Raw genomic sequence first — 41,454 nt, 5'->3', positions numbered from 1 at the left:
GAGATTCGCCAAGGCACACGCGTGGCGAATCGTGTTCGCGGTTGTCTTCATCTCGGTACTTGCAGGCACGCCGGCGGTGCTACTGCATCGGTACCAGTACTGGTTCTTCTTCGGCCTCGCTCTCGGCGCCACCGCCGGCATGCTCGGGTACTGGGTCGTCGTCTACAGCGGCTCTGCGCACGCCGTCATGGGTGACATAGGAGAGCAGTGGACCCAACAGGCGTTGCATCCGCTGCGCAAACGAGGATGGAAGATCATCCACCGCGTGCTGCTGCGCAAAACCGAAGACATCGACAGCGTCGCCATCGGGCCAGCGGGGGTGGTGGTGGTCGAGACGAAGTGGTCGTCGGATTCCTGGGACTCACGGACGCGACGCCAGAGGCTCGACGAGGCCGCCGCCGCAGCCTCCGACAACGCCCGGAGGCTCTGGCTGGTGCTCCGCAGCTCACATCCCGAGGTTTCCGTGCGAGCCGTGGTGGCGCTGTGGCCGTCCGACGACGCGTTCAAGCCACGCCAGATCGCGGGCGTTGACGTCATGCCGGGCCTAACGCTCCGAGATTGGCTCCTCGAGCTGCCCGCCGGACAACTCTCACCCGAACGCGTCGACGCGGTGTGGAGCGACCTGTCAGCACACCTCGATGCGCGCGACAAAGCGGGCCTCGACGTCGACCGATCACCACCCAAGTCCGCCGAGGACCTCTTCGACGATGTCGTGCAACACGTGGGCGGTGCACTCACCGGGGCCCTTGTGGTCGCGTGGTTGACGTCGCGGATGTGGTTCCTCGGAATGCTTGCGGCTGTACCGCTTGCGGCAACGTGGGCGGCGGCACGCCAGGTGCGGCCGCTGCGCCGCGTCGCTACGGGAGCACTCTTGTCGACGGTGTTCGTCGGCTCACTCTTCGCAGCGCTTGTCGCAATCGCGTACCTGCACGCGTGGCTCTGGTAGACGACTGACCGGCGCGACGCGCAGTCCGGCTCCAGCGCGCAACACCCCTCGGGCATACTGAACCTCGCTTCGTCGGTTCGCTCCGGCCTCTCGTTCCTTGTCTTAGGAGCACGCGATGAAGCTGGAGTTTCCCGGCAACGACTCCCCCCTCGACGAGAGCTGGCTCGAGCCGCTGTACGAAGTCCGCGCCGTCGTCGAGTTCGACCCGGCGTACCAATTCTTCGACCCGTACGACTTCATGGTGATGGCCAAGGTTGTGCGCTCGGGTCGACCCAACATCACCCAGTTCAAGCACCGCTACACCCGGCGGTATTTGCATCTCGATCTGGTCGGGCGCGCCTACCGCTACATCCCGCCGCGCGACATCACTCGTGGCTCGGGTCGCTTCGTTTCCGCGCCGAGTCTCGAGTGGGCGCTGGAACGGTTGCAGTTGTGGGAGCTGCCGTGGTTCAAGGAGGAACTGCAGCAGTACCAGTTCGGCCTGCGGTTCGACGAAGCGTGGCGACTGTCACCGCAGTTCGATCCGCGCCGCTTCCTCGCCGACGACTACGGGCTGCGCGATGACGACGAGGACGACTGGCCATGCGACGGCGAAACGGTCGACCAAGGTGGGCCGGACAGGCGCCTGCGCCTCGTGCGCGGCGACACTTCGTAGGCGAGGCCATGCCGCGCATCTCGGAGTTCTACGGAATCGCGATCTACATGTATGTCGCCCGAGAACATCCGCCGCCGCATTTCCACGCGGTGTACGGCGAGTTCGAAGCGAGTGTCGGACTCGACGGGGTCATTGTCGCCGGCAAACTGCCTCGCCGCGCGGCCGCGCTCGTTGCGTCCTGGGCGCGTCTGCACGCCGACGAGCTCGCCGCCAACTGGGCTAAGGCGATGGCCCGTCAACCGCTCGATACCATTGATCCGCTGCCATGAAGTCACTCGTCCACGTCACCGCTGCCGAGGTTCTCGAGGGATATCGGCTTCGCCTCACGTTCGAGGACGGAACGACCGGTGTCATCGACTTTTCGGCCGAGCTTTGGGGCCCTGTGTTCGAGCCGTTGCGTGAACCTGCTCGCTTCGCCGAAGTGTCCGTCGACCCCGTCGCCGGCACGATCGTGTGGCCAAACGGGGCCGACTTCGCGCCGGAGTGGTTGTATGAGGCCGCGTCGTCGCAGTCGTCGGCGACTACCTGAACGGCTCCGCTACGAGCAGCCGCTCGTCGACCCGCACGACGAGCACACGTAGCAAGACCCCGCACGCTGCATCTCGTTGCCGCACGAGTAGCACAGCGGCGCGATGACCTCGTTCTTCTTCGGCGCCTCCATCTTCGGCGCCTGCGGAGCCGCAGCCGGCGCCACCGCGGACGGAGCGGCAGCCGGCGCATCCAGGTCCAGCGTCACCTGCGTACCCGACACGCCGTGGTCGACGGTGGCCGCCTCTTCGACGCCGGGCAGGGTCGGCTGGATGCGCTCCTGCTGGGTCATGATCCCGAGCTCTTCGCGCTCGGCGAGGGGCATGTAGTCCACGGCGATGCGACGGAAGATGTAGTCCATCAGCGACGTGGCGATGCGCAGTTCGGGATCGTCGGTCATGCCGCTCGGCTCGAAGCGCGAGTTGGAGTACTTCTTCACGTAGGTCGACAGCGGCACGCCGTGCTGCAGGCCCAAAGAAATCGACACGGCGAACGCGTCCATCAGACCGCTCAGCGTGCTCCCCTGCTTCGACACCGAGATGAACAGCTCGCCGGGACGGCCGTCGTCGTACTCACCGACGGTGAAGTAGCCCTCGCAGTCGGCGACGCGGAACTTGGTGGTCATCGAGCGGCGCTTCTGCGGCAGGCGCTCGCGCACCGGCTGCTTGGTGAACACGACGTGGCGCTCGATTTCCTTCTCGAGCTCGGCGATCTTGGCGGCGAGGGCAGCGTCGGTGGGATGGCCGTCGACCGACGACGTCGACGCCGACTCCTCCGAGTCCTTCTTCTGGGTGGCGAGCGGCTGGGCCACCTTGCAGTTGTCGCGGTAGATGGCAACGGCCTTGAGGCCGAGCTTCCAGGCCTCCATGTGCACGTTCGCGATGTCCTCGACCGTGACGTCTTCCGGACAATTGATCGTCTTCGAGATAGCCCCCGAGAGGAACGGCTGCGCGGCCGCCATCATCTTGATGTGGCCCATGTAGTGAATGGTGTTGTCGCCCATCGAGCAGGCGAACACGCTGTAGTGCGACGGCGACACGTGGGGCGCACCGAGGATCGACTTCTCGGTGTCGATGTACTCGAGCACCTCTGAAATCTGGGCCTCGGAGTAGCCGAGCTTGCGCAGGGCGCGGGGCACGGTCTGGTTGACGATCGACATCGTGCCGCCGCCCACCAGCTTCTTCATCTTGACCAGGCCGAGGTCGGGCTCGATGCCGGTGGTGTCGCAGTCCATCAGCAGGCCGATGGTGCCCGTGGGCGCCAAAACGCTGGCCTGCGAATTGCGCACGCCGTGGATCTCGCCGAGCGTGTTGGCCTCGTCCCACGCCTGACGCGCCGCGTCGAGGATCTCGACGGGCACGAGCTCTTCGTCGATCTGGTTGACGGCGTCGCGGTGCATCGACAGCACCTTGAGCATGTGCGAACGGTTCTCCTGGTAGCCGGCGAAGGGCCCCATGCGCGACGCCGTGCGCGCCGAGGTGGCATACGACTGACCGGTCAGCAGCGCGGTGAGCGCACCGGCCCACGCCCGACCGCCGTCGGAGTCATAGGCGAGGCCCTGGGCCATCAGCAACGCTCCGAGGTTGGCGTAGCCGATGCCGAGCTGGCGGAAGCGCCGCGACGTCTTGGCGATGCGCGCCGTGGGGTAGTCGGCGTTGCCCACGATGATCTCCTGGGCGGTGAACACGGTGGTGACCGCCGAGAGGAACCCGTCGACGTCGAAGCGGTCGGCGTCGTCGAGGAACGTCAGCAGGTTCATCGAGGCGAGGTTGCACGCCGAGTTGTCGAGGTGCATGTACTCCGAGCACGGGTTGGAGCCGTTGATGCGCCCGGTGGTGGCCGCGGTGTGCCACTTGTTGATGGTGGTGTCGAACTGCAGGCCCGGATCGGCGCACTCCCAGGCGGACTGGGCGATCTGCTGCCACAGGTCACGCGCCTTGAGCGTCTCGATGACCTCGCCGGTGGTGACGGCCACGAGGTTCCAGTCGGCGTCGTCGATGACGGCCTGCATGAACTCGTCGGTGACCCGCACCGAGTTGTTGGCGTTCTGGTACTGGATCGAGTGGGAGTCCTTGCCGTCGAGGTCCATGTCGAAGCCGGCGTCGCGCAGCACGCGGGCCTTGCGCTCCTCGACGGCCTTGCACCAGATGAAGTCCTGGATGTCGGGATGGTCGATGTTGAGGATGACCATCTTGGCGGCGCGTCGCGTCTTGCCGCCGGACTTGATCGTGCCGGCCGAGGCGTCGGCGCCGCGCATGAAGCTGACCGGGCCCGACGCCGTACCGCCGCCCTTGAGCAGTTCCTTCGACGAGCGGATCTTGGAGATGTTGACGCCCGCACCCGAGCCGCCCTGGAAGATGACGCCCTCTTCGGAGTACCAGTTGAGGATCGACTTCATCTGGTCCTCGACCGACAGGATGAAGCAGGCGCTGCCCTGCTGGGGCGTGTCCTTGACGCCGATGTTGAACCACACCGGCGAGTTGAACGCCGCCTTCTGGTGGATCAGGAGGTACTTCAGCTCGTCGCTGAAGGTCTCGGCCTCTTCGGGAGAGGCGAAGTAGCCGTCCTTGTTGCCCCATTCGGTGATGGTGTCGACGATGCGGTCGACGACCTGCTTGAGGCTCCACTCACGCTCGGGCGTGCCCAGCGTGCCCCGGAAGTACTTCTGGGCGAGGATGTTGGTGGCGTTCAGGCTCCAGGTCGAGGGGACCTCGACACCGAGCTGCTCGAAGGCGACTTCACCGGTCTTCCAGTTCGAGATCCGGGCGTCGCGCCGCTCCCACTCGACGGTGTCGTAGGGGTGCACACCTGCGGTGGTGAAGGTGCGGCGGATGCCGATTCCGAGCTGTTCCGGTGCGATTGCCATGAGTGCGTGTACTCCCCTGTCCTAGACGTCTTGAGGGGGTGGAACCACAATATCTTGTGGTGGGCGGCCCCCCTGACCGCGAGATGAGGGGGAAATACAACACCGTAATTCCACGCTTGTCAACGAATTGCGTCGCGCGAAAGTGCTGGTCAGGACGGGTTCGCGAAGGTTCGCAACTGCGTACTTTCGCGATCACCGGCACCTCACAGCTTTCTGACGCCCATCCGCACGTCTTCAACATCTTGTGCACAGCCCCATGCACACCCCCTGTGTGCCCCGGCAATGCCCAACGGTTCCCAACACATCTCAAGCGGATGACGGACCCGCCGAATGGGGCTCACGTGAGAGGCGGTCCGCCGCGTTCGCGACGGGTTCTACAAATTGCTGGTTTGGCGGTGGCGTACTGGGCCGCGGCCCGAATCGGGCTCAACGCCGGCGCGCTACCGGGCAACGCCGCGCCCGTGTGGCCCGCGGCGGGCCTCGCCCTCGCCGCGGTGTTCCTGTGGGGCCCGGGGGTGGCGCCGGGCATCGTCATCGGCGAGTACTTCTCGAACCGCAACGGCCTGCCGACGTTCTCGGTGCTGTGCATGTGCGCCGGCAACACCCTCGAGGCGCTCGTCGCGGCCGCGCTGCTGAAGCGGGCCAAGGTCACCCGCGGCCTGGGCCGGCCACGCGACGTCGGCGTGCTGCTGCTCCTCGCCGCCGGGCTCGCCACCGTGATCAGCGCCGTCATCGGCAACACCGCGCTCGCCGCTGGCCACGTGTTCCCCCACGCCGAGTTGTGGACGCACCTCAAGGTGTGGTGGGCGGGCGACGCCCTCGGCACCCTCATCGTCACGCCGCTGGTCTTCTCCTGGACCGACCCCGACGCGCCGCCGTTCAACGGGAACGTGTGGGAGATGGTCGGCCTCGTCGTGGCGATGGGCGCCGCCTCGGCGTTCGGCCTGCACGGCCAGAACCCCTCGGCGTTCCTGCTCTACCCCGTCGTGTCGTGGGCGGCGCTGCGTTTCGGTGGCCGCGGCGCGAGCGTGACGACCATCACCGTCGCCGGCCTCGCCGTCTACACCACCGTGCACGAGAGTGGCCCCTTCCACACCGGCCACCCGATCGGCGACCTGTTCCTCCTCGACGCCTTCATCGCCGTGCTCGCCGCCAAGGGCATGCTGCTCGCCGCGGTCGTGGCCGAGCGCGACCGGTCCCAGCGTGAGCTGCGGATGGCGAACGCCGAGCTGGAAGCCCGCGTCGCCGAACGCACCGACGCCCTGCGCGTCGACCGCGCCCGGCTCGAGCAGGCGCAACGCATCGCCCATATCGGCAGCTGGCAGTGGGATGCGCTGGCCGACGTGATGACGACCTCGGACGAGTTCGACCGCGTCTTCGGCATCGACCCGTCCCTCGCCCGCGGCTCGATCATGCGCTACGTCGAGTGCATCCACCCCGACGACTGGGAGATGGCGCGCGACCGCGTCCTCAACGCCCGCGAGCGCGGCCTGCAATTCGACTTCGAGCTGCGCGTGGTGCATCCCGGCGCCCACGTGCGCTGGCTGCGCATGCAGGGCCAGTCGAGCATGCACAACGGCGTGGTGTCGCACATGAACGGCATCGCCCAGGACATAACCGAGGCGAAGCTGGCCGAAGACGTCATCCACGCCAACGAGATCCGCACCACGCGCATCGTCGAGGCGTCGTCGGAGGCGTTCGTGTCGATGGACCTGCACCAGCGCATCACCGACTGGAACCGGCAGGCCGAGCTCACCTTCGGCTGGGCCCGCGAGGAAGTAACGGGCAAGCGCCTCCCCGACATCATCATCCCCGAAGCGCTGCGCGCCGCCCACGACATGGGTGTGAGCCGCTTCCTCGCCACCGGTCAGATCAACGTGTTGAACACGCGGCGCGAGGTGACGGCCAGGCATCGTGACGGCCACGAGTTCCCGATCGAGCTCGCCATCTGGGCGACCGAAGGCGCGCACGGCGAGACCTTCTTCCACGCCTTCATGCACGACATCTCCCAACGCCTCGACGACAAGGCGGCGCTGGCCCACGCGCTGGAAGAGGCGCGCGAGGCGAGCCGTTCGAAGTCGGCGTTCCTCGCCAACATGAGCCACGAGATCCGCACACCGATGAACGGCGTGCTCGGCATGGTCGGCCTGCTGCTCGACACGCCCCTCGACGCCCAGCAACTCGACTACGTGCAGACGATGGCGACGTCGGCCGAGGCGCTGCTCGGCATCATCGACGACATCCTCGACGTGTCCAAGATCGAGGCGGGCAAGCTCGCCATCGAGCACGGCGACTTCAACCTGCGCAAGCTGGTGCAGGAGACGATCACGCCGTTCATGCCGATGGTGACCGACAAGGGCATCGAGCTGACCGCCCACGTCGCCGCCGACGTGCCCGACGCCATCAACGGCGACCGCCTGCGCCTGCGGCAGGTGATCAGCAACCTGCTGTCGAACGCGGTGAAGTTCACCCACCACGGCGCCGTCAGCCTGCGCATCACCCGCCAGCGCGACTGCCTGCTCTTCGACGTGCTCGACACCGGCATCGGCATCCCGGCCGACGCGGCGTCGTACCTGTTCGACCCCTTCGTGCAGGCCGACGTGTCGACGACGCGCCGCTTCGGCGGCACCGGCCTCGGCCTCGCCATCTGCCGCCAACTCGTGACCCTGATGCACGGCGAGATCGGCGCCGAGCCCCGCGACGGCCACGGCAGCCGCTTCTGGTTCACCCTGCCCCTCATCGCGGCCACGACGGTCCCCAAGATCCCGGAGCGAAGGGCGGCGGCACCGGCGGTGCTCGGCAGCGGCCGCGGCCGCGTGCTCGTCGTCGAGGACAACGCGGTGAACCGCAAGGTCGCCGTCGGCATGCTCGAGCAACTCGGCTACAGCGTCGAGGTGGCCGTCGACGGGGTGCAGGCGGTCGACATGTTCCGTCCCGGCGCCTTCGACGTCATCTTGATGGACTGCCAGATGCCGCGTATGGACGGCTACGACGCAACTTGTGCCATCCGGGCACTTGAACCGAGCGGCCACACGCCGATAGTGGCTATGACCGCTTCGGCCATGGCTTCTGACCGTGACCGCTGCATCGCGGTCGGTATGGACGACTACCTCTCGAAACCGATCAACCGGGACCTGTTGGCGGCAGTTCTGCGACAACGCATGGAAGGCAACACAATGACGATGACCTCCTCCACCACGAGCAACACCGAAGAAGAGCCCTTCGACGCCGAGACGCTGGAGCAGCTGCGTTCGCTCGACGAAGACGGCAGCTTCATCGCCGAGCTGGTGAACATGTTCCGCGACGACATTGCGACACACGTCGCCGCCCTGCACGCCGCCATCGCCGCCCACGACGAGACGACGATCGCGCGCACGGCCCACCAGGCGAAGGGCGCGTCGGCCAACCTCGGGATGCGCGCCCTGGCGGCGAGCCTGAAGACCCTCGAGCTGTCCGCTGGTGCCCCCGATGCGGAGCTCCACCAGGCGATGGCGATCGTGGAAGGGCGCGTCGCCGAGGCGCTCGCCTACGCCGACTCGCTCGTGGCCGCCTGATTTCTCAAATCGCGTCAACCACCTCCCAATTCGGTGGTCTTCACCTCAATCAGTTGGGATTTTGGTCGATAGGCAGGCCATGGTCATGACGCAGGGAACCCAGGGCGTTGAAGCGACGCACGCCAAAGTGCTCGTCGTCGACGACGACCGCTCGATCCGCCACGTGCTTACGCGGTATCTGACGCTCGAGCACTACGACGTCGTGCCGGCGGCCAACGCCGACGAGGCCCTGGTCGCGCTGCACGACGAGACGCCCGACCTGGTCCTGCTCGACGTCATGCTGGGCGAAGACGACGGCCTCGACCTGCTCGAACAGATGCGGGCGACCTCGACGGTCCCCGTGATCCTGCTCACCGGCAAGTCCGAGGAGTCCGACCGCGTCATGGGCCTCAAGCTCGGCGCCGACGACTACGTCGTGAAGCCCTTCTCCCCCGCCGAAGTCGAAGCCCGCATCGCCTCGGTGCTGCGCCGCACGCGGCCGGCGGCGGAGGCCCCCGTCCTCGTCTACGAGGAGCTGACGATCAACATGGGCACCCGCGAGGTGTTCCTGCACGGCGAGCCGGTCACGCTGACCGCCAAGGAGTTCGACCTGCTGTCGTTCCTCGCCTCGTCGCCCCGCCAGGTGTTCTCCCGTGAGCAGCTGCTCGACCGGGTGTGGAACTCGTCCTCGGCGTGGCAGTCGACCGACACGGTCACCGAGCACATCCGCCGCCTGCGCAAGCGCATCGAGGCCAACCCGGACAAGCCGCGCTGGCTCACCACCGTGTGGGGAATCGGTTACCGCTTCAATCCGTAGACTCCGCCCCTCGTGGGGTTTGTGATCTCGATTGACGCCGGCACGACCGGTGTCCGCGCCTTTGTCATCGACGAGTCCGGTCGTCCGGTCGCGGTGGCCTACCGCGAGTTTCCGCAGTACTTCCCGCAACCCGGCTGGGTCGAGCACGATGCCAACGAGATCTGGGACGCGGTGCAGGCGTGCCTCGCCGAGGTGGCGACGTACCAACCCGTCGCCGCGGTCGGCATCACCAACCAGCGCGAGACGGTGGTGGTGTGGTCGCGGGCCACGGGCGAGCCGCTGCACCGGGCGCTGGTGTGGCAGGACCGGCGCACCGCCGACGTGTGCGCGGCACTGTTAGACCACCTATCTACTGTTCGAGCGAAGACCGGCCTCGTCCTCGACCCGTACTTCTCGGCGACGAAGCTCAAGTGGTTGCTCGACCGCGTCGACGCGCCGCGTGACGACGTCATGGTCGGCACCATCGACACCTGGCTGCTGTGGAAGCTCACTGGCACCTACGCCACCGACGTCACCAACGCGTCGCGCACGCTGCTGTGCGACATCGGCACGCGCCGCTGGGACGACGACCTGATGGAGCTCTTCGGCGTGACGGGCGTGACGCTGCCCGAGATCCGACCGTCGTCGGGCCGCCTCGGCGTCACCGCTGACGGCGTGCCGGTGTCGGGCATCGCCGGCGACCAGCAGGCGGCGCTGTTCGGCCAGGCGTGTTTCTCCCCGGGCATGACCAAGAACACCTACGGCACCGGGTCGTTCGTGTTGATGAACGTCGGCCCCGACATGCCGGCGCCGGTCGAGGGACTGCTCACCACCGTCGGGTGGGAGCTGGCCTCGGGCGCGACCGCCTACGCGTTGGAGGGCGCCATCTTCGTGACCGGCGCGGCGATCCAATGGCTGCGCGACGGGCTCGGCCTCATCGAGGCCGCGCCCGAGATCGGTCCGCTCGCCGGGTCGGTGGCCGACACCGACGGCGTGTTCGTCGTGCCCGCCTTCACCGGCCTCGGCTCGCCGTGGTGGGACCCGTACGCGCGGGGCGCCATCGTCGGCATCACGCGGGGCACGACGAAGGCCCACATCGCGCGCGCCGTGGTCGAGTCGATGGTGCTGTCGACCCGCGACGTGGTCGACGCCATGTGCGCCGCGGCCGGCCGTGAAGTGACGACGCTGCGCGTCGACGGCGGCGCGTCGGTCATGGACCTGCTGTGCCAGATGCAGGCCGACCAGTTGCAGGTGCCCGTCGAACGCCCGGCGATCACCGAGACCACCGCGCTGGGCGCCGCCTACCTGGCGGGGTTGGCCGAGGGCGTGTGGTCCTCGACCGACGAGCTGGCCGCGCTTTGGTCACGCGAGGCCGCCTGGCGACCCCAGGTGCCCAAAGAGCTGGCGGACCTACGGCTCGAGCAGTGGCACAACGCCGTCGAACGCTCGCGTCACTGGGCCGACGTGGCGGCGGAGTGACGCAAGTCGAGTAGCGGGTTGCGGCGCCGGCCGGTGACCATGTCGGCGGACACGCGCACCCAGTGGGTCTCGCCGTCGCCGTCGACGAACAAGTTCGGTAACTCCAGCGCGTCGAGGCGCGCCGTCTCCTCGTCGACGACCAACGCCTGGCCGGTGATGTTCACGCTCCAGCCGAACTCGCCGGCATCGTCGAGGCAGTCGGCCTGAAAGCACACGACGTTGCCGGCGATGGCGCTCGTGAGCTTGGTGCCGGGGCGGGTGCGGAACACGACGCCGTCGCCGTCGAGGGCGAAGTTGACGGTGAAGATGACCGGCAGCGCGTTGAGGCTGAGCCCGATGCGGCCGACGTGCACGGTGGAGGCAAGCCGCAGGCACTCGCCGCGCGCCAACACCTCCAAGCCGTTCCGGTCGATTTCCATAGTCACGGAACTATTCGACAAAACGGACGCCGGAACCTAGTGCCGAACGTCCCATCGCGACATGTCCATCGGCCGATTCGCCGCCGCGCCCGCGGAGAGCAGGATGACGCCGATGGCCAGCGATCGCATCGTCGTCGGGACCGATGGGTCCGAGTCGTCGGTGCGCGCCGTCGACTGGGCGATCCGTCACGCGGAAGTGCTCGGCGTGAGCGTCGAGGTCGTGCACGTGTGGTCGCGGCCGGTGCTGTCGCCCGAGGTGCTGCCGATCCGGCGCGACGGCGACGCCTACGAGGCGCGTGCCAACGCGCTGCTGCGCATCGCCCTCGACACCGCCCGGCATCACCACGGCGGCAAGCTGCGCGGCGTACGCGGCGGGCTGCTCGAAGGCGACGCCGCCGAGGAGTTGACCCGGCGCGCCCGCGACGCCCACGAGCTGGTCGTCGGGTTGCACGGGCGCGGCTTCGCCGGGCGCGAGCTGCTCGGCTCGGTGGCGGAGCGCTGCCTGGCGGCGACGATCGCACCGGTCACGGTCGTGCCCGAGCCGGTGGCGCACGACGCGCACGGCATCGTCGTGGGCGTCGACGGCTCGCCCGACTCGCAGGCGGCGCTGGAATTCGCCATGTCCGAAGCCGTCACCGCCCACATGGACCTCCAAGTCGTGTGGGCCTACCCGCCGGGCTCGGCCATCCTCGACCTCGCCGAGCCCGCCGCGATGCCGACCTACGGCTCCGAGCTCGTGCGCGGGATGCTCGAGGTTGCCATCGCCAACGGCGCGGCGCTGCCGCCGACGTTGGAAGTGGTGCCGTTCCCCGGCCGGCCGGCGTCGGCGTTGGTCAACGGGGCGATGGGCAAGTACGAACTCGTCGTCGGCTTCAGCGGCCAGCGCGGCGCGCGCGATCGGCTGGGCTCGGTGAGTCGGCGCTGCGCGCACCACGCCACGTGCGCGGTGACCGTCGTGCGCGCCGCTAGCGAGCGAGGCGCCAGCTGACGATGCGCGCCAGCGCCGCGAGCTGACGGCGCTCGCGGGAGCGGAACGGCCGGCCGTCGCGACCGAGCACGAGTGCGGCCGCCGCGCCGAGGCGAGCCCACGCGATGTCGTCGGGACCCTCGACGACGGCGCCCGCCTCGTCCGCGCCGGCGACGAAGGCGGCGAGCCAGTCCGCCGTCGGCGTGTCGCCGGTGGTGGCGACGATGCTGCGGTCGTCGATGACGGCCGCCCACTCGGCTTCGAAGTCGCGCACGACGTGTTCGACCAGCGCCTTGCGCACCGCGTCGTCGCTCGGCTGCACGAGCAGTTCGGCGGCGGACTCGAGGGCGGCGACGCGGGCGTCGGGCACGTCGCCGCTGACGGGGCGGACGTCTTCGACGTCGACGCCTTCGACCTCCTGCACCTCTTTGATCAGCAGCGGCACGAGGTCGTCCGACGGCAGCGACACCACGAGTTCGTCGATGGCGCGGCCCGCACCCGTCTCGAGGATGTCGATGCCGACGAGGTCGCCCCGTACCGCGCCGATGCGGCTGGCGACGGCGCCGAGGGCACCGGGCCGGTCGGGCAACCACACGCGCACGACGAAGACGGCGGCCATGCGCGCACGGTACTGCGCGTAGATGACGCGGTTGTTACGCGGGCGCTACGCGACCTTTGCCGTCTCGGCGGCCATTGCGTCGTCGGTGTCCTTGCGCTTGGCGTACTGGTTGACGTAAATCTGGCCCGACAGCTCGCGCAGCTCGAACATGACCTCGTCGGTGATGTTGCGCAGCACCTGGCGGTCGTCGATGCGGTCGGCGAGGTCGTCGTAGGTCAGCGGCTTGCCGAAGCGCACGGTGATCGGCATGAAGAACTTGGGCTTGACCTGGCCGATGGGCTGCGCCTCGGCCGTGCCGATCATGGCGACGGGGATGATCGGCGCCTGGGTCTGGAGGGCGAGGCGGGCGATGCCGGTGTGGCCCTTGTAGAGGCGGCCGTCGGGCGAACGCGTGCCCTCGGGGTAGATGCCGAACACGCCGCCGGAGTCGAGCACGCCGCGGGCGGTGTCGAGGGCGCGCTGGCTGGCGTTGCCGCCCTCGCGCCGGATCGGGATCTGGCCGACGGCGCGGAAGAACCACGCCGTCTTCGGGTCGTCGAAGTACTCGGCCTTGGCGACGAAGGTGATGCGGCGCTTGAGCACGAGCGGCAGGAAGATCGAGTCGCAGAACGACACGTGGTTCGACGCCATGATCACCGGCCCGTCCTTGGGAATGTTCTCGGCGCCCTCGACGCGGACCTTGAACAGGAACCGGAGCACCGGCGTCAGAATCGCTTTGAGCACCCAGTACGCCATCGCGGCGAAAGACTACGACGCCGCAGCCCGTGTGCGCAGTTCTCCGTCCTGTGGACGGACAACTCCGCACACGCGGGCGCGGATGCGTTCGGCGACCCACTCGGGACGGCCGTAGATGTCGGCCGACGAGAAGCGCTCGAAGGTCCAGCCGGCGGCTTCGAGCGTGGCCTGGCGGCGCTTGTCCTTCGCCGTCTGGCTGGCGGTGGAGTGCCAGCGCTTGCTGTCGGCCTCGATGGCGGCCATCTCGGCGAGGTAAGCGGCGTCGATCTCGAAGTGCTCGCCGTCGACCCACACGTCGTGATTGCGCACCGGCAGCGGCAGCCCGTAGCGCTTGACGATGCGGAACAGTTCGAGTTCGAGCGTGCTGCGCGCCGCCTTGCCGTCGGGACGGGCGAGCATGATCCGGGCGAGACGGACGACGCCGGGCACGGCGTCGCCCAACTCGGCGATCTCGCGCCAGATCCGTCGCTCGGCGGTGAGGCCGCGGGTGAGCACGTGCTCGACCGCCCGCTCGGCCAACTCGACGCCGACCTTGGCGGTGTAGTCGACAAGCATCCGCTCGACCGACGTCCCCGGCACGTCGCCGTACATTCGCCTCTTGGACAGATGCCGGGTCCGATGGACGGTGACCCCGGCGGGCTTCGGCCTTGTCCCGTACTTGACCGCGATCTCGATCGGCCCCTCGACTGCCCCGTCGACGTTGGCCCAGGCTGCGAGCGCTCGGCCGTGAAGCTGTGCCTCGTCGCCCGCGGCCAAAAGCGCCGCCCGGACCTGTTGTCGCCACGTCGGCTTGCCGGCCGACAGCAGGTACACGCCGTGCTGAACCCGCTTCCAGACACCCTTGGCAACCGCCGTCGCAATCGCCTGCTTCGAGTAGCCGATGTCGCGAAGTTGTTGAACGGTCGCCACGGAATCGTTCTTCGCGGCGAGTTTGGCGAGCAGTTCCTCCCGGGTAGGCGGCTCCTTCGGCATCCACGCACTATGTCGACGGGGTGTAACAGCGCCGACAGCCCGACCGTGTGTATCTCCAGGCAGGCATAGCCGTCCTGGAGATGCACACGGTCGGCGAGGGTGGGTTGAGGCGGCGGAAGACTTGACCGGGCGGTCAAGTTCTCGGCTACGTTTCGCGGCGGGATGTCGGACAATCGCAAGCTGACCCAGCGAGGCCGTGACCGCCGTCATCAGTTGATGGAGTACGCGGCGCGGCGTTTTGCCGACGGGGGCTACCACCCCACGTCGGTGGCCGACATCGTGGACGGCCTCCAGGTGGGCAAGGGCGTCTTCTACTGGTACTTCTCGTCGAAGGAAGAGCTGCTGCTCGAGATCCTCGCCGAGGGCCAGCTCGATCTGCGCCGGGCCCAGCAGGACGCCATCGCCGGCCTGTCGACGCCGCTCGAACGCATCGAGGCCGGCATCCGTCGCTCGATCGAGTGGCTCGCCGAGCACCGCACCTACGTGCAGCTCATCCAGTTCGCGGCGACGGAGGACCGCTTCGCCCCGCACCTGCGCCGCGGCGGCGAAGTCGCCGTCGCCGACCTGGCCAAGCACGTCAAGGACGGCATCGCCGATGGCTCCCTCGCCGACGGCGACCCCACCGTGATCAGCCACGCCATCTTGGGCGTGACCAACCACCTCGCCCGGGTGTTCGTGCTCGGGCAGGGCGAAAGCCCCCAGACGATCGGCGACGCGGCGGTCGACTTCTGCCTCGGCGGCCTGCGCGGCGCCGTCGTGCGCGCGTAGCCGCGGGGCGGCCCGCGCCGATCAACCGAGCTTGACGAGGGCCTTCTTGAGGTTGCGCACGGCCTGGTTGATGCGCTGCTCGTTCTCGATCAACGCGAAGCGCACGAAGCCTTCACCGCCGGGGCCGAACCCGACGCCGGGCGACACTGCCACCTCGGCTTCGGTCACGAGCATCTTGGCGAACTCGAGGCTGCCCATGTCCTTGTAGGGCTCAGGGATCGGCGCCCACACGAACATCGTCCCCTTTGGCGGTTCGATCGGCCAGCCGATGCGGTTGAGCCCGTCGCACAGCGCGTTGCGGCGGCTGAGGTAGATCTCGTTGACTTCGAGCGGGTAGTCCGGCGCCTCGTTCATGGTGACGGTGGCCGCGATCTGGATCGGCTGGAACGTGCCGTAGTCGAGGTACGACTTGAGCTTCTGCAACGCGGCGACGACTTCGGCGTTGCCGACCATGAACGCCACGCGCCAGCCGGCCATCGAGAACGACTTCGTCATCGTGTAGAACTCGACGGCGACGTCCTTGGCGCCGGGCACCTGCAGGATCGAGGGCGCCGCGCCCTCCTCGAAGTAGGTGTCGGAGTAGGCGAAGTCGTGCACGAGGATGACGTCGTTCTCGCGGGCGAAGTCGACGATGCGCTGCATCCAGTCGAGGTCGACGGTCGTCGTGGTGGGGTTGTGCGGGAACGACATGATGATCACCCGCGGCTTGGGCCACTGCTGCTCCCACGCGTCCATCAGGTTCGTCCAGAAGTCCTCGCCGTGGCCGAGGCGGATCTGCTGTACGTCGGCGCCGGCGAAGAGCGGCGCGTAGATATGGATCGGATAGCTCGGCGACGGCACGAACGCACTGTCGCCCGGCCCGACGAGCACCCACATCAGATGCGACAGGCCTTCCTTGGCGCCGATCACGCTCAGGACTTCGGTCTCGGGATCGAGGTCGACGTCGAACTTGCGCTTGTACAGCGCGCTCACGGCTTCACGCAGCTTGGGGATGCCGCGGGACGACGAGTAACGATGGTTGCGCGAGTTGTGCGCTGCTTCCGTCAGCTTCTCCACGGCGATCTCGGGCGACGGAATGTCGGGGTTACCGAAGCCGAGGTCGATGACGTCGACGCCTGCGCGGCGCTGCTGCAGCTTCAGTCCGTCGATGATCGTGAAGACATACGGGGGCAACCCCGTGATTCGGCGGAAATCCATAGGGATTCAAGGCTACGTGAGCCCAGCACGGTCCTTCGCACTCATTACGCGTTCCGCCGCGTCGGGCGCGCCCGCCTTCAGTGGCGCCACCACCGCGTAGCCGACGCCCAGATCCGCCAGCGAGCGCAACTTGTCGGCCTCGACGTCGCCCGTCGCCCCCCACGTGACGGGCCCCTCGCTCACGGCGTGCTTGATCAACTCGTCGCTCGGGTCCCACAGGTTCCGGGTGACGCCGAGGGCCGCGGCGACCTGGCGCGCCCGCGCGCTCTTGCCCGCCAGCCACACCTCGAGACCGAACTCGCTGCGCAACGTGGCGGCGACGAACTCGAGGCGGGCGAAGCGCTCGTCCAGCGACGGCCGCGTGATGCCGATGGCGACGTCTTCGGTGTCGGACTCGCGATCGCCCACGCCCAGGCCGGCGATGAACCGCTCGGGGCCGGCGAGGCGCGCCGCGGTGTGGATCTGGCTCAGCAGCACGCGGTCGGGCACGACGCCGACGCGGGCGACGAGCAAACCCACGTCGATCCGCTCGGTGGCGACGGCGAGCGCGCCGAGCATGGTGAGGCCGTGCTGCGCCTCGGGACGGTCGGGGCGCGGGTAGTGGTCGTAGACGAACACGCCGTCGATGCCGGCGGCTTCGGCGCGGCGGGCCGCCGCGATCATCCGGTGCGGGTCGGCGCTGAACTGCGGGAGGGTGATGCCGATCTTCACGGGCGCAGCCTACGGGTCCCCGGACGCGAACGAACCCGAGCCTCGGGGGGCTGGGGTGCCCCGAGGCTCGGGTTTCGATCTGGAAAGAAAACGCTCCTGAAGACGGAACTTACGGTGATTTTCAGAAAATTTCGTGTGACTCCCGTCACACTGACGCGCGGGCCAGCAGGGCCGCTCCGATGGCCCCGGCGCGCTCTCCGAGCGTCGCCGGCAGGAGTGGTACCCGCGGGCGGTGCTCGCCGCCTTCGATGAGTTTGGCCAGCCATTCGCGCAGCGGGTTGAGCAGCAAGTCGCCGGCTTCGACCAGGCCGCCGCCGAGCACGACGACGGACGGATCGAGCGTGTTGACGAGGCCGGCGAGACCGATCGCCATCCAGCGCGTGAACGTCTGCATCACCTCGAGCGCGGACTCGTCGTTCTCGCCGGCGCGGGCCACCACCATCTCGCTCGAGTCGAACCCGGCGTCGCGCGCCAGACGGTTGAGCGCGCTGCCCGACGCGTAGCGCTCCCAGCAGCCGCGCTGGCCGCAGTGGCACGGCTCGCCGTCGAGTTGCACGACGGTATGGCCGATCTCGCCCGCCATGCCGTGGGCGCCGCGGTACAGCTCGCCGCCGAGCACGATGCCGCCGCCGATCCCGGTGCCGATGGTGACCATCAACATGTCGTCGGCCCCCGCGCCGGCGCCGACGCAGCGCTCGCCCCAGGCGGCGACGTTGGCGTCGTTGTCGATCACCACCGGCACGCCGAGGCGCGCCGACAGCGTCTGGCGCAGCGGCAGCTCGACGAGGCCCGGCAGGTTGGCGGCGAAGCGCATCACGCCGTTGGCGTCGACGAGGCCGGGCACGCCGACGGCAACACCGGCGACGAGTGCGCCCGCCTCCGTCGCCGCCTGCGTGGCCGTGCCGACGATGGCGTCGAGCAGGCCGTCGGCCGTGTCGGGGGTGGGGACGCGGGCGTCGCCGCGCACGTCGTCGCCGGATGATCCGAGGGCGAGCGCCAGCACCTTGGTGCCGCCCACGTCGACGCCGACGTAGACGGAGGCGTCAGTCGTCAACGGGGATCCGCTGCACGCGTTCGGTGGCCACCTTCGCCGCTTCGGCCGCGCCGCGCATGAGGGTCGTCACCGCCTGCGGGTCACCGAGGATGTCCTCGGCGACGTCGAGGGCGTTGCGCATCGCCGCGATGAGCTCGAGGCCCGCTTTCTGCACGTGCGCCATCGCCTCGGTGACGCGGTCGTCAATTTCCATCGAATACAACTTTCAGCTCGTCGTCGATCAGGCGGGCGGAGAGGACCCCGCGCCGGGCCAGGGAATCGGGCAGCACGATGCGGCGCCGCTGCGGGCCGACGCGGATCAGCAGTTCGTTCCCCGAGCGCGCCACGTCGAGATCGTCGCGCGTGGCGAAGGGCAACCGCACGAACAGCGTCGTGCCTTCGAAGCGCAGCGGCTGCTGGGAGTGCAGCACCGCCGCCGGCGGCTGCTCGCCGTAAAGGGCGGCGGCGAAGGCGCGCAGGCCGTCGAGGCCGCACAACTCGTCGGCCGCCAGGTCGGCGCGCAGCACGGGCAATGGGGCGAAGTCGGCTTCGATGGTTTCGAGGTGGGCGGTGTGGGTGGCCTTCCACTGCGCGAACCACGGATCGGTGATGTCGTCGGGCAACAGCTTGTTGGCCACGACGGCGTCGAGGTTGTAGCCGAACAGGTTGAGGTAGGTGACGGTGCGGCGCGCCTCGGCGATCACCATGCGCTCGGGGTTGACCACGACGCGCACGCTCGAACGCGTGCCGTCGCTCAGCAGCTCGCGCACGCCGTCGAGTTGGCGCAGGAAGCGGGTGGCGGCGTCGAACACGTCGTCGCCGGCGATGGGCAGCGACGTGACCGTCGACAGCATCGGGCGCAGCAAACCCGTCACCCGCTTCTCGATCGGCACGACGCGCTCGATGTACCAACTCAGGATTTCCGGCAGCGAGAGGAAGCGGATCGTCTCGGCGGTCGGGCCGCAGTCCACGACGATGACGTCGTAGCGGCCCGACGCGTCGGCGGTGCGGATGTCGCCGAGGCTGAAGACTTCGTCGAGGCCGGGGATGACCGACAGCTCCTCGGCTTCGATGCCTTCGACGCCGACCCAGTGCAGCAACTCGGCGATGTAGCGCTGGATGTCGCCCCACACCTCTTCGAGGCGCTCGGTGGCGTCGAGCTGCATGCCGTCGAGGTTGGCGACGATCGGCGTGGGCACCGAGCCGAGGTCGGCGGCGAAGGAGTCGGCGAGCGAGTGCGCCGGGTCCGTCGACATGACGAGCACGCGCTGGCCCTGCTCGGCACACGCCAGCGCCGTGGCCGCCGACACCGTCGTCTTGCCCACTCCCCCTTTGCCCGTGAAGAGGAGGACGCGGCTCACGTTTTGGCGAGCGCCTCCACTCGCATGCGCAGCTGGCGCAGCGCGGTGCCCACGATGCGCTGGGCGGCGCGTTGCTTGATGAAGCCGGGGACGGGGAACTTGAGGTCGACCTCGAGGTGGTAGGTGACCTTGGTGCCCTCGGGAACGCGCTCGAAGTCATACGTGCCGTCGATGCGGGCGGTGATGTCACCCGTCTCCTGAACCCACGACAGCTTGTTCGGGGCGGCGGAGTAGTCGTAGGCGAGGGTGTAGGCCGTCGAGCGGCCGAAGGCGGCGGCGCGGAAACGGACCTTGTGTGCCGTGCCGTCGGGGTCGGCGTCGACGACGGTCACCTCTTTGATGTCGGCCGCCCACGTGGGGTAGTTCGGGAAGTCGGTGACGACGGCGAAGACGCGCTCCGGCGGCGCCGCCACGACGATCGATTCGGTTGCTTGGTCACTCATCGTTGGTCACTCGTCGTCTTCCACAATCGGGTCGGCGAAGGGTTGCCGCTTGATCACATTCCAGTGATAGCCGAGCAGAATGCCGTACCCGACGCCAATCGGCATCAAAAACAGGGCGACGACGAGCCAGCGGAACCACGCTCCCTTGTCCCGCTCGCCGCCGGCAAACCGCTCGGGCGCCCTCTGGTAGCAGTCGGTCAACGCCACGATGCCCGGGAACTCCATCCCGAACACGAGCAAGACCCATCCCACGCCTCAAGTCTCTCGCGCCGGGAACTGCCCGTGACGCGCCCCCCACAATCCCATGATCCCAAGGCCGAACACCGGGGCCAGGATGGCGAAGGCGGCGCCGGTGTTGGGGTGGGCGCCGGCGCTGGCGAAGGCGGCGACGATCTGCACGCCGAAGCACACGATGAACGCCCGCGGGACGCGAAAGAACACGTCGCCCACCGCGATCACGAACTCGCGGCTGCGCCCCGCCGCGATCACCAACGCGGCGGCCATGAGCACTGCGCCGCCGAGGAACATCACCGCCGAGAGCACCACCACCAGGGATCGTCCGAACGCGGACAGCGCACCCAGGAGTACGACGACGCCGAACAGCACCGTGCTGGCGATGGCGACGCGCTCCTCGTTCACGCCTGCTCGGCTTTGGTGAGGGCGACGTCGAGCTTGGCGGCCAGGTCGTCGTAGGCGAAGTCGAGCACGGCGCGCTGGCGCGCCGCCTTGCCCATCTCGGCGCGCCGCTCGGGGTTGTCCAGCAATTCGGCGAGGCGCGCCGCCACGGCGGCGGCGTCGGTGGCGGGGTCGATCACGAACCCGGTGACCCCGTCGAGCACGGCGTCGCCCGCGCCGCCGGAGTTGCCGGCGATCTGCGGCACGCCGCACGCGGCGGCCTCGAGGAAGATGATGCCGAAGCCCTCCTGCTCGAGGCCGCCCCAGCGGTTGCGGCACACGTGACTGAACACGTCGGCGGCGCCGTAGGTGGCGGTGAGCTCGCCGTTGGGCACGCGCCCGACGAAGCGCACCGGCGCGTGCAGTTTCTCGGCGAGGCGCCGCAGCCGGCCCTCGTCGCGCCCGCGGCCCCAAGCGATCAGGGCGACGAGCTTGGGTCGCGACGGTGCCAGCTTGGCCACGGCGCGGATCAACGTGTCGGCGCCCTTGCGCGGCACGAGCCGGCTGAGGTGCAGGACGACCTCGGCGTCGGAGGCGACGCCGAGGCGGTGGCGCGCCGCGGCGCGCTCGTCGGGTGTCGGCGGGCGGAAGGCGTCGACGTCGACGCCCGGCGGGATGTCGACCACGTCGACGTCGGGGGCGATCGCCTGGGCTTCACGCGCCACCCACGGTCCCGCGGCGATGATGAGGCGGGCGCCGCGCATGGCGCGGCGCAGGGCGACGCTGTACCCCGGCGTACGCGCCGGGATCGACAACTCGGCGCCGTGCACCATGAGCGCGTACGGGCGCTGGAGCGACGGGCCGAGCAGACCGACGATGTGCGCCGGGTCGAGGACGACGAGGTTGGCGCCGACGCGCGCCGCGGTGTCGTCGATGAGGCGGCGGGTGGCCGGCGTCGGCAGCAGGACCGAGCCGTGGCGCTCGATCGGATAGTGCTGCACGGCGTCGAAGGCGGCGTCGCCGTCGTAGGTGGTGGTGAGGATGTGGGCGCGGCCCTCGGGCAGCCGGCGCCACAGCTCCCACAGCATGTTCTGGATGCCGCCGACCTTGGGCGGGAAGTCGTTGGTGACGAACAGGTGACTCATGTGTCGAGTCGCTCCAGTGCCCACTGCGCGTGTTCCGCGAGCAACTCGTCCGCGGATTGTGCCCAGCGCCGGAGCAATTCGCGTACCGATTCGTCGCCGGAGTCGCCGCTGTTGCCCAGCGCGATGAGGGCGTTGCGCTTGAGGTAGCGCGGGTCGCGCTGGGCGATGTACCAGGCGCCGTAGTCGCGCAGCAGGTCGGCGTCGTCGGCTTCCACGATCGCCGCGAGGTCGACCGTCCGCCGCGGAGCGTCGTCGTGGCGGATGCGCCGCGACGGCGGGCACACCTCCTGGCAGTCGTCGCAGCCGTAGATGCGGTCGCCGAGCGCGGCGCGGAACTCGACCGGGAACGTGCCCTCCTGTTGCACGAGCCAGGCGAGGCAGCGGCGGGCGTCGACGACGCCCGGGGCCACGATGGCGTTGGTGGGGCAGCCGTCGATGCAGCGGGTGCAGCCGCCGCAGCCGTCGGCGACGGGTTCGGCGCCCGTTTCCAGCGGCGCGGTCGTCACCACGCAGCCGAGCACCACCCACGACCCGTGTCCGGGGAAGAGCACGTTGGCGTTCTTGCCGAACCAACCGAGCCCGGCGCGCACGGCGACGGCCCGGTCGACGAAGGCGTTGTCGTCGGCGAACACGCGCGCCGCGTACCCGTCGGCCTCCAACACCGCCGCGCACGCCCCAAGCGCGGCCCGCAACTCGGCGTAGTGGTCCCGCCACGCGTACCGCGCCACCCGCCCCACCGCCCCGGTGTGCGGGGTTGCTCCGGCTTTCGCCGGAGTAACCCCGCACACGGGGTAGGCGGCGGCGACGAGAGCCCGGGCGCCGGGCAGGGCGCGGGACGGGTCGGTCGAGCGGGCGGGGTTGCGGTAGGTGAACTGCATGGTGGAGGACAGGCCGGCGGCGCGGCGCTCCTCGAGGTGGCGGCGGGCGTCGTCGAATGGCTCGGCGGAGGTCACGCCGACGGCCACGAGACCCGCGGCGCGCCCCGCGGCGACGACGCGCTCGGTGAGGCCCTCCACGGGGCCGAAGTTACCGGCGGCGCGAGCGAGCGGGCGAAGGCGCCGGCTTGATCGGCACCTTCTTGCGCGTCGCCGGCAACTTCTTGGCTGGCAGCTTTTTCTTGGCGACGACTTTCTTGGCCGGCTTCTTGGCCGGTTTGGCCGGAGCCTCTTCGGGCTCCGGGGCCGCGGCCGGCGCAGCCTTGGGCGCCTCGGCCGGCGGGGCCGCACGCGTCAGCAGACCGCCGGCGATGGGGGGCGGCGGACCGGGGCGCCGGCGCCGGCCGGGCTCGACGTAGCCGAGTTCCGTCGCGAGCCGGTTGCGCGACGTGACGGTGCCGGCGCGCAGGTCGACTTCCCACTCCGCGGTGTTGTGGCGCTTGCGGGCGTCGTACTCGAAACGCACGACCCACACGGCGTCGCGCACGAGGAACGCCGACCAGCCCTTGTCCCACTCGTCTTCGGTCAGCGCGACCGACCGGTCGAGCAGATTCCACCACGCCGCCATGCCGAGGGGCTGGGTCGACGCGCCGTTGCGCGCCTTGGTGAAGGTGAGCTCGAGGGCCTGGCGCACGACCTGCTGCTGCTCGGCCTGGATCGGCACAGCAAAGCGCTCGACCCACTCCTCGTGCACGCCGGCGGCGCGGGCGACTTGCTTGATCGTCTGGCCGGTGCGCAGGCGCTGCTGCATCTCGCGCACGCTCAGCTGCGATTCGGCGCGCGGGATGCGCGATTCGGCTTCGGCGCCGCGCTCTTTCAGTAACTCGGCGACGGCTTCTTCGAGTTCGGCGTCGACGACGACCGTCCAGCCACCGCTTTTCGTGCCGCGGCGCGCGCTCAGGATGAGGCCTTCGCGGTCCTCTGTGATCCCGACGACATGCAGGCGCTGCACGACGGCGGAAGGTACCACCGCCTATGCGCAGTTACGCGGATCGAACCACCTCCTAGCAGCGCCTCGCTTCGCTACGCGCTGAGTTCATGTCGTACGTCGGGGGCGAGTCCTTCGTCGCGCAGGAGCCGCAACACGCGCGCTTCGGAGGCGTCGACCTCGATCGGACCCTCCTCCCCGCACAGAAACGTGACGACGCAGTCGCTACAGGCATCGCTGAATCGCGCCACGCACGTTTCGCAATCGATGACCAGGGGAAGTTCCATGCGGCCACTATGCCGAGGGGGTGTAACGCGCTATTCCGGCTCTATCTCGATGCCGTCGCCGTTGCCGCACCAGCGGCAGCTGACGGCTTCGACCTGTTCATCGAGCACTTCTTCGTCCTCGATCGACAGCTCGCCGCCGATGGTGAAGTGGTAGTAGCCCCGGGTCCGGCGCGTGGACGTGACGGTGAAGCGGGTCCGATTCCCGCAGGAGGCGCAGCGATACCTGACAGACACGCTGGGCAAACTATCCTCGTGCCTTCGTGTTTTATCTGACGTACCTGCATCGCGAGTTGCGTCGGCGTCTGGGGCGGACGGTTCTCACTGTGCTCGGACTCGCCGTAGGCGTCAGCCTCGTCGTCCTCGTTTCCGCCCTGTCGACGGGCCTCGACCGCGCCCAGCACAAGATCTTGAACCCGCTGGCCAAGGTCGGCACCGACCTCGTGGTGTCGCGTCCCGTCGACGTGCCCTTGGCGGGTGCCGGGGCCAACGCCGCGGTCGTCGGCGGCGTCAACGACGACGAGGTCAACTCGCTGGTCGACGAGAACCAGTCGCTGTTCCAGACGGACTTCTCGAAACTGGGCAAGCCGGGCTCCACGTTCGAGCGCGAGCTGTTCCTGCCGGCCACGCAGCTCACCTTCCCCGACACCGAGGTCAACAAGATCGCCAAGCTCGACGGCGTCGACCAGGTGGCGGGCGCATTGAGCCTTCTCGCCGTGCACCAGAAGGGCAAGGTGCCCGAGATCGAGGCGAGCGTGACGACGGGCGGTCAGCAGATCACCCAGACCCAGGACATCCCGGCGCCGTCCGCCGCGGAGTGGAAGGCGATCTCGGACTGCATCCAGCAATCCGGAGGCGGCCCGTCGTGCCTGCCGGCGCGCTTCCGTCGCCTCTCCAGCGTGTTCACGACGCCGCGCGAAGTGATCAAGCAGGTCCTCAACCCACCCCAGACAGACCTCGCCACCGAGCCGTACACCGCGGCCGGCGTCGACGCGTCCCGTCCGGGCCTCGGGCTCATCACGCCGGCGCAGATCGTGTCGGGCCACTTCCTCGACAGGACGCACACGGACGAGGTCGTCCTCGGCGAGGGCTACGCCCGGCGCAAGGGCTACACCGTCGGCGGCAAGCTCGTGCTCGACGGCAAGAACTACACCATCGTCGGTTTCGCCCGTCCGCCGCTCGGCGGTGAGTCGGCCGACGTGTACCTCCCCCTGAGCGAACTCCAGAGCCTGTCGGGTCGCACGGCGCGGGTGAACACGCTGCTCGTGCGGGCCGACAACGCGGCCGACGTGCCGGCGCTGACCAAGTCGATCCAGCGCGCCTTCCCCGGCGCGTCGGTCACGAGCGCCAAGGACCTCGCCAACTCGATCTCGGGCTCGCTCGTGTCCGCCGGCACGCTCGCCAACCGCCTCGGCCTGGCGCTCGGCGCGCTCGCGGTGTTCGCCGCCATCCTTATCGCTGTGCTGCTCACGCTGTCGTCGGTGGCCAAGCGCGTGCGCGAGCTCGGCACCCTCGCCGCCCTCGGCTGGTCGAAGGGGCTGATCATCCGCCAGGTGCTCGCCGAGTCCTTCGCGCAGGGCGCGCTCGGCGGCATCATCGGTGCCGTGCTCGGCGCCGCCGCCGCCTTCGGCCTCACCAGCGCCGGCATCTCGCTCCACGCGGCCGCCGCCACGCAGGCCGGGCCGCTGTCGTCGAGCTTCGGCCTCGGCAAGGTGCTGTCGGACAAGGCGTCGGAAGCCATCTTGCTGACCGCGCCCCTCAAGCCGATGGTGCTGGTCTTCGCCGTCGCCCTCGCCGTGGGCGGTGGCCTCGTCGCCGGTGCCGCCGGCGCCCTGCGCGCCGCCCGCCTGCGCCCGGCCGACGCGCTGCGGGAGTTGGGCTGATGTTCGAACTCCGCGACGTCGTCAAGACCTACGGCGACGGCACCTCGGCGCTGCACGCCGTCGACGGCATCAGCCTCACGATCAACCAGGGCGAGTTCGTCGTCATCGAAGGCCCGAGCGGTTCGGGCAAGTCGACCTTGCTGCAGATGCTGGGCGCCCTCGACCGCCCGTCGTCGGGTTCGGTGCTCTTCGAAGGCCACGACCTCGCCACCATGGGCGACGGCAAGCTGGCGACGCTGCGGCTCAGGACGTTCGGCTTTGTCTTCCAACAGTTCAACCTCGTGCCGACGCTGTCGGCGGTGGAGAACATCGAAGCCGCGCTGGCGCCGCTCGGCGGCTCGCGGGCGAAGAAGCACCAGCGGGCGCTGCGGCTGCTCAACGGCGTCGGCCTGTCCGACCGCGCCGATCACCTGCCGTCGCAGCTGTCGGGCGGTGAACAGCAGCGCGTCGCCATCGCCCGCGCCCTCTCGAAGGGTCCACGCGTCATCCTCGCCGACGAGCCGACCGGCAACCTCGACACGCGCACCGGCGCCGAGATCATGTCGATCCTGCGGCGGTTGTCGCGCGAGAACGGCCAGACGGTGGTGCTCATCACGCACGACCCGGAGATCGCGGCCCGCGCGCCCCGCGTCGTGCGCGTCCGCGACGGGCGCGTCGTCGCCGACGCCAGCGGCAGGGAACTCATCGAGGCCGCGCAGGCGTTGCCGGCGCGCCCGACGCTGCCGCCGATCGTCAGCCACGTCCAGCCACCGGCGCAGCCGCAGCTGGGCGAACGGCCGCTGACGCGGGGCGGCACGCTCACACCGACCAGCGCCCCGGTCGAGAACGGCAAGTGGGTACCGACGGCGTCGACGCCGCGCTGGACGACCGATCCGCTGCTGCACGCCGAAGGTGTGGTGAAGCACTACGTGTCGGTGGAGTCCGAAGAAGACGTCGTCGGTATCGACGGCGTCAGCCTGATCGTGCACGAGGGCGAGTTCGTCGCCATTACCGGCCCGTCGGGCTCGGGTAAGACGACCCTGCTGAACTGCCTGTCGGGCCTCGACCGCATCGACCGCGGGCGAGTGCTCATCACCGGCCAGACCGTGCACGACCTGTCCGACAAGGACCAGAGCCACCTCCGTTCCGAGGTGATGGGCTTCATCTTCCAGAACTGGAACCTGGTGCCGGTGTTCTCGGCGGTCGAGAACGTCGAGCTACCACTCCTGCTCAACGGGCTGAAGCCTGACGACGCGCGCAAACAGGCGATCGCAACGCTCGAGCGCATCGGCCTCGGGCACCGCATCAACCATCACCCGAACGCGCTGTCGGGCGGTGAGCAGCAGCGCGTCGCCATCGCCCGCGCCCTCGCCGCCAACCCGGCGCTCGTGTGGGCCGACGAGCCGACAGGCAACCTCGACTCTGCGACGGCCGAGTCCGTCATGAAGCTGCTGCGCGAACTCAACGACGACGGCCTCGCCATCGTGCTCGTCACCCACGACGAGTCGATTGCCGAGCAGGCGACGCGCCGACTGTTCATCCGCGACGGCAAGTTGCTCGCCGACATGACGCGCCGCGACGCCATCCGCGGCAAGAACCGCGAGCCGCAACGACCGTCACAGCCGCGACAGCAACAACCGCCGCCGACCTTGGACCTGCGCCAGGAAGCGCCGGCGCCGCACCAGGAAGCGGAGCGCAAGGCGCCGATGGGCAAGGCGGAGCGTCGTGAGGCGCGCCGCCAAGCGCGCATGAACACCCAGCCGCGTAAGCAGCCGCAGCCGCCGATGGAGAGCCCGCAGCCCATCAGCTACGACGACCCGTTCGCGTAGATGCCGATCCTCGCCGGGCTCGTCATCCTCGGCCTCGCCGCCGCGGCCGTCAAGAACCCGCTCGTACGCCGCATCGGCTTGCGCAACGCCATGCGCCGGCCGCGCGAGGCGGCGCTGGTCATGCTCGGCTGCGTGCTCGGTACCGCCCTGATCGTCGGCAACTCGGCGGTCGGTGACAGCTTCACCGCGTCAATTCGCGCCCAGGCGCTCGGCGACTTCGGCCCGCTCGACGCGTCGGTGTCCTACGGCAACCGCGACGACTGGGCCAACGGCAACGCCTACCTCAACTCCAAGCCGCTGCCGGGCGTGGCGACGACGGCCGCCGTCGCCGTCACGAAGGCACCGATCACCGCCAGCACCGGCGACTACACCGTGCCGCGAGCCAACCTGATCGACGCCGACTACCGGCGTGCCGGCCAGCTCGCCGCGGTCAACGGTCAGTTGACGCTCGGCCCCGGCCCGGGACAGGCGTGGCCGTCGCCGGCCATGGCGACGAAGCTGCATCTGCACGTCGGCTCGGTGCTCACCGTGCACACGCCGACCCCACTGACGCTCACGGTCGCGCGCATCGCCAAGAGCAGCCTCGTGTCGTTCGAGGACGGCGAACCGCGCGCCGGCGAAAGCGTGCTCGTGCCCGCCGGCACGATCCCAAAGCTGGCGGCCCAGTACCCGCAGACGATCACGCCCGACTGGCTGACGATGGTGGTGGGCAAGATGGCCCACACCAACGCGCCGCCGGACGCCGCCGCCGTCGAAGCGCTGCGCACCACGCTTACGCGCGCGGTGACGCCGTTCAACGGCGACGTGTCGATGGTGCGCCACGACGCGCTGGCCGACGCCGTGGCCGCCGGCAAGAACAGCGCGCTGTTCCTCACGACGATCGGAACCTTCGGGATCATCGCCGGCATGCTGCTTCTGGTCAACGTGCTGTTGATGCTGGCCGAGGAGCGGCTCTCCGAGCTCGGCACGATGCGCGCCGTCGGGTTGTCGCGGCTGCCGCTCATCGGGTCGTTCTCGGTCGAGGGTGGTCTGTACGCCTTGGTCGGTTCGCTGCTCGGTGGCGCCGCCGGCGTCGGCCTCGGGCACGTGCTGGTCGCTCTCATGAGCCGCCAGACGAGCCACGCCACCACCGCCTTCCGCGGCCTGCCGCTGTCGTTCCACGTCAACCCGCAGACGGTGCTGTTCGGGATCTCGCTCGGCTTCCTAGTGTCGGTGGCCGCCGTGATCGGCACGAGCTACCGCGTCAGCCGCCTCGACGTCATCCGCTCGCTGCGCCGGCTCCCACCGACGCCGACCGCCCACCGCAAGGCGGCGACGGGTTTCCTCGTCGCCACCGTCGTGCTGGGCGCGCTCGTCACCTGGTACGGCTACACCGCGCCCGCCGCGATCCCCTTCCTCCTGGGGCCGATCCTCGTCGCCGTCAGCGCGGGCGCCCTGGCGACGCGCCGCTTCGGCTGGGAGACGGGCACGGTGCTGTCGACCGTGCCGCTCATCGTGTTCACGATCCTTTACAACGCCATCAACCCGGCGCCGGTGACGGGACCGCAGTCGGCGGTGATCTCGGGCGTCGTGTCGGTGACGGCCGGCGTGTTCCTCGTCAACGCGTTGCAGGGTCGCATGGCGAAGTTCCTGCGCAGCATCGGACGCGGCCGCGCCGCGGTGCCGGCGCGCCTCGGCCTCGCCAACCCGATCGCCCACCGCGTGCGCATGTTGCTGACCGTCGGCCCGTTCGCCCTCGTGATCTTCACCCTGGTGTACGCCGAGGGCCTGTCGCACACCATCAACACCCAGTTGGGTAACACGGCGTCGACCATCGCCGGCGACTACACGCTCTTCGCCGACTCGAGCCACGCGCAGCCCTTCGACTTCACCAAGTACAAGTCGCCCGACGTCGAGCATGTCGCGGCGACGGGGACCGCGTTCGCGTCGTTCACCTTCGACCCGGCGAAGCGCCCGAAGGTGTGGCCCGTCACGGGCTACGACAAGTCGCTGTACCAAAACGTGACACCGCCGGGGCTCGTCGAACGCGACCCGCGCTTCAAGACCGACGACGCGGCATACGCCGCGACGCTGAAAAACCCCGACTACATCATCGTCACGCGCGACTTCCTGCTCAGCGGCGGGTTCGGTCCCGGCCCCGACGACCCCAAGCAACCGGCCGCGCTCGGCCAGGTGTTCACGATGACGAGCCCGGTGACGAATCAGGCCCGCGACGTCACCGTCATCGGCATCAAGAAGCAGGACGTGTTCGCCCAGGGGCCCTTCTACGGCGCGACGGGCATGAAGGCGATGTTCGGGAACCAGTTCGCCATGACCGACGCCATGCTCCAGACGCGCAACGACCCGCTGGTGTCAGCCGATTTGCAGCGCCGCGGCGTCGACAACGGCGTCGAAGCCGTCGACATCGAGTCGGCGGCGCGCCAGCAGTTCTCCGTCATCAGCGGCATCATCAACCTGTTCCGCAGCGACCTCGGCATCGGCGTGGTCGTGGGCATCGCCGGTATCGCCGTCGTGCTCATCCGCTCGGTACGCGACCGCCGTCACCAGATCGGCGTACTGCGCGCCATGGGCTTCGACGCCGGCGAGATCGGCACCAGCTTCCTCGTCGAGGGCGCGTTCGTGAGCGCGCAGGGCCTCCTCGTCGGGATCGGCTTCGGCATCATGACGGTCATCGCAACCAGTCAGGGCAAGTTGCTCAAGGCGTTGATCGGCCAGAAACCGCCGATCATCGCGCCGCCGCCGACGGTGCTGGTGTTGATGGTCGTGCTGTTCGTGGCGTCGCTGCTGGCGGCCGCGCTGCCGGCGCGCAGCGCGTCGAAGATCCCGCCGGCGATCGCGCTACGGCTGGTTGACTGACGTCAACCAGCCGGTCAGGCCTGTGAGGCTTTGACGAGCGCTTCGAGCTTGGCCGCGGCGCGGCCGCTGTCGATCGCCTCGGCGGCCGCCAGCACTCCGTCGGCGATGTCGTCGACCACGCCGGCGACCACGAGTCCCGCCGCGGCGTTGAGCACCACGATGTCACGGTGCGGGCCGAGCTCCCCCGCCAGCACCTGACGGGCCAGCGCGGCGTTGGCCTCGGTGTCGCCGCCCTCGGGCGCGTGACGCTGCAGCTTGAGGCCAAGCGTCTCGGGATCGATGGTGTGCTCGACGACAAACTCGTCGCGGATTTCGAGCACCGTCGACGGTCCGGTGATCGTCAGCTCGTCGAGCCCGTCGTGGCCGTAGACCACCATGGCGCGCTCGGCGCCGTTCGCCTGCAGCACGCGCGCCACCGTCGACGCCATCGACGCGTCGGCCACACCGACGACTTGGCGCTTCACTCCGGCGGGGTTGGCCAGCGGACCGGCGAAGTTGAACACCGTGCGGATGCCGAGTTCGCGGCGCACCGGGCCGGCGTGGCGCATCCCCGGGTGGAAACGCGGCGCCAGCATGAAGCCGATGCCCGTCTCGGTGACGCAGCGCGCCACGGCGTCGCCCGGCAGGTCGACGTTGACGCCGAGCGACTCGAGCAGGTCGGCCGAGCCGCTCGTCGCACTGGCGCGGCGGTTGCCGTGCTTGGCCACCCGGCCGCCGGCGCCCGCCACCGCGAACGCCGACAGCGTGGACACGTTGAACGCCGCGTGCCGGCGCTGCATCGAGCCGCCGGTGCCGCAGGTGTCGATGACGTCGTCTTCGACGCTGAATCCCTCACACGCCGCTTTGAGGGCCCGCACGACGCCGGTGAGCTCCTCGGCGGTGATGCCGTTGAACTGGATCCCGATGAGCAGCGCGCCGATCTGCGCGGGCGTCGCCTCGCCGGCGAGGACCGCGCTGAACGCAGCTTGCGACTGCTCGAGCGTGAGGTCGATCCCCTCGGCGAGGAGGTCGAGCAGCTCGGGCCAGTTCACCGCCGGCGATTCGTTCAATTCACCACCACAGGTCTTGGTTGAGCACACCCTTGGCAATCAGGCCGAGTTGTACCTGCGACGTGCCCTCGACGATCGTGAGCTGACGGGCGTCGCGGTAGTACAGCTCGGTCATGTGGTCTTTCATGTAACCCGCCGCTCCCAGCATTTGTAGCGCGATTCCGCTGGCCCGAACGGCGAGTTCCGAGGCGTAGTACTTCGCCATTGACAGATAGGGGACGAATTCCCGCGTGTACTCGCCCCGGTCGGCCATCCAGGCCGCCCGGTAGGTAAGCAGGCGGGCGGCCTCGATCTCGGTCGCCAGCTTGGCGATCTCCCACTGGATGCCCTGGAAATCGGCGACGGTCTTGGTGAACGCCTCGCGGTGCTTGGCGTAGTCGACGGCGTACATGAGGGCGCCTTCGGCGAGGCCGATGCCGCGGGCGGCCACGATCGGACGCATGGCGTTGAGGCCCTGCATGCACAGCTGGAAGCCGCCGATCGCGCCGATCATGTTGGTGGCGGGCACCCGCACGTTGTCGAGGATCAGCTCGCCGGTGTCGACGCCGCGCACGCCCATCTTGCGGTCGGTCGAGCCGACCGACACGCCCGGCGTGTTGCGGTCGACGATGAACACCGAGATCGAGTCGTGCTCGCGCGACGTCGCCTCTTTCGTCTTGGCGAACACGACGTACCAGTCCGCCTGCACGACGCCCGACATCCAGCACTTGAGGCCGTTGATGACCCACTCGTCGCCGTCCTGGGTGGCGCGGGTGCGCATGCCCATCACGTCGGAACCGGCCTGCGGTTCGGACAGGCCGAAGCCACAGCGCGTCTCGCCCGCCGCGATGCCCGGCAGGTACTTCTGCTTCTGCTCTTCACTGCCGGCGATCATGATCGGGCCGGTTGGGAGACGGGTCAGCAGCAGCATCAAGGCGGCGGTGTTCGAGTACTTCGCCACCTCTTCCATGGCGATGGTGAGCCCGAGGATGCCCGCCCCGCTGCCGCCGTACGCCTCGGGGATGCAAAGCCCGAGCAGGCCGGCGTCGCGGAACACCTCGAAGAGATCTTCGGGGTACTCGCCGGTGTCGTCGATCTCCCGGGCGCGGGGCTTGACCTTGTCCTGCGCCAGGCGGCGAACCGTCTGTTGCAGCTCCTGCATCTCCTCGGACAGCGCAAAATCCATCCGTCGACGCTAGACAACCGGGCGTGATTCGCGCCTATCGGGACAGCGACCTCGAACGGCTCTACGAGATCTGCGTGCGCACCGGCGACGCCGGTCAGGACGCCTGGGATCTCGTGTCCGACAAGCAGCTCTACGGCCACATCTGGGCGGCGCAGTACGGCCTGCTCGAGCCCGAGCACGCCTTCGTGGTGACCGACGCCGACGACGTGGCCGGCGGCTACGTGCTCGCCGCGCTCGACACCCACGCCTTCGAGCAGCGCTGCGACGAGTCGTACTGGCCGGCGCTCCAGGCGCAGTACCCGCAGGGGTCAGGCGAGGGCTTGGACGCGCTGCTCATCGGGATGATCCACTCGCCGACCCACATGCCGCGGGCGATCACCGAGGAGTACCCGTCGCACCTCCACATCGACCTGCTGCCGCCGTTCCAGGGCGGCGGCTGGGGCAAGCGCATGATGGAAACGGCGATGGACTCCCTGCGCGCCGACGGCTCCGTCGGCCTGCACCTCGGCGTGAGCGCCAAGAACACCCGAGCCTTGGGCTTCTACGAGCACCTGGGGTTCCACGAACTCCACGTCTCGCCCATGCTCCACCTGCTCGGCATCCGCCTCTAACCACCCAACCCGGCCGCGCCGATGCCGCCGCCGCGGCCGCCGCCACCCAGGTTTCACGTGCATTTGGGGACGTGGCACCGGCGCATTCCGTCCCTCCAACGTCCCTAACTGCACGTCAAAGCGGGCGACGGGCGGCTTGCTCCAGGAGCCGGAGCACCCGACGACCGGTCGGAATCGGGTTGTCGTGGACCTCGGTCCAGGAGAATCGCCCGCACAGCCACCCCGTCAGCGCGACGACTCGGGTCTGCCGGTTCGCGTCGTAGACCGGCTGGAAACGGTGACCCTCGCCGTCGAGTTCGAGAAACAAGCCGAGCTCGGGCCAACACAGGTCGAGTCGCGCTTCGAGCTCCCCGTGCTCGTTGAACAATTCGAGCTGTCGTGTTGGTGTCGGCACCCCGATGCTGCGCAACAACTGCACCATCAGCGTCTCCAGCAACGACTCGGTCGGCGCGGCACCGGGCGGCCGAACCGCGAGGACTCGGCGCATCAGCGCGACGCCAGCAGTGCGCGCCCGGCTCAGATCAGGCAGCGCCGCCTCGAGTTCGGCAAGGCAAACGTGCCGGCGAAACAGCGCGGATTCGAGCGCCTGCTCCCACTGCACATCGTCCAGGTCAGCGGCGAGATCGACGAGCATCTGCAGACCGTCGACGACTGGGATCCCGCGGACCGAAATGACACGTTCGGCCGGGTACGCCAGTCGCTTGGCGCCCGGACGACGCCCGGACGCCGTCGGGAGCACCAGAAACGACGGACCGACGACGGCCGGACAGTCGACGCGCCGCAGAGTGGCGGCGACGCGACCGGTGTTGACGCCGTTCGCCGCGGCGGCGATTGCCAGCGCCCGCTCCAACGGCGACGGATCCGCCCCGTCGACGTAGGCGCCACGAGCGACGCGGGAAATCGTCCCGGCACTCGCCCGCCACCTGAGCGCGCTCATGGTGTGCGGGGCGCGCCCGTCCCGCGAGGTGAAGTGGTCGTTGGCCACGTCCTCCCCCATCTTTCGTGTGCGTTTGGGGACGTTGTGACGGCGCGATTCGCGCGATCACGTCCCTAACTGCACGTGAATGTGGAAGGGGGAAGCGGAGGCGGGCGGCGGGCCCGCGAGGGACTAGGCGGTCTTGCGGCGCTGGCGCACGATGCGGCGGCGCTCGCGCTCGGTGCAACCGCCCCAGACGCCCTCGCGCTCACGGGCAGCGAGGGCGAACTCCAGGCACGCTTCGCGCACAGGGCACACGTTGCAGATGGCCTTGGCCGCCTCTGCGTCCTCTTCCGTTACCGGGAAGAAGACCTCAGGGTCGATGCCTCGGCAAGCTGCTCGGTTCCGCCAGGTGGCGTTCATCGTGTGGAGTCACATCCTTGGGGGGGTGGGAAGGACCATTCAGTGTCGCCCGTGTCATGCCCACGAGGCCAGGCATTATTCCTGAACATCGGCAGGGCGGGACAAATTCCCAGCACGACTTTCTCTTAATTTTGTGAAGTTTCGTGTCTTTTCGGACACAACCGGAGAAACTCTAGGATCCCCGCCGTGCAATCGGGCCGCCACCTGCTCACGATCGGCCTTTCGGTTGCCGTCATGGTCCCAGGCGTCGTTTTGCGCCTGTCCGGCACCCATGTGGCCGATCCGCTGGCCGCCGTGCTGTTCGGCCTCGCCATCGTCGGAGCGGCCTTCATCCTCAGCTGGGCGGCCGAGGCGGCGCAGCTCGATATTTCCGCCGGTCTGGCGATCGCCGCCATCGCGTTCATCGCCGTGCTCCCCGAATACGCCATCGACCTCGTGTTCGCCATCAAGGGCGGCCACAGCTACGCCGGGGCGGCGTTCAAGGCCTGTCCGTCCCACGACGTCGGCAAGGAGTCGCCCTGCGCCCTCGCCCTGGCCAACATGACGGGCGCCAACCGCCTCCTCATCGGCGTCGGGTGGGCGCTCGTGGTGTTCCTGGCGTGGCGTCAGTACGCCAAGCGGGGCGAGCGTGAGCGCGGCCGGGAAATGCAGCTCGACCGCTCGCACGCCGTCGAGCTCGCCTACCTCGCCGTGGCCACCGCGTACTCGCTGTTCATCGCCCTGCGCCGCTCGATCACCATCTTCGACGCCGCCGTGCTGGTCGGGTTGTTCGTCGCCTACACGATCCGCATCTCCAAAGCGCCGCCCGAGGAGCCCGACCTCGTCGGCCCCGCCGCCTGGATCGGGTCGTTCACGACGGCGCGACGCCGCGCCACGGTGGTCGGGTGCTTCATCGCGGCGGCCGGCGTCATCCTGCTGTGCGCCGAGCATTTCGCCGAAGCGCTCGTGGGGACGGGGGCCCGCCTGGGCGTGAGCGAGTTCCTCCTCGTGCAGTGGCTCGCTCCCCTGGCCTCGGAGGCGCCCGAGCTCCTCGTCGCCGGACTGTTCGCCTGGCGGCTCAACACCAACGGCGGCCTGGGGACGCTGGTGTCGTCGAAGGTCAACCAGTGGACGCTGCTGGTCGGCACGCTCCCGCTCGCCTTCGCCGCCGCCTCCGGGTCCTGGCACGGCCTGCCGATCGACGCCCTGCAGCGCGAGGAGCTGTTTCTGACCGCTGCGCAGTCCGCATTCGCCGTCGCCGTCTTGAGCAACCTGTCGATGTCGACGCGCGAGGCGTGGCAGCTGTTCGGGCTGTTCGCGGCGCAGTTCGTCGTCAACGCCGTGGGGCCCGAGTCGATACATGGCCGCATGCGGGTCGGAACCGCGATCATTTACCTCTTGCTTGCCGCCCGAGAGTTCTACGTCCAACGCGACGCCTTCATCCCGCTGATGCGTGACGGCTTCCGCACGAGTTACGAGGAGCTGGCACGCGATGAGGTTTGATCGGGCCGAGAACCTGGCGCGTCTCGGCACCGACTCCTTCGACATGCTCGTCGTGGGCGCCGGCATCACCGGCGCCGGCGTCGCCCTCGACGCCGCCACCCGCGGCCTGTCCGTCGCCCTGGTGGACAAGGGCGACTTCGCGTCGGGCACGTCGTCGAAGTCCTCGAAGCTGGTGCACGGCGGCCTGCGGTACTTGAACCAGCGCGAGTTCCGCCTCGTGTACGAGAACCTGCACGAGCGCCAGCGGCTGCTCAACAACGCGCCGCACCTCGTCTCCCCGCTCCCCTTCCTCATCCCGATTCTCGGCAAGGACAGCGCCGGCAACGCCGCGCTGTCGAAGATCTACTCAGGCGTCCTGCGGACCTACGACCTCACCGGCGGCATCCGCATCGGTCATCGCTACAAGAAGCTCACCAAGGACGAGGCCTTCGCCCACCTGCCGACGCTGCGCCCCGACCGCCTCGCCTCGGCGTTCCTGTACTGGGACGCCCGCGCCGACGACGCCCGCCTCACGCTCACCATCGCCCGCACCGCGGCGCAGCAGGGCGCGGTGGTGGCGAACTACGCGCCCGTCGCGTCGCTGCTCAAGGACAGCGGCCGCATCCGCGGCGCCGTGCTCGAGGACGGCACGACCATCCGCGCTAGCTGCGTCGTCAACGCCACGGGCGTGTGGGCCGATCACCTGCAACGCCTCGACGGCTCCGCCGAACCCGTCCACATCCGCCCGGCCAAGGGCGTGCACGTGACGGTGAGCAAGGACAAGGTGCCCGCCGACATCGCGGTGGTGCTCAACGTGCCCGGCGACCGCCGCTCGATCTTCGTGGTGCCGTGGGGCGACAAGGTGTACCTCGGCACCACCGACACCGACTACGACGGCCCGATCGAGAACCCCACCTGCACCGCCGAAGACGTCGAGTACATCTTGCGGGCCGTGAATGCCGCCACCACCGCAACGGTGACCAACGACGACGTCATCGGCACGTGGGCCGGCCTGCGCCCCCTGATCGCCGATGCCAAGTCGACGCGCACCGCCGACCTGTCGCGCCGGCACAGCGTCACCACGTCGCCCGCCGGCATGGTGACGGTGACGGGCGGCAAGCTCACCACGTATAGGCAGATGGCGGAGGACACCGTGGATGTCGTGACCAAACACCTCGGCGTGAAGACGCGTTGCAAGACGAAGCGCTTCAAGCTGCTCGACGACCGCGCCGAGGTCGACGCGCTGGCCCGCACCGACGACCTGGCCGCGCCCCTCGTCGCCGGCCTCGAGTACCGGCGCGCCGACGCGGTGTTCGCCGCCCGCCACGAAATGGTGGTGTCGTTGACCGACGTGCTGGCCCGGCGCACCCGCGCCCTCCTGCTCGACCGCGACGCCGCGGTCGCCGCCGCGCCCGACGTGGCCGCGCTGATCGCCCCCGACCTCGGCTGGTCACCCGACGACGTGCGCGCGCAGGTCGACGAGTTCCGCCGCATCGCCGCCGCCGAAGACCAGGCACAGCACGCATGAGTGCGACCAACCGCGGCGCGCCGACGCCCCCGATCGCCTTCGCCGGCTCCGACGTCACCGCCCGCTTCGCGTCGGCCGCCGTCACGATCCCCGGCGACGTCGTCACGCGCCTGCGCGACGCGTGCGCCACCGTCGACGACGCCAACGCCATCGCCGAAGCCGGCCGCGACTGGTGGCCCGTCGCCATGCACTGGGCGCTGCACGGCGAGACGCCGGCGCGCGCCGGGGTGCTGGCGCGCCCGACGTCGACCGACGAAGTGGCGGCGGTGTTGCGCATCTGCAACGACGCCCACGTCCCGGTGACGCCCGTCGCCGGGCGCAGCGGCGTGTGCGGCGCGTCGATCCCGGTCTTCGGCGGCGTGGGTCTCGACCTCACCGCCATGACGGGCATCGTCGACGTCGACGACGCGTCGCTGCTCGTCACCGCCCGCGCCGGCACCTTCGGCGACGTGTTCGAAGACGAATTGCGCGCCGCCCACAACCTGACGTGTGGGCACTGGCCGCAGTCGATCAACCTGTCGACCGTCGGCGGCTGGGCCGCGTGCCGCGGCGCCGGCCAGTACTCGACGCGCTACGGCAAGATCGAAGACATCGTGCGGGGCCTCGAGGTCGTGCTCGCCAACGGGACGGTCGTGCACACCGGCGGGCGCGGCCCGCGCCAAGCCGTCGGCCCCGACCTCAACCAGTTGTTCGTCGGCTCCGAAGGCACCCTCGGCGTCATCACCGAAGTGCAGATGCGGGTCCACCCCGTCCCCACCGGCGAGGCCAAGGCGGCCTTCGGGTTCGAGTCGTTCGCCGCCGGCCTCGAAGCGTGCCGCCTCATCCTGCGGGCCGACGCCAACCCGGCCGTGCTGCGCCTCTACGACGCCCGCGAGAGCCGCCGGCACTTCGCCACCCCGCGGGGTCAGTGCGTGCTGCTCGTGCTCGACGAAGCCGCGCCCCCGCTCGTGGCCGCCAACCTGGCCGTCGCCGAAGACGCCTGCGCCAGGGAAGGCGCCGAGTTGCTCGACGCCCATCTCGTCGACCACTGGCTCGAGCGGCGCAACGACGTCGCCGGGTTGGAGGCAGCCGTGCGCAACGGCCTCGTCGTCGACACCACCGAGATCTCGGGCCGCTGGCGCGACCTACCGGCCATCTACGACGCGGTCGTCGCCGCCATGGACGCCCTGCCCGGCACCGTGGCCGTGACGTCACACCAGAGCCATGCCTACACCGACGGCGCCTGCCTGTACTTCACGTGGGCCGGCCAGCCGAGTCAGGAGACGGGCGGCGTCGAGGGCTACTACAACGCGGCGTGGGACCTGATCACCAACACCGTGCTGGCCCACGGCGGTGCGCTGTCACACCACCACGGCGTCGGGCTCAACCGCTCGCGCTTCCTGGTCGACGCCCTCGGCCATCCCGGCTACGACGTGCTGTGCGGCATCAAGGCGGCGCTGGACCCCAACGGCATCCTCAACCCCGGCAAGTTCTTCCCGTCGACGTGGGGACCGGTCCCCTGGCACTAGACGCCGTTGCCGTTCGCCGCGGGGCGCTGGGCGTGCTGATGTTCGTCGCGCCCGCGTATGCGATCGCGCTCGCGCTGCGCAACACCGACTCGTCGTTCTGGTTGGTGTTCGTCGCCGCGCTCTTCTTCGGCTCGAGCTTCGGCGGGTACGCCGCGGCGCGCGACAGGCCGCCGAACCCGTTCTGGCACGCGGCGATCGCGGCGGGCAGCGGGCTCGGCGTCGTGCTCGTCGGAGCGTTGCTGTTCCAAGCCGTGCAGGGCGACCTGTCGTTGGCCGCGGTACTCACCGCGCTGGTCATCCTGCAGATCGGTATCGGGTTCGGCTGCCTCGGCGGCCTCCTCGCCGAGAAGGGGTTCCGTCCGAAATGAAGCGTGTGCTCGTCGTCGACGTCGGGACGTCGTCGGTGCGGTCGTCGGTGGTCGACGAGAACGGCAAGGTCGCGGGCTTGCACCAGGTGCCGACGCTGCCGGCGTCACCGGAACCCGGCCAGGTCGAGTTCGACCCGCACGCCGTGGCCGACGCGGCGCGTCACACCGCGCTCGAGGCGCTGCGCGACGCGGGCGCCAGCGGCGTGGACGCCGTCGGCATCACCAACCAGCGGGCATCGACGGTGGTGTGGGATCGGATGACGGGCAAGCCGGTCGGGCCCGGCATCGGCTGGCAGGATCTGCGCACCGTGGTCGACTGCCTCGTGCTGCAGGGCCAAGGCATTCGGGTGGCGCCCAACGTGTCGGCGACCAAGGTCGGCTGGTTGCTCAACCAGTTCGACGCCGAGCGCGATCGCGACTTGTGCTTCGGCACGGTCGACTCGTGGATCGCGTGGTCGCTGTCGGGCGGCGACACCCACGTAATCGACGCCACCAACGCCGGCGTCACCGGTATGGTCGACACCAGCGTCACGCGCTGGGACGACGCCGTGCTCTCCGCCATCGGCATCCAGCACACGTTGCTGCCCACGATCGTCGACACCGCCGGCGTGTGCGGCACCGCCACCTTCCTCCCCGGCCACCCGCCCATCGCCGCCCTCGTGGGCGATCAGCAGGCGTCGCTGGTCGGTCAGGGCTGCGTGCAGCCCGGCGTCGCCAAGATCACCTTCGGCACCGGCGGGATGCTCGACGTGGTCACCGGCTTCGATCGCCCGACCAAGGCGACGCGTTCGGCCGCCGGCTGCTTCCCCATCGTCGCCTGGCGCCACGCCGGCGAGACGGTGTGGGGCCTCGAAGGCGTGATGCTGTCGGCGGGCACGTGCGTCGAGTGGTTGCGCGACGACCTCGGCGTCATCGCGACCGCGGAGGAGTCCGACGCCGTCGCCGCGTCCGTCGCCGACACCGGCGACGTGTGGTTCGTGCCCGCCCTGCTCGGCTTGGGCACGCCGGAGTGGGACTTCGGCGCTCGCGGCGGCCTGTTCGGCCTCACCCGCGGCTCGACCCGCGCCCACGTCGTGCGCGCCGTGCTCGAAGGCATCGCCCACCGCGGCGCCGACCTGGTCGAGGCCGCCGAAGCCGACTTCGGCCAACCGCTGCGCGCCATCCACGTCGACGGCGGCATGTCGGGCAACGCCACCTTCGTGCAAGCCCTCGCCGACGCCTGCGGCCGCCCGATCGAGGTGTCGCCCGAACGCGAAGCGACGACGCTCGGCGCCGCCTATCTGGCGCTCGTCGCCATCGGCGCCATCGCCTCCATCGCCGATCTCGCGGCGCGCTGGCAGCCGTCGCACGTCGTCACACCGTCGGGCCGCCCGTCGCAACGCGACCGGTGGAAGCAAGCCGTGGCCCGCGCGGCCAAGACGATCCCCGAGCTCTCCGGAGTCGAGTTCTGAGGCGCATCCGCAAGGCGACCTTTCGCGATGCCCAGGCGATCGACCGCATGGTCGCCGCCATGCCGCCGCTGCTGCGCGACCTGCACGATTGGGTCAACGGCGCCGACGCCCACGTCGTGCTGGTCGACGGCGACGAGGTGCTGGCGTTCGCGGCGCGCATGCGCCACCGCGCGCACCCCCAACGCGACTTGGCGGCGGTGTATCCAGCCGGCAGCGACGACGCGAGCGCGCTCTACAACGCCGTGCGCGGCCGCCGGAACCCGCTGAAGGTGCGCATCCCGGCTGACGACACCGCCGGCATCGCGGCGGCCATCGCCACCGGCTTCAAGGAACGCATCCGGTCGGCCACCTACAAGGTCGCGGCTTACAAGTTCACCGGCGACACCGGCCTGGCCGTCGAAGCGATCGAGGGCGACGCCACCCGCGAGTTCCTCGACGCGCTCGCCGTGCTGTACATGGACTCGCACCGGTGGGACCCGCCGGCGGTGCTGC

Annotated in this window: 41 protein-coding genes (1 of these 41 cut by a window edge); 19 read left to right on the top strand and 22 right to left on the bottom strand. The window is 69.5% G+C overall.

What is annotated here, in order from left to right:
- From VHC63_01510 to VHC63_01495, 4 genes are all read left to right on the top strand, one after another.
- Window positions 1-946, top strand: a 946-nt coding sequence (locus VHC63_01510; protein HVV35248.1) for a nuclease-related domain-containing protein, incomplete at its 5' end; no start/stop codon positions are given.
- Between the two features lie 115 nt (window positions 947-1,061).
- Window positions 1,062-1,601 carry a hypothetical protein gene (locus tag VHC63_01505; GenBank protein HVV35247.1) on the top strand — a complete coding sequence of 180 codons (540 nt, stop codon included), beginning with the start codon at window positions 1,062-1,064 and terminating at the stop codon, window positions 1,599-1,601.
- An 8-nt stretch (window positions 1,602-1,609) separates the two neighbouring features.
- A complete protein-coding gene (locus VHC63_01500) occupies window positions 1,610-1,870 on the top strand; it encodes a DUF4160 domain-containing protein (protein ID HVV35246.1) in 261 nt (86 codons plus the stop codon).
- Window positions 1,867-2,130, top strand: coding sequence for a DUF2442 domain-containing protein (locus tag VHC63_01495; protein HVV35245.1), 264 nt, complete (start codon window positions 1,867-1,869; stop codon window positions 2,128-2,130). The genes VHC63_01500 and VHC63_01495 overlap by 4 nt, the downstream gene beginning before the upstream one ends.
- Before the next feature lie 9 nt (window positions 2,131-2,139).
- Here the strand turns inward: VHC63_01495 and VHC63_01490 are convergent, their stop codons facing one another.
- Window positions 2,140-4,995, bottom strand: coding sequence for a vitamin B12-dependent ribonucleotide reductase (locus VHC63_01490; protein HVV35244.1), 2,856 nt, complete (start codon window positions 4,993-4,995; stop codon window positions 2,140-2,142).
- Between the two features lie 395 nt (window positions 4,996-5,390).
- Here VHC63_01490 and VHC63_01485 point away from each other — a divergent pair, with 395 nt between their 5' ends.
- The 3 genes from VHC63_01485 (at window position 5,391) to glpK (ending at window position 10,803) form a co-directional block, all read left to right on the top strand.
- Window positions 5,391-8,549: an MASE1 domain-containing protein gene (locus VHC63_01485; GenBank protein HVV35243.1), complete on the top strand. Its 3,159-nt coding sequence runs from the start codon at window positions 5,391-5,393 to the stop codon at window positions 8,547-8,549.
- Window positions 8,550-8,634: 85 nt separating this feature from the next.
- Window positions 8,635-9,345: a response regulator transcription factor gene (locus tag VHC63_01480; protein HVV35242.1), complete on the top strand. Its 711-nt coding sequence runs from the start codon at window positions 8,635-8,637 to the stop codon at window positions 9,343-9,345.
- Between the two features lie 12 nt (window positions 9,346-9,357).
- Window positions 9,358-10,803: a glycerol kinase GlpK gene (gene glpK / locus VHC63_01475; GenBank protein ID HVV35241.1), complete on the top strand. Its 1,446-nt coding sequence runs from the start codon at window positions 9,358-9,360 to the stop codon at window positions 10,801-10,803.
- On the opposite strand, the gene VHC63_01470 is transcribed toward glpK, so the two are convergent.
- Window positions 10,776-11,222 (bottom strand): pyridoxamine 5'-phosphate oxidase family protein, encoded by a 447-nt coding sequence (locus VHC63_01470; GenBank protein ID HVV35240.1) that lies wholly within the window; start codon window positions 11,220-11,222, stop codon window positions 10,776-10,778. The two genes, glpK and VHC63_01470, sit on opposite strands and share 28 nt — an antisense overlap.
- Window positions 11,223-11,283: 61 nt before the next feature.
- On the opposite strand from VHC63_01470, the gene VHC63_01465 reads away from it, so the two are divergent.
- A complete protein-coding gene (locus VHC63_01465) occupies window positions 11,284-12,210 on the top strand; it encodes a universal stress protein (GenBank protein HVV35239.1) in 927 nt (308 codons plus the stop codon).
- Here the strand turns inward: VHC63_01465 and VHC63_01460 are convergent.
- Genes VHC63_01460 through VHC63_01450 form a run of 3 tightly spaced genes read right to left on the bottom strand, consistent with a single transcriptional unit; the run spans window position 12,188 to window position 14,515 of the window.
- On the bottom strand, window positions 12,188-12,808 hold the full coding sequence (locus VHC63_01460) for a hypothetical protein (GenBank protein ID HVV35238.1): 621 nt from the start codon (window positions 12,806-12,808) through the stop codon (window positions 12,188-12,190). The two genes, VHC63_01465 and VHC63_01460, sit on opposite strands and share 23 nt — an antisense overlap.
- Before the next feature lie 45 nt (window positions 12,809-12,853).
- Window positions 12,854-13,543 carry a lysophospholipid acyltransferase family protein gene (locus VHC63_01455; protein HVV35237.1) on the bottom strand — a complete coding sequence of 230 codons (690 nt, stop codon included), beginning with the start codon at window positions 13,541-13,543 and terminating at the stop codon, window positions 12,854-12,856.
- Between the two features lie 12 nt (window positions 13,544-13,555).
- The gene (locus VHC63_01450; GenBank protein HVV35236.1) at window positions 13,556-14,515 is read right to left on the bottom strand and encodes a type IV toxin-antitoxin system AbiEi family antitoxin domain-containing protein; all 960 of its coding nucleotides are present in this window, start codon (window positions 14,513-14,515) and stop codon (window positions 13,556-13,558) included.
- A gap of 162 nt (window positions 14,516-14,677) precedes the next feature.
- Between VHC63_01450 and VHC63_01445 the strand changes: the two genes are divergently transcribed.
- A complete protein-coding gene (locus VHC63_01445) occupies window positions 14,678-15,283 on the top strand; it encodes a TetR/AcrR family transcriptional regulator (protein ID HVV35235.1) in 606 nt (201 codons plus the stop codon).
- 21 nt (window positions 15,284-15,304) lie between these two features.
- Here the strand turns inward: VHC63_01445 and VHC63_01440 are convergent, their stop codons facing one another.
- The 13 genes from VHC63_01440 to VHC63_01380 all read right to left on the bottom strand — a co-directional run bounded on the left by VHC63_01440 (window position 15,305) and on the right by VHC63_01380 (window position 24,172).
- The gene (locus tag VHC63_01440) at window positions 15,305-16,480 is read right to left on the bottom strand and encodes an aminotransferase class I/II-fold pyridoxal phosphate-dependent enzyme (GenBank protein ID HVV35234.1); all 1,176 of its coding nucleotides are present in this window, start codon (window positions 16,478-16,480) and stop codon (window positions 15,305-15,307) included.
- 12 nt (window positions 16,481-16,492) lie between these two features.
- Window positions 16,493-17,191: an LLM class flavin-dependent oxidoreductase gene (locus VHC63_01435; GenBank protein HVV35233.1), complete on the bottom strand. Its 699-nt coding sequence runs from the start codon at window positions 17,189-17,191 to the stop codon at window positions 16,493-16,495.
- A 145-nt stretch (window positions 17,192-17,336) separates the two neighbouring features.
- Window positions 17,337-18,245 carry an ROK family protein gene (locus VHC63_01430; protein ID HVV35232.1) on the bottom strand — a complete coding sequence of 303 codons (909 nt, stop codon included), beginning with the start codon at window positions 18,243-18,245 and terminating at the stop codon, window positions 17,337-17,339.
- A complete protein-coding gene (locus VHC63_01425; GenBank protein HVV35231.1) occupies window positions 18,235-18,438 on the bottom strand; it encodes a hypothetical protein in 204 nt (67 codons plus the stop codon). The genes VHC63_01430 and VHC63_01425 overlap by 11 nt, the downstream gene beginning before the upstream one ends.
- Window positions 18,428-19,585: an ArsA family ATPase gene (locus VHC63_01420; protein HVV35230.1), complete on the bottom strand. Its 1,158-nt coding sequence runs from the start codon at window positions 19,583-19,585 to the stop codon at window positions 18,428-18,430. Before VHC63_01420 ends, VHC63_01425 begins: the two co-directional genes overlap by 11 nt.
- Complete coding sequence (locus VHC63_01415) at window positions 19,582-20,028, bottom strand: SRPBCC family protein (GenBank protein ID HVV35229.1); 447 nt, start codon at window positions 20,026-20,028, stop codon at window positions 19,582-19,584. Before VHC63_01415 ends, VHC63_01420 begins: the two co-directional genes overlap by 4 nt.
- A 6-nt stretch (window positions 20,029-20,034) precedes the next feature.
- Window positions 20,035-20,280 (bottom strand): hypothetical protein, encoded by a 246-nt coding sequence (locus tag VHC63_01410; GenBank protein HVV35228.1) that lies wholly within the window; start codon window positions 20,278-20,280, stop codon window positions 20,035-20,037.
- 3 nt (window positions 20,281-20,283) lie between these two features.
- Window positions 20,284-20,667, bottom strand: coding sequence for a hypothetical protein (locus VHC63_01405; protein HVV35227.1), 384 nt, complete (start codon window positions 20,665-20,667; stop codon window positions 20,284-20,286).
- Window positions 20,664-21,788, bottom strand: coding sequence for a glycosyltransferase family 4 protein (locus tag VHC63_01400; protein ID HVV35226.1), 1,125 nt, complete (start codon window positions 21,786-21,788; stop codon window positions 20,664-20,666). Before VHC63_01400 ends, VHC63_01405 begins: the two co-directional genes overlap by 4 nt.
- Complete coding sequence (queG, locus tag VHC63_01395) at window positions 21,785-22,804, bottom strand: tRNA epoxyqueuosine(34) reductase QueG (GenBank protein ID HVV35225.1); 1,020 nt, start codon at window positions 22,802-22,804, stop codon at window positions 21,785-21,787. The genes VHC63_01400 and queG overlap by 4 nt, the downstream gene beginning before the upstream one ends.
- 10 nt (window positions 22,805-22,814) lie before the next feature.
- On the bottom strand, window positions 22,815-23,675 hold the full coding sequence (gene sepH / locus VHC63_01390; protein HVV35224.1) for a septation protein SepH: 861 nt from the start codon (window positions 23,673-23,675) through the stop codon (window positions 22,815-22,817).
- Between the two features lie 71 nt (window positions 23,676-23,746).
- Complete coding sequence (locus tag VHC63_01385; GenBank protein HVV35223.1) at window positions 23,747-23,938, bottom strand: hypothetical protein; 192 nt, start codon at window positions 23,936-23,938, stop codon at window positions 23,747-23,749.
- A 30-nt stretch (window positions 23,939-23,968) separates the two neighbouring features.
- Window positions 23,969-24,172: a hypothetical protein gene (locus VHC63_01380; protein HVV35222.1), complete on the bottom strand. Its 204-nt coding sequence runs from the start codon at window positions 24,170-24,172 to the stop codon at window positions 23,969-23,971.
- 26 nt (window positions 24,173-24,198) lie between these two features.
- On the opposite strand from VHC63_01380, the gene VHC63_01375 reads away from it, so the two are divergent.
- From VHC63_01375 to VHC63_01365, 3 genes are read left to right on the top strand one after another with little or no spacing between them, the layout of a single operon-like run.
- On the top strand, window positions 24,199-25,818 hold the full coding sequence (locus VHC63_01375) for an ABC transporter permease (protein ID HVV35221.1): 1,620 nt from the start codon (window positions 24,199-24,201) through the stop codon (window positions 25,816-25,818).
- A complete protein-coding gene (locus VHC63_01370; protein ID HVV35220.1) occupies window positions 25,818-27,626 on the top strand; it encodes an ATP-binding cassette domain-containing protein in 1,809 nt (602 codons plus the stop codon). Before VHC63_01375 ends, VHC63_01370 begins: the two co-directional genes overlap by 1 nt.
- The gene (locus tag VHC63_01365; GenBank protein HVV35219.1) at window positions 27,627-30,482 is read left to right on the top strand and encodes an ABC transporter permease; all 2,856 of its coding nucleotides are present in this window, start codon (window positions 27,627-27,629) and stop codon (window positions 30,480-30,482) included. It begins immediately after the preceding gene.
- 14 nt (window positions 30,483-30,496) lie between these two features.
- Here VHC63_01365 and trpD read toward each other — a convergent pair whose 3' ends face one another.
- Together trpD and VHC63_01355 are read right to left on the bottom strand one after the other, a co-directional pair.
- Entirely contained in the window at window positions 30,497-31,513 is a 1,017-nt protein-coding gene (gene trpD / locus VHC63_01360) for an anthranilate phosphoribosyltransferase (protein ID HVV35218.1), read from the bottom strand.
- A 19-nt stretch (window positions 31,514-31,532) separates the two neighbouring features.
- Window positions 31,533-32,696 (bottom strand): acyl-CoA dehydrogenase family protein, encoded by a 1,164-nt coding sequence (locus VHC63_01355; GenBank protein HVV35217.1) that lies wholly within the window; start codon window positions 32,694-32,696, stop codon window positions 31,533-31,535.
- Window positions 32,697-32,719: 23 nt separating this feature from the next.
- On the opposite strand from VHC63_01355, the gene VHC63_01350 reads away from it, so the two are divergent.
- Entirely contained in the window at window positions 32,720-33,307 is a 588-nt protein-coding gene (locus VHC63_01350) for a GNAT family N-acetyltransferase (protein HVV35216.1), read from the top strand.
- A 115-nt stretch (window positions 33,308-33,422) separates the two neighbouring features.
- On the opposite strand, the gene VHC63_01345 is transcribed toward VHC63_01350, so the two are convergent.
- Window positions 33,423-34,304 carry a hypothetical protein gene (locus VHC63_01345; protein HVV35215.1) on the bottom strand — a complete coding sequence of 294 codons (882 nt, stop codon included), beginning with the start codon at window positions 34,302-34,304 and terminating at the stop codon, window positions 33,423-33,425.
- Between the two features lie 111 nt (window positions 34,305-34,415).
- Entirely contained in the window at window positions 34,416-34,646 is a 231-nt protein-coding gene (locus VHC63_01340) for a WhiB family transcriptional regulator (protein ID HVV35214.1), read from the bottom strand.
- Window positions 34,647-34,832: 186 nt separating this feature from the next.
- Between VHC63_01340 and VHC63_01335 the strand changes: the two genes are divergently transcribed.
- The 6 genes in view from VHC63_01335 to VHC63_01310 are tightly spaced (at most 47 nt apart) and all read left to right on the top strand, a layout consistent with a single transcriptional unit that may run on beyond the window.
- The gene (locus VHC63_01335) at window positions 34,833-36,128 is read left to right on the top strand and encodes a hypothetical protein (protein HVV35213.1); all 1,296 of its coding nucleotides are present in this window, start codon (window positions 34,833-34,835) and stop codon (window positions 36,126-36,128) included.
- Window positions 36,118-37,635 carry a glycerol-3-phosphate dehydrogenase/oxidase gene (locus tag VHC63_01330; protein ID HVV35212.1) on the top strand — a complete coding sequence of 506 codons (1,518 nt, stop codon included), beginning with the start codon at window positions 36,118-36,120 and terminating at the stop codon, window positions 37,633-37,635. Before VHC63_01335 ends, VHC63_01330 begins: the two co-directional genes overlap by 11 nt.
- Window positions 37,632-39,143, top strand: a complete 1,512-nt coding sequence (locus VHC63_01325) for an FAD-binding oxidoreductase (GenBank protein ID HVV35211.1) — start codon at window positions 37,632-37,634, stop codon at window positions 39,141-39,143. Before VHC63_01330 ends, VHC63_01325 begins: the two co-directional genes overlap by 4 nt.
- 32 nt (window positions 39,144-39,175) lie before the next feature.
- On the top strand, window positions 39,176-39,511 hold the full coding sequence (locus VHC63_01320) for a hypothetical protein (protein HVV35210.1): 336 nt from the start codon (window positions 39,176-39,178) through the stop codon (window positions 39,509-39,511).
- Window positions 39,508-40,962, top strand: a complete 1,455-nt coding sequence (locus VHC63_01315) for an FGGY-family carbohydrate kinase (GenBank protein HVV35209.1) — start codon at window positions 39,508-39,510, stop codon at window positions 40,960-40,962. The genes VHC63_01320 and VHC63_01315 overlap by 4 nt, the downstream gene beginning before the upstream one ends.
- A 47-nt stretch (window positions 40,963-41,009) precedes the next feature.
- On the top strand, window positions 41,010-41,454 hold the 5' portion of the coding sequence (locus tag VHC63_01310; GenBank protein HVV35208.1) for a hypothetical protein. Its footprint extends 341 nt past the window's final position; the window shows 445 of its 786 coding nt (coding positions 1-445); the start codon lies at window positions 41,010-41,012; the stop codon falls past the right edge of the window.

This window comes from Acidimicrobiales bacterium (assembly GCA_035546775.1).
In the GTDB taxonomy this organism is placed as follows: domain Bacteria; phylum Actinomycetota; class Acidimicrobiia; order Acidimicrobiales; family JACCXE01; genus JACCXE01.
Note: the sequence above shows the minus strand (reverse complement) of the source record. Positions and strands in the feature narration are given on the sequence as shown.

Bases quoted from the DNA above. Each gene is read 5' to 3' on its own strand.
- VHC63_01505 (HVV35247.1), top strand. From the start codon at position 1,062: ATGAAGCTGGAGTTTCCCGGCAACGACTCCCCCCTCGACGAGAGCTGG.
- VHC63_01500 (HVV35246.1), top strand. From the start codon at position 1,610: ATGCCGCGCATCTCGGAGTTCTACGGAATCGCGATCTACATGTATGTC.
- VHC63_01495 (HVV35245.1), top strand. From the start codon at position 1,867: ATGAAGTCACTCGTCCACGTCACCGCTGCCGAGGTTCTCGAGGGATAT.
- VHC63_01490 (HVV35244.1), bottom strand. From the start codon at position 4,995: ATGGCAATCGCACCGGAACAGCTCGGAATCGGCATCCGCCGCACCTTC.
- VHC63_01480 (HVV35242.1), top strand. From the start codon at position 8,635: ATGACGCAGGGAACCCAGGGCGTTGAAGCGACGCACGCCAAAGTGCTC.
- VHC63_01470 (HVV35240.1), bottom strand. From the start codon at position 11,222: ATGGAAATCGACCGGAACGGCTTGGAGGTGTTGGCGCGCGGCGAGTGC.
- VHC63_01465 (HVV35239.1), top strand. From the start codon at position 11,284: ATGTCCATCGGCCGATTCGCCGCCGCGCCCGCGGAGAGCAGGATGACG.
- VHC63_01460 (HVV35238.1), bottom strand. From the start codon at position 12,808: ATGGCCGCCGTCTTCGTCGTGCGCGTGTGGTTGCCCGACCGGCCCGGT.
- VHC63_01455 (HVV35237.1), bottom strand. From the start codon at position 13,543: ATGGCGTACTGGGTGCTCAAAGCGATTCTGACGCCGGTGCTCCGGTTC.
- VHC63_01450 (HVV35236.1), bottom strand. From the start codon at position 14,515: ATGCCGAAGGAGCCGCCTACCCGGGAGGAACTGCTCGCCAAACTCGCC.
- VHC63_01445 (HVV35235.1), top strand. From the start codon at position 14,678: ATGTCGGACAATCGCAAGCTGACCCAGCGAGGCCGTGACCGCCGTCAT.
- VHC63_01440 (HVV35234.1), bottom strand. From the start codon at position 16,480: ATGGATTTCCGCCGAATCACGGGGTTGCCCCCGTATGTCTTCACGATC.
- VHC63_01425 (HVV35231.1), bottom strand. From the start codon at position 18,438: ATGGAAATTGACGACCGCGTCACCGAGGCGATGGCGCACGTGCAGAAA.
- VHC63_01415 (HVV35229.1), bottom strand. From the start codon at position 20,028: ATGAGTGACCAAGCAACCGAATCGATCGTCGTGGCGGCGCCGCCGGAG.
- VHC63_01400 (HVV35226.1), bottom strand. From the start codon at position 21,788: ATGAGTCACCTGTTCGTCACCAACGACTTCCCGCCCAAGGTCGGCGGC.
- VHC63_01385 (HVV35223.1), bottom strand. From the start codon at position 23,938: ATGGAACTTCCCCTGGTCATCGATTGCGAAACGTGCGTGGCGCGATTC.
- VHC63_01370 (HVV35220.1), top strand. From the start codon at position 25,818: ATGTTCGAACTCCGCGACGTCGTCAAGACCTACGGCGACGGCACCTCG.
- VHC63_01365 (HVV35219.1), top strand. From the start codon at position 27,627: ATGCCGATCCTCGCCGGGCTCGTCATCCTCGGCCTCGCCGCCGCGGCC.
- VHC63_01355 (HVV35217.1), bottom strand. From the start codon at position 32,696: ATGGATTTTGCGCTGTCCGAGGAGATGCAGGAGCTGCAACAGACGGTT.
- VHC63_01345 (HVV35215.1), bottom strand. From the start codon at position 34,304: ATGGGGGAGGACGTGGCCAACGACCACTTCACCTCGCGGGACGGGCGC.
- VHC63_01340 (HVV35214.1), bottom strand. From the start codon at position 34,646: ATGAACGCCACCTGGCGGAACCGAGCAGCTTGCCGAGGCATCGACCCT.
- VHC63_01330 (HVV35212.1), top strand. From the start codon at position 36,118: ATGAGGTTTGATCGGGCCGAGAACCTGGCGCGTCTCGGCACCGACTCC.
- VHC63_01325 (HVV35211.1), top strand. From the start codon at position 37,632: ATGAGTGCGACCAACCGCGGCGCGCCGACGCCCCCGATCGCCTTCGCC.
- VHC63_01315 (HVV35209.1), top strand. From the start codon at position 39,508: ATGAAGCGTGTGCTCGTCGTCGACGTCGGGACGTCGTCGGTGCGGTCG.